Here is a 56130-nt window from a genome sequence, read left to right on the forward strand (position 1 = left end):
CCGTTTATGCCGGAGTGGTTCTTTGATAGCTACGAGATGCCGGGCCGCAAGATGAACCCGTACCGCGGCTGGGAAATTTACGAGCCGGGTATTTACGATATTCTGGTCAACCTGCGCGACAATTACGGTAATCCTCGCTGCTTTATATCTGAAAACGGCATGGGCGTCGAAAATGAGCAGCGTTTTATTGAAAATGGCCAGATTAACGATCAATACCGCATTGATTTTATTTCCGAACATTTAGCCTGGCTGCATAAGGGTATTAGCGAAGGGTGCAATTGTCTTGGCTACCATATGTGGACGTTTATTGATAACTGGTCGTGGTGTAACGCGTATAAAAATCGCTACGGATTTATCCAGCTCGATTTAAAGACGCAGCAGCGCACCATTAAGAAAAGCGGGGAGTGGTTTGCCGCCACCGCCTTAAATAATAGCTTTGATAAAGAGTAATGATGATGATCGCACTAGAAGAAGCCGTAATGGAAATTATCGTCAACGCCGGACAGTCCCGCAGCCTTTGCTTTGAAGCGCTGCACGCGGCGCGTCAGGGCAACCTTGACGAAGCCAAAAGCCTGCTGCGCGAAGCCGACGGCTACGCACGCCAGGCGCACAAGATGCAGACCAAACTGATCGAGCAGGACGCGGGCGAAGGCCGCCAGCCGATGACGTTAATTATGGTGCACGCGCAGGATCATTTAATGAACTCCTTATTAGCGCGTGAATTATCCGAAGAAATTATTCATTTATATCAGAGATAGTCTATGGCGAAATAAACTAATGTAATACCTCTGTACCTTAAATAGAATTCCACTTGTTCTGATGATAGCGACATATTCTGTCAGATCGGAGCGGGATGGTTATTGTCTGAATAAAATTAAACTATATTGAGATAACCATGAATACGATTAAAAAACTTCCATTAACCATGGCGGTTATCGCCGCGCTTTGCCCAATTTCCGTGCTCGCACAAGAATTCACCCAGGAGCAAATCGACGCCATTGTGGCGAAAGCGGTGGATAAAGCCCTGGCCGAACGTCAGGCCAAAATGGATGCGGCGGTCGCGAAAAAAGCGGACGTGGTGACCGAGCCGCAAAGCGCGGCGCAATCCCCGGATATGGCGATCCCGTTCGGGATTAAATTTACCGGCTACGCCCGCTACGGCGCGCACTTCCAGGCCGCCGATCAGAAATACGTGGCGGTGGACGGCTCCTACAACGGCGCGTCCGCCATTGGTCGTCTGGGCAACGAAGGCAACGGCGGGGAATTCCAGCTCTCCAAGGCCTTCAAGGGTGAAAACGGCGCCATCTGGGACGTTAACGTGATGATCGACCACTGGGGTGACGAAGTTAACCTGAAAAAAGCCTACGCGGGCGTGACCAACATTATGGCCTCCAACCCGAACGCCTATTTCTGGGCCGGTCGTGACTTCCACCAGCGTCCGCAGCAGGGCATCAACGATTACTTCTGGATGAACCACGACGGCCAGGGCGCCGGGGTGAAGAACTTCGACATCGGCGGCGTGCAGTTCGACGTGGCCGCCGTGGCGGCGGTGGAATCCTGTAGTCCGGAAGTGATGGAAGATGAGGCCAACCCGTCGCGCATCACCTGTACCGGCGGTTCCGGCACGGGCGATAAAGGTAACTACGCCGCGACCTCAAAAATCCACGGCATGAAGCTCGGCCCGATCGACATGGAGCTGTACGCCAACTACGGCTTTGACTCCAAGGCGGTGGAGAGCGATGAACGTCTGAACGCCTGGCAGGGCGGCGTGGTGCTGAGCCACACCAACGACAGCGGCGTGAACAAGGTGATTGCCCGCTACTCTGATAACGCGGACAACAGCGTGTTCAACAAAACCGAGGATCTGACCACGGTTTACGCCAGCTTTGAAGGGCTGTACAAATTCACCCAGGCGACGCAGGTGGAGTACATCCTCGCCTTCCACGACTACGACAACAGCCGCGATAAGACCGACAACCGCAAGAACTACAACGCCATCGTGCGCCCTATGCACTGGTGGAACGACGTTCACTCCACCTGGCTGGAAGCAGGCTGGCAGCACGTTGATTACGACAACGGCGGCGACAACAAGGGCTGGAAGCTGACCCTCTCGCAGAACATGTCCATCGCCATGGGGCCGGAGTTCCGTCCGATGCTGCGCTTCTACGTGACCGGCGGTAAAGTGGATAACGAACGCACCGCGCGCGTGAACAACACCAAAGACGAAACCCTCGACGACTTCAACGTTGGCGCGATGTGGGAGGCGTGGTTCTAAGCAAGGTAGAAGCAAAACGGCAACGCAACGTTGCCGTTTTTAGTGTTTTCTCCCTCTCCCCGTGGGAGAGGGCCGGGGTGAGGGCATCAGGCCGCACACAACCATGCTATGCTGTTGGCCGAATTAACGACAACATCGCAGGGGAGAACATGGGTTCCACACGTAAAGGGATGCTAAACGTCCTGATCGCCGCCGTTTTATGGGGCAGCTCGGGGGTTTGCGCGCAGTACATCATGGAGAAAAGCCACATTTCTTCGCCTTACCTGACCATGGTTCGCCTGCTGTTTACCGGCGTGATCCTGCTGACGCTCTCCTTCGTTCACGGCGACAAGATTTTCTCGGTCATCAGGCATCGCAAAGACGCCCTCAGCCTGCTGATTTTCTCGCTCGTCGGCGCGCTCACCGTGCAGCTCACCTTTCTGCTGACGATTGAAAAATCCAACGCTGCGACCGCCACCGTGCTGCAGTTTCTGTCCCCGACCATCATCGTGGCGTGGTTCGCCCTGGCGCGGAAAAAGCGTCCCGGCGTGTTTGTGCTGTCGGCCATTTTAACGTCGCTTGTCGGTACCTTTCTGCTGGTCACCCACGGCGACCCAACCTCGCTCTCCATCTCGCCTGCCGCGCTGTTCTTCGGTATCGCCTCGGCGTTTGCCGCCGCGTTTTATACGACGTACCCGTCGACGCTTATCGCCCGCTACGGCACGCTGCCGATTGTCGGCTGGAGCATGTTGATTGCCGGGTTAATGCTGACGCCGTTCTACGCCGGGCGCGGGACGACCTTCGTGATTGACGGCAGCCTGCTGCTGGCCTTTTTCTATCTGGTGGTGATTGGCACCGCGCTGACGTTCAGCCTGTACCTGAAAGGCGCACAGATGATCGGCGGGCCGAAGGCGAGCATCCTGAGCTGCGCCGAGCCGCTGAGCAGCGCGCTGCTGTCGGTGATGTTGCTGGGCGTGGCGTTCACCCTGCCGGACTGGCTGGGGACGCTGCTGATTGTGTCGTCGGTGGTGCTGATTTCGATGGATTCAAGAAGACGGGTGAGGACATCGGCGTGATCTACGAATAATAGTGATAACGACACATTAAAATCGTAAGAGCGCTATCCGACACCCCGTAAACCAGACGGTCAGTATCATTGATTCGACGGGACCAGTACCCGGAAAGGTTACCTTTAAGGGGTTCCGGCTTACCCAGTCCATCGAAGGGTTGACGCTTCGCATCTTCAATCAATTTATTGATTCTGCGAAGCGTTTTCTTGTCCTGCTCCTGCCACCACAGGTAATCATCCCAACCGTTATCAGTCCAAATCAGTAGCCTGGTCATCTATCAGATCCCTCTGCGTGGTTTTTCCGGAATTAGCCTGTGCGATTGACTCCATCAGTCGGCTGGCGTTAGCAGGCGAACTCATCAGGTGGATGGTTTCCATCATCGAGTTGTAGTGCTGCAGAGACATGACCACCGCATCTCCCCCGTTTCGGCGGCTGATGATGGTTGTCTCCACGTTGTCATTCACGTCGTCCAACACATCTTTGAGTCGGCTTCGTGCTTCGGTAAACGTCACAACCTGCATATTCCCTCCTGTACAAGTTACGGTACAAGTATATCGATGAAGTGACTATTAATCAATCAACGCGCCTTCACCTTCCCCGCCACCAGCAACGCCGTCAGCAGCATCAGCGTGCCGGAAATCACCAGCGGTGACGTCAGCCCCAGATGGTCGAGCGCCACGCCGCCAATGGCCGCGCCGCAGGTGTTCGCCAGCTGGATCACCGCCACCTGAATCGACCCGGCTTTTTCCGCCTGATCGGCAAGCGAGCGGGTGATCCACGTCGACCAGCCCACCGGCACCAGCGCAAAGGCAAAGCCCCAGATAATCGCAATGGCAGACGCGACCCACTTATCGCTGCCCCACAGCACCAGCACCGTGGCGCTCACTGCCAGCACCAGCGGCGCACCCGCCAGCGCCACCTTCAGGGAGCGCTTCAGGAACTGCGACGACAGCGACGTGCCGACAAAGCTGGCGATACCGAAGCTCAGGAGCACCAGCGTCAGTCCGTCGACGTCAAAGCCCGCCATGGTCATAAACACCGGGCGGATATAGGTAAAGAAGGCAAACTGCCCGGCAAAGGCCATAAAGATCGCGGTCATTCCCGCCAGCACGCCGGGGCGCTTCAGCAGCGCGAACATGTTCTGCTTATGATGCGCCGCTTCGCCCGGCAGGGACGGCAGCGCCTTCCACACCCAGATAATGCAGAGCAGGCCCATCACTGCCGCCGCGTTAAAGACGTTACGCCAGCCGATAATCCCGCCCAGGAAACTGCCCAGCGGCGCGGCAATCACCAGCGCGATAGAAACCGCACCGAAGATAACGGAAAGCGCTTTTGGCACCGTACGCGCGGGCACCAGGCGCATGGTGAGGGAGGCCGACATCGCCCAGAAGCCGCCCAGCCCCAGCCCCAGACAGGCGCGCCCCAGCAGCAGCAGGGTGAAGCTTTCCGCGAAGGAGACCAGCAGGCAGGAGAGTGTCAGCAGCACGCTGAACAGGATGACCACCTTGCGGCGGTCGATGGTGCCAATCACCTGGGTAATAAACAGGCTGGCGAACATCGCCACGAAGGCGGTGACGGTAACGGACTGCCCCGCCACGCCTTCGGAAATGCCCAGATCCTGCGCCATCGGCGTCAGGAGGCTCACCGGTAGAAACTCAACGGTAATCAGGCAGGCGACGCAGAACGCCACGGAGAAAACCGCCGACCAGTTGGGGCGAGAAACCTCTTTGGTCTGCGGTCTGGTCGTGGGCTGGATATGTTCTGTCATGGCGTCACCTGAAGATAAAAACGTGCGGAAAAGTCGCGCAGTTTATCATCAAAAGTGTGACGGATTTAACGATTTGACAACTTTTCTTGCATCGCCGCATTCGCCAGCCCGACGATCCACTCCTGGTGCCCGTTAATCATCGGATTCGGCACGGTACGAGCAAGTTCCTGCGCAGGGATGCCTTTCTGCGACTCCTGGGTAAGAATACGGACGCGGTTTCCCGGCAAGTCTTCAAACAGCCAGGCGTGGATCACATCCAGACGCGAGCTGGCATCGCCCTCCACCCAGCCGTGCCACGCGATACGCGCGGCTTCTCCGTCAGCGGGCGGAACATACTCCGTGACCTGCGCCTCAACCGGAAAGCCAAAGGTCGTGAAGCGGAAGCGGGCGTTGGCACTCAGTTCCGGACCGCTGCCGTCATGGAAACGGATGTCCTCAGCGTTGCTGTAGTAGTTCGGCCACAGGGTAGTGTCGTTAAGCTGCGCCCAAATCTCTTTTGCGCTCAGCCCGGCGACGATGATTTCGTTGGATGCAAAGTTATCGGTGGTGCCTGGCAGGTAGTCGTTCGGCCAGATAATGGCGGATTGTTTCATGGTTCACCTCATCGTGTTAGTGGATGAGGAGAGGGTGCGCCTGCGAGAGGTATAAATCTAATGACGATGCTTTATACTCTTCATCACGTTTCGTGATATCAGTGCAGATAAAACACGCCCTCTTCCGGAAGGAAAAGTTGGTTATAGCGCAGCTGGAAGGCGTTAAGCTCCTGCGGATCGGGTTCTATCTCGCGCATGAAGCCGAGCGCGAGGCGGATTTGCGCATCGGTGATCGGCGCAGCCAGGCGGGCTTTACGCAGCAGGCGGTGCCAGGTATGCAGATTCTCTTCGCTTCCGTCGACGATGCAAACCTGCCAGATCAGCAGCACCTGGGCGGCATTTTGCAGATGCGCCTCGTCGGGGCGCTCAAGGTAGCGGATAAATTCATTCCCGGAGGATTTACCAAACTGGTCGATCATCGACTCGACCGGCATCGGGGTGACTCCCAGGCGCTCGCTTAAACGTTTGATGGCGCGGCGAGAGTCTGAGGTCAGAACGCGAAATCCAACCACAAACACCACGGCAAGTGTTGCCAGCATTATCCAGACCATGCGTTCTCCTTCGACTAGCCGCTCATCATAGCGGGAAACGCAGCTCGTCGACAGCGGGCAGCGCCATAATAGTGATCGGAAAAGAGGTGGAAAATCGTCATGAAAGCAGATCTGCGCACGCTGGATCTTAACCTGCTGAAAACGCTGGATGCTCTGCTGGACGAGCGCAGCGTTACCCGCGCGGCGGCGCGTCTTGCGCTGACCCAGCCCGCCGTGAGCGGCATGCTCAACCGCCTGCGGGATAACTTCGACGACCCGCTGTTTATCCGCGCACCGCACGGGATAGTGCCAACGACGCGCGCGGAAGCACTCGCGGCTCCGGTAAAACGTATTCTGGCGGATATCGACGTGCTGCTGCAGCCCGTCGCTTTTGATCCACTCACCGCCAGTCTCACCTTCACCCTTGCCGCGACCGACTACGCTCTGCGTGCGGTGGTGGTGCCGTTTATCGCCGCCCTTAAGACGCAGGCACCGGGTATTCGCGTGCGCGTGGTGCCCGTTACCCCCGGTAGCCTTGTCAGCCAGCTTGAGCAGGGCGTTATTGACGTAGCGCTTATCACTCCCCACACCACGCCAGATGAGCTTCACAGCCGTGCGCTTTATGATGAACGGTACGTCTGCATGATGCGCGCCAACCATCCGGATGCCGGAAAACCGCTGACGATAGACCGATTTTGCGCCCTGGAGCATGTGCTGGTCTCTTACGAGGGAGATTGTTTTCGCGGCGTAACCGATAGCGCGCTGGAGAAAATTGGCCGGACGCGGCACGTGGGACTCTCGGTGAGCCACTTTTTGGTCCTGCCAGACGTGCTGGCTCTCAGCGAAATGATTGCCGTCGTGCCTTCACGTATAGCGGAAAACCAGACGGGGATGTTTGTCTGCGAGACACCGGTTCCCGTGCCCGGCTTTACCAAAAGCATGGCCTGGCACGGCAGAACGCACCGCAACCCCGCGCAGGCGTGGCTGCGCGGGTTGCTGCTGGAGACGAGTCAGCGCGCCTGAAGACCTTTCAGCAACGCCTCGTGGAAGCGTGCAGGATCCTGCATCTGCGGCGCGTGGCCCATGTCGCTAAACTCCACCAGCGTCGCGTGTGGAATACGTTTTGCCGTCTCTTTCCCCAATACCGCATAGTTACCCAGCGTCTTGCGGATTTCCGGCGGGGCGAGGTCTTTCCCGATGGCAGTGTTGTCCTTCATACCGATCATCAATAATACCGGCATCTTTAACTCACTAAATTCATAGATAACCGGCTGGGTGTAAATCATGTCGTAGAGCAGCGCCGAGTTCCAGGCCACGCGCGTCTTGCCCGGCCCGTTGTTAAGCCCGGCGAGCATAGTCACCCAGCGCTCGTATTCCGGCTTCCACTCCCCGGCGTAGTAGGTATTTTTCTCGTACTGTCGAATGCCGTCGGCGCTGACGTTCAGCTCGCGCTGGTACCACTGGTCAACCGTAATGTGCGGCACGCCGCGCGCTTTCCAGTCCTCCAGACCAATCGGATTGACCATCACCAGCTGTTCAACCTGCTGCGGCCACATCAGCGCGTAGCGGGTCGCCAGCATGCCGCCGGTCGAGTGGCCGATGACCGTCACGCGCTCGACGCCGAGCGATTTGAGCAGCGCGTGGGTGTTATCCGCCAGCTGCTGGAAGGTGTACTGATACCGCTCCGGCTTGGTGGATTTGCAGAAGCCGATCTGGTCAGGGGCTATCACCCGATATCCGCTCGCTGACAGCGCACGGATCGTGGCGTCCCACGTGCCGGCGCAGAAGTTTTTGCCGTGCATCAGCACCGCGGTGCGGCCGTTGGGGTTTTCCGGCTTAACGTCCAGGTAGGCCATATCCAGAGACTGATTTTGCGAGGTAAAGGTAAAGTGCTTTACCGGCCAGCCATAGTCGAAACCTTCCAGCTTCTCGCCGTAGCCAGGGGCATTCGCGGCCATCGCGGGGGAGGCCAGCGCCATCAGCAGCACGAGGCAGGATAATCGTCGGGTCAACATGCAAGCTCTCCGTTAGCAAAAAGGGCTAAGGCTGCACGAAATGCGGCAGCAAAAAACACTGTAGAGCATACGGAGGAGCGGGTGTGTAAAGCGGGGTAAAGGTAAGCGTGAGGGAAATAAAAAAGCCCGGCGGTCAGCCGGGCAAAGAAGTCACCTGCACACTCAGGCTGCTTTCAATTTCTGCTTCTGCGCACGATTCTCACGGCGGATTTTACGTTCTTCCAGCACAGCGACCATCGCCATCAGGACGATACAGCCAATCGCTGCTGCATCCAGCGCCGCGAAGGTGCCCGCCCAGCCGGTGAGGCCGAAAATCGGCGTGCCGTCAGCAATCATGCCCAGACCCAGCTTGGCGAAGCTATCGCCGATCAGGTAGGCGAAGGTGCCTTTAATCCCATCGGCGGCGCCGATCGCTTTTTTCGGCACGAAGCCCACTGCCGCCACGCCGATCAGCAGCTGCGGACCAAACACCAGGAAGCCGAGCGCGAACAGGGACGCCAGGTAAACGTACTGGTTGCTGGCGTGCTGGTAGACGCCGAGCATGGCGATAATCAGTGCCAGCGCGACGCAGGCCACCAGCGCGCGACGACCGTTGGCGAGGTCGGAGAGCCAGCCCCACAGCAGCGTGCCAACCAGCGCGCCCACTTCGAACAGGGTGAAGCCCTGAATCGCCACCTCTTTAGAAAGCTTCAGCTCCTGGAAGGCATACACGGTCGACCACTGGTCGATGCCGATACGCACGACGTAGAGGAAGATGTTCGAAAAGCACAGCAGCCAGATCACTTTGTTTTTCAGCACGTACTCAACAAAAATCTGCCATTTGGACATCTCGTTTTCTTCGGTCTCTTTGTCCTCTTCGCTGATCTCCTCGCCGAACAGCTCTTCGGCTTTGCCGAGGCCGTACGATTCCGGAGAGTCGCTGCCGTAGCGCAGGCCGATAAAGCCGACAATCAGGGCGATAATCGACGGGAAGATAAACATGCCGATCACGTGGCCGTCGAACAGGTAGTTAGCGCCAAACAGCGCCACGCCAGCCGCACCGGCACCGCCGAGGTTGTGGGAGATGTTCCACATGCCGAGGTACGAACCACGCTTGCGGCGCGGCGTCCATTTGGTGATGGTGGAGTAGCTGCACGACCCGCCGGTGCTCTGGAAGAAACCGCTCAGGGCGTAGAAGGCGATCATCATGAACAGGCTGACGGAACCCGCGCCCATGCTGGCGCTGAAGCCGAGCATACAGATGGCGGAGAGGATCAGCATAAACGGCAGGAACTGCTTGGTGTTTTTGCCGTCCGCGTAGTAGGACACGACGGTTTTCCCCACGCCGTAGGTGATGGAAAAGCCCAGGCCAATCATCCCCAGCTGCGTCATGCTCAGCCCGTAGGTGGAGATCATGTCGTTCTGCGCGATGTTAAAGTTTTTGCGGATCAGGTACATGGTCAGGTAGCCGATGAAGACCACCAGATAGGACTGCATGAACGGTTTGAACCACATCTTGCGCCGCACGTCGAGCGGCAGATCCAGGGTCGGCTTGCGCACCTGATTTAAGAAGGCCAGCATGACTGAGTTACTCCTGAGCTGATTTTTGCAGCATTGTAAAAATCAGCCGGGAGAGATGCCTGAGACAGCGTCCAGGTGAAACCGGGAAAATTTCTTAGTTTTGCGCCACTCGGCAGTAAAAGGTGAGGTGCATCACGCTTCGCGCGGTGCCTGCGCGTGCAAAAACGGCAGCAGCAGCAGGGCGGAGATCCCCGCCGCGATGGCAATCGCCGCGAAGAAACCGCTCCAGTGCCAGACGTCGATCACCCGCGCCAGCGGCCAGCCGGAGAGCGATGCGCCGAGGTAGGCAAACAGCCCGACAAAGCCCGTCGCCGCACCGGCCGCCTCTTTGTGGGAACACTCCGCCGCCGCCATGCCGATCAGCATCTGCGGGCCAAACACGAAGAAGCCGATGGTGAAGAAGCACGCCGCCTGCATCACGTAGCTGGCGAACGGCATCAGCCACAGCGAGCCGACGGAGAGCAAAATCCCGGCGGCGAAAATCAGGTTCATCGGGCCGCGGTTGCCGTTGAACAGCTTATCCGATCCCCAGCCCGCCACCAGCGCGCCGATAAACCCGCCCAGTTCGAACATCGTCACCGCCGAGTTGGCGGTCACCAGGTCCACGCCGAGCGTCTCGGACATGTACAGATTGCCCCAGTCGTTGATCGCCGCGCGCACCACGTAAACCAGCACGTAGCAGAGAGAGAGGAGCCAGATGTACGGATTTTTCAGCACGTATTTGGTGAGGATCTCCCTGCGGGTCAGCCCCGCGCCCTCCTGCTGCTGGGCAATCTCCATCTCGTCGTGCCGCCAGTCGCCTACCGCAGGCAGGCCGACGGTTTGCGGCCTGTCGCGCAGGCGCCAGCAGAGGAACAGCCCAGCGACAATCGCGAGGCAACCGGCAATCATCATCCCCGCGCGCCAGCCATAGTGCAGCGCCGCCGCGCCCACCACCATCGGGATCAGCGCCCCGCCGACGTTATGCGCGGTGTTCCAGACGGCCCACCAGCCGCCGCGCTCGTTGCGCGAATACCAGGCGGTGAGCAGGCGGGCGCAGACCGGTGCGCCCCAGCCCTGGAAAAAGGCGTTCAGCGCCCACAGCAGGGCAAAGGCCCAGAGCGAGGTGGAGAAGCCAAACAGGATGTTCACCACCCCGGTCGCGATCAGCCCAACGCCCATGAAATAGCGGGCGTTAGAGCGGTCGCTAACGATACCGGAGACGAACTTCGACAGGCCGTAGGTGATGTAAAACAGCGTCGCCAGCAGGCCGATGTCGGTGCGCGCCATCACGCCGCTGGCGAGGATCTCCGGCGCGGCGGCGTTGAAGCTTTTGCGGGTGAAGTAGAACAGCGCGTAGCCGAGCCAGATAGTAACCAGGATATGGCGACGCCAGTAGCGGTAGCGGGCGTCGATTTCCGCTTTGTCGCCAATCGGCGCGGCGCTGGCAGGGGTTTTAAACATGGTGGCTCCGTAACGGCAGGCTGACGCTCACGCGCGTCCCGTGGGTGCAGGAGATGTTCAGCGTGCCGCCGAGCGCCTTCACGCGCTCGCGCATGCCCGCCAGGCCAAAGCCCTGCTGGCCGGAGCCTGGCGGCAGGCCGCAACCGTCGTCTTCAATCACCAGCATCAGGCGCTCGTCCTGCTGACAGCCCTGGATCGTGACCGCGCTGGCGCTGGCGTGTTTGACGATATTGTTCAGCCCCTCCTGACAGACGCGGAACAGCGTCACGCGCTGGCCTTCGCTCAGGGTGGCTTCATTGATGCCCCAGTCGAGATGGCTGACAATGCCGCGGCTTTCCAGCTCCATCTCGCGCATCAGGGAACGCACCGCCTGCTCCAGGGACAGATCGTCAAGCTGGCGCGGACGCAGCCTGCCGAGAAGGCGTCGCACCGAGTCATACACGCCAAGTGAAAGCTGCTCGATATGCGCTCCGCCCTGCTTTACGCCCGCGTTTTCAGCCGCCAGGCGCTGGACAATGCCCGCCTGGGTGCGAATGGCGGTGATGGTCTGACCGATATCGTCGTGCAGCTCGCGGGCGACCTCCTGCCGCACGCTCTCTTCCGTCTCCAGCAGACGCTCCGCCAGACGACGGTTACGCGCCAGTTCGGTCTGCAGGGACTGGTTCAGCTCGCGCAGGCGCTGAATGCCCGCGCCGAGCAGCAGCCCGGTCAGGCTCTGGGCCAGCAGGGAAAGCAGCAAATCCACAGGATGATCGTGCCAGGTCTGGCTGGCAATCAGCGCGATGGCGTTCATCAGGGTCGCGATCAGCGCCCCCTGCCAGCCGTAGTGCCAGGCCAGGGCGATAATCGGTAGCGCCAGACAAAACGGCGTGAAGCGTGAAAGTTCGGCGGGCAGGCCAAGCTGGAGCCACAGGCTTACCACGAACAGCAGCAGATACCAGATGAGGTGCCGGGCGCGCCAGTTCACCGGTTGGGAAACCAGCGCCGGGCCGAGCGGCTGCCAGACGGTGCTGGTGAGGTAGTGCCAGAAAACGAGGCAGGTCGGCGCGAGCGTCAGGCCGCCGGTGAGGGTCAGCAGCAGGGCGTTGAGCATCTCCTTCTCGCCAATCCACGGCAGGGATTGTAACAACGCGGCGACAATCAGCGCCGCCCCCTGCCGCAGCAGCGTGCGCCAGTCGCGCTGGTGACGGTAGCGGGAAATCAGCGCAACCGGGAGAAGCGTAAGCAGGCTTCCGGTCATCAATAAGGGCAGGTGCGCGAGGGCGACTTCCTGCGCCAGCCAGACCAGCATCAGCCACTCTGCGCCCAGCAAGACGGGCCAGTAGCCGCGCGGGCATTGCAGCATCAGCCCCAGACGCAGGCCGAAGGGAAAGAGCAGTACAGCCAGCTCCGGGCGCTCCACCAGGTGCAGGCTGATGCTCCACAGGCAGAACCAGGCGGCGGAGAAGATAAAAAAGCTGGCGACGACGGCGATCAGCCGTGATAAAGCGGAACTCATTGCCAGCTGTCGAACATGCGGCGCGCCAGCTCGACGTCGTTGCTGACGTTAAGTTTTTCCATCAGGTTAGCGCGGTGAACGTGCACGGTTTTCGGGGACAGATCCAGCTCGGCGGCAATCTCTTTTACCGACATTCCCTGCGCGAGTTTTTCCGCAACCTGACGCTCGCGTCTGGTGAGCGGATCCTGACGTCCGGCCGCCAGCTTGATGGCGATATCCGGCGTTAAATAGCAGCCGCCGGTGGAGACGGTGCGGACCGCGGCGATCAGTTCGTCGGGGCTACAGCGCTTAGAGAGGAAGCCGCGCGCCCCCGCGTTGAGCGCCTGCTCGACCAGCGCCGGGCTGTCGTGGACAGACAGCATAATGGTCGACATCCCTTTCGGCAGCTGGCTTAGCAGCTCCAGCCCGGAGAGATCCGGCATTGAGATGTCGCAGATACAGACCTGCACCCCGCGCCCCGGCAGGCACGCCAGCGCCTCGCGACCGGAGCCAAACTCGGCCACGACCTGGAAATCCGGTTCGAGGTTGAGAAGCTGGGCAAAGCCAGAGCGGACGATAAGGTGGTCGTCGATAAGGGCGATGGTGGTCATGCGTGTTCCTGCGGTCTGAAAATGCCGGATGGCGCTGCGCTTATCCGGCCTACAAGAGCGAAAGACGCTTACCTTAAGCGATTTACTCGAAAAACACCGCAATTTTGTTAAACATGGTGGGATCGGACTGGTTGCGCGCCACTTTAGTCACGTCTTCCAGCTTGTCGATCTGCGCGATCATCTGCTCCAGCCGCTGATCGTCATTGACCAGTAGCCAGATGCGGCTGTGCTCGCTGCCCTGAATCGGCAGACAAAGAATGCCTTCCACGTTAAACGCCCGGCGGGCAAACAGCCCACAAACGTGCGTCATGACGCCAGGGTGGTTGCGGACGGTGAGTTCCAGAATGACGTTATCATGTTGTTTCTGCATGGCTTATTCTCCCACCATCTCAGTATTTGCCGCACCCGGCGGCACCATCGGATACACTTTTTGTTCAGGGTCGATACGCACGTGGATCAGCGCCGGGCCAGGGCGAGAAATCGCCGCCTGCAGTGCCGCGTGGGCATCCTCTTCGGCGTTCAGATCGCAGGTGTGCAGGCCAAAACCGGCGGCAATCTGCATAAAGTTAATCATCCCCGGGTAGGTCGCCGCAAACACGCCCTGCTTGTAGAACAGGCTCTGTTGCTGGTGCACCAGACCCAGCGCCTCGTTGTTCATCAGGATGATTTTCACGTCTAACTGGTTTTCGGCCGCGGTCGCCATCTCCTGAATGTTCATCATCAGGCTGCCGTCGCCGGAGAAGCAGATGACCTTGCGGTCCGGATTGGCGAGCGCCGCGCCCACCGCTGCGGGCAGGCCAAAGCCCATGGTGCCCAGGCCGCCGGAGGTCAGCCACTGGCGCGGGCGGTTCAGCGGGTAGGCCTGAGCGGTCCACATCTGGTGCTGGCCTACGTCGGTGGTGATAATCGCGCTGTCGTCCACGCAGGCGGCAACGGCGTTGATAAGACCATAGTGGCTCAGCGGGTCGCCTTCGGTTGGGATGGCACCCGGGAACTCGCGCTGCAGATCGGCCACCAGCTTACGCCAGTCGGCGCGGTCGGCGGCGTCCGTCTGCGGGATCAGCTGCGCCAGCACCTCGGCCACGTCGCCCTGAATCGCCACGTGCGGCTGCTTGATTTTACCCAGCTCGGCGCGGTCGATATCCACGTGGATGATTTTCGCGTTCGGGCAGAACTGCTCGGTTTTGCCGATCGCCCGGTCATCAAAACGCGCACCCATAACAATCAGCAAATCCGCCTCTTGCAGGATGTAGTTGGTGCTGCGCGCGCCGTGCATGCCCAGCATCCCCAGGGACAGCGGGTGCGCTTTTGGCAGCATGCCCAGCGCCATCAGGGTCATGGTGGTCGGCAGGTTAGCTTTTTCCGCAAACTCGCGGATTTCATCCGCGGCGTTAATCGCCCCGCCGCCCAGATAGAGCACCGGGCGTTTGGCGGCGTTAATCATGGCGGCGGCGTCGCGCACGCTCTCAGCGCTGAATGCCGGCGCGGGGGCACGGTCGCCCGGCTCCGGCAGGACGTCGATCTCGATCTCTGCGGTCTGGACATCCTTAGGAATGTCTATCCACACCGGGCCCGGGCGGCCGGACTGCGCAATGCGGAACGCATCGCTGATAACCTGAGGAAGCTCGCTGATATCGCGAACTAAGTAGTTATGTTTGGTGATGGGGATAGAGATGCCGTAGGTGTCCACTTCCTGGAACGCATCGGTGCCGATCATCGAGGACGGTACCTGGCCGGTGATGCAGATCAGCGGAATGGAATCGAGGCGCGCGTCGGCGATGGCGGTCACCAGGTTGGTTGCGCCCGGGCCGCTGCAGGCCATACAGACCGCCGGTTTACCCTGGGTACGCGCCATGCCCTGAGCGATAAAGCCTGCCCCCTGCTCGTGACGCGCCAGCACGTGGCGGATCTGCGTGCTTTGGCTCAACGCGTCGTACAGCGGCAGCACCGTGCCGCCCGGGATACCCGCAACGGTAGTGATGCCCTGTCGCTCCAGCAAATGAACGATCAGCTGCGCGCCGGTAAAACGCGTTTTGGTGGATGTTGTGCCCGAACTTGCCATGCTCCAGTCCTTTTCTTCTGGGCCGACTTTCCGGGGAGGGTCCTAAACGAAAAACCCCGCCCGGTTTGCGCCGGCGGGGTTTTGGATTCGTGTGTTGATCCAGTCCCTACGGCGCATTGCCGACGACCACCACCACACGCACGACGACCACTGCGGCTGGTTGCGCAGTTTTTAGTAGGGTCGAAGTGAAGATGGATGAAGTCATTGGGGACCTGTGTTTGGATTCATTGATTGAATTTATACAAACACAGGTTTTCGGGCGTGACAATGGAAATATTTTCATCTGCGCAAAAATGCGTCAGGGATCACGTTTCGTTTGTTGGGTGGTGAAAACAAAAAACCCCGCCGGAGCGAGGTTTTTATCAGGGTTTTGCGGTTGGTTGCCGCAGAACACACTGTGTTACGTCAACGTAAAAAGTATACGCGATCGAAGAGGAACGCGCAATTCCGGCACGGATTTTGACGTTTTTGAGTATGGCTCGCCTTCCAAATTTTGTCCATAAAATACTGTTCATGCATACAGTATTTATCTATACTGAGGGTGTTCGCAGTGAGCGAGGGGGCCGCAGTTCTACCGGCGCAACGAAGTCCTGGCTGAAACGGGTGGTGCCGTCAGTGCCTTAACCCCTGAAGTGAGCACACTGTGTTACGTCAATCCAGGTGCTGGCAACAGGCGGCGGAAAGGTACGCCAGCATCGTGCTCCTTTTAACCAAAAGGAGACGCGTATGAGCGTAGTGGATATGGTGATACTTATCCTCAAACTCATTGTTGCAGTACTGCAACTGCTTGATGCTGTCCTGAAATTCCTTCGGTAATTCAGGTTCAAGTCGCACCTGAGAGGGGCGGGCAACCGCCCCTCTTTAATAACGAGGGAATGCTATGTCGCGTCTGTTAATTGAGCCCGTCACGCCCGATGAGCCGGGGTATATCGCCCTGAAGGCTGAAAGTATCGCATTGAATTTCAACATGCTGCGCAGGCTGGAAGAGAGCTGGCAGCGTGGTGAGAACCGCTTTAACGCACCGGGTGAAAAGCTGCTGGGCGCGTTTCTCAACGGCAGGCTGGTCGGCGTGTGCGGCCTCAACCGCGATCCGTTCAGCCAGCAGCCGCGCGCCGGACGTATTCGCCATCTCTACGTCAGCGAGAAGTGCCGCGGGCTGGGGATTGGCAAGCAGCTTTTAACCGTCGTGATGGCCGATGCCAGCATCTGGTTTGATTTCCTCAATACCCACGCGCCGGACAGCGCGTATGGATTTTATCATCAAGCGGGTTTTACCCTGGTCTCAGACGAACCGCGGGTGACGCACCGCCTTTTTTGTGCGGTGTAAGCGGCTGGCAGCATCAGGGCGTGAATGTTACAGTTGAGTGACAATTCACCACCCGATACGCCATGACCATCACCGTTTTCTGCATTTTGCTGTTCGCCGCACTGCTGCATGCCAGCTGGAACGCCATCGTGAAAGCCGGAACGGACAAGCTCTATTCCGCCATAAGCGTCAGCGGCTCCGCCACGGTTATCGCTCTGGTCTTACTGCCCTTTTCCCCACAGCCCTCTGCCGCAAGCTGGCCGTTTTTGTTAGTCTCCTGCACCTTACAGGTGGTGTACACGGTGCTGGTGGCGAAGACCTATCAGGTCTCCGATATGAGCCAGACCTATCCGCTGATGCGCGGCACCGCGCCGCTGCTGGTGGCGCTGATCAGCGTGCTGGCGCTTGGCGATAGCCTTTCGTGGCTCGCCTGGTCCGGGATCGGGGTAATTTGCCTGTCGATTCTGGCGATGGCGATGAACGGGCGCATGCAGTCGCGGAAAGGGATCTGGCTGGCGCTGCTGAATGCCTGTTTTATCGCAGGCTACACGCTGGTGGACGGCACCGGCGTGCGGCTGTCGGACACCGCGCTGGGCTATACGCTGTGGACCTTCTTTATGAACGGCTTCTGCCTCCTGGGCTGGGCGATGGTGGCGCGTCGGCGCGAGGCGTCCGGCTACCTGCGTCTGCACTGGAAAAAGGGGCTGCTTGGGGGGGTTGGGACGATGGGCTCTTACGGTCTGGCGCTTTGGGCAATGACGCAGGCACCGCTGGCGGTAGTCGCGGCGCTGCGGGAAACCTCCATACTCTTTGGCGCGCTGATTGCGTTTGTCCTTTTAAAAGAGAAAGTTGCCGGTCTGCGCATCGCCGCGGCGCTGGGTATTGCCGGCGGCGCCATTCTGCTGCGTCTGGCGTAAAGCACTGGCAACATTAGTTGCCGTTCTTGTTTACAAATCCTGCCTTTGCCGTTTTTTTCATTCACCAAGACAATGCTTAAATTGTCATCTCTCTGTGGTAGATTCCTCGCGCATTTATGGGAATGCGCAGTCACTTATTCTTCATTTTTCTCTTTTGGCAAAAGTATTCAGCGACATGAAAAAACAAAGGAACGTTAACTTATTGTTGATGCTGGTGTTACTGGTGGCCGTCGGTCAGATGGCGCAAACCATCTACATTCCGGCGATTGCCGACATGGCAAAGGAACTTAACGTCCGCGAGGGCGCGGTGCAGAGCGTGATGGCAGCGTACCTGCTGACCTATGGCGTTTCGCAACTCTTTTACGGTCCGCTGTCCGACCGCGTCGGGCGCCGCCCAGTGATCCTGGTGGGCATGAGCATTTTCATGGTGGCGACGGTAATTGCCATTACCACCCACAGCCTGACCGTATTGATTGCCGCCAGCGCCCTGCAGGGCGTCGGCACCGGCGTCGGGGGGGTAATGGCGCGTACCTTACCGCGCGATATGTATCAGGGCACCCAGCTTCGTCATGCCAACAGCCTGTTGAACATGGGTATTCTGGTCAGCCCGCTTCTCGCCCCGCTGATCGGCGGCCTGCTGGACACGGTGTGGTCCTGGCGCGCCTGCTACGCCTTTCTGCTGGTCCTGTGCGTCATTGTCACCTTCAGCATGGCGCGCTGGATGCCGGAAACGCGCCCGCAGGACGCGCCGCGCACGAAGCTCATCACCAGCTATAAAACGCTGTTCGGCAACGGATCATTTACCTGCTACCTGCTGATGCTGATCGGCGGCCTGGCGGGCATTGCGGTGTTCGAAGCCTGCTCCGGCGTGCTGCTGGGCGCTGGGCTGGGCCTGAGCAGCATGGTCGTGAGTATTCTGTTTATTCTGCCGATCCCGGCGGCGTTCTTCGGCGCGTGGTTTGCCGGGCGACCAAACAAGCGCTTCTCTACCCTGATGTGGCAGTCGGTGATCAGCTGCCTGCTGGCGGGTCTGATGATGTGGATCCCGGGGCTGTTTGGCGTGATGACGGTCTGGACTCTGCTCATCCCGGCGGCGCTGTTCTTCTTCGGCGCGGGGATGCTGTTCCCGCTGGCGACCAGCGGCGCGATGGAGCCGTTCCCGTTTCTTGCAGGCACGGCGGGCGCGCTGGTGGGCGGCTTGCAGAATATCGGCTCCGGCGCGCTGGCCTGGCTCTCGGCGATGATGCCGCAGACCGGGCAGGCTAGTTTGGGCCTGCTGATGACGCTGATGGGGCTGCTGATCTTACTGTGCTGGCTGCCGCTGGCGTCGCGTGTCCCGCATCACGAGCAGCCGGTTTAACCGCATGATGGCCCGGCTTCTCGCCGGGCTTTTCACAGACGGGCGCAATCATCGCCTGTAGTAACGGCTCTGGCGCAGGCCGCCAGGCGCCCTCTTCCCCGTCGTAAAACTGGAAGTCCGCGTTCAACGCATACGGGATTTTCGCCTTTTGCAGCTCGCAGGCCATAAAGGTGGCGAAGGCCAGCTGCGAAGCGGTTGGCGTGAGGTGATTTGACTCCCCCACGCCCCAGCCCCCGACCCAGCTAACGTGACCGGTTTTTTGCTGCCAGCGCAGCGCGGTATTGATGCGATTATGGATAGCCGCTTTCTCCGCCGCCGTGCCGGACGTCCACGGGTATTTGCCGCCATTCTTCAGCGGCCCCCACGGGAAAATATGCCACTCCGCCAGCAGGTAGTTCTGGCTGTGCGCGGGCAGCTTCAGGCTGGATAAATCCTCCGGCGCGGCACGCAGGCGCGGCGCGATGAAGATCATGCGCTGCGGGTCAATGTCGTGGATCGCTTTAATGGTTTTTTCATACACGCGGTTTAGCGACGTGAGGTTGTGGTTAAGCTTGTCGGCGGGTTCGTAGATGAGATCAAAACCCAGCAGCGGGTAGCTCTGACCGAAATAGTGTGCCACGGCAATCCACCAGTTGATCGCCTCTTTCTCGTTATCGGCTTTTGGGTCGTTTTTATATTCATCAGCCTGATAAGCGACAATCGGGATCACGCCATACTGCTCGCAGGCTTCTACCAGCTTGCGCAGGTGGATCAGCCGCGCTTCCGTCGGCTCATCGGCCACGCGGATGCGCACGTGAGTAATGCCTTTTGCACGAAAATCCCGTACCACCAGCGGGTCGAATTCGCGTATGCCGCGCTCGGTGCGCGCCCAGTCCACGTCCATCCCGACGCCAAGCTGCTGCGCATAATGGGCAGCCGTCAGCGGCGGCTCAGCGGCAATCGCCCAGCCGGAAGAGATCAGCAACGCAGTGGCAATAAAAGGCTTTAACACGGTTTACCCTGGATAAATCGAAAGCATTACCTGTATTTAGCACGCTTTTTCACATTTGGTGTAGCGCGAAAGCGTAATAATTCTTCAACCTGCCAGTTCTCTCAGCCAGCCGATAAAGGCGTCTATTTTCGGCCACTGACGGCCGGAAAGCGTCGAGATATAGTAGTGCTGATGGCATTTCAGGGTCTTTTCGCCAAACGGGGCGATCAGCTCGCCTCGTTCCAGCCGTTTCTGCACCAGCCGCTTTCTCCCCATCGCGACGCCGACGTGATTAATGGCCGCAATGATAGCCAAATCGGAACGATCGAAACCAATGCCCGACGATGGCGGCATATTCACCGCAAAGTGCTGCGCCCAACTCAGCCACTCATCCGTACCGGAATCATTACTCCAGGCCTGACGATCGTGCAGCAGCGTGCAGTGGCTGAGGTTATCGGGGTTTTTCAACAGTTCATGCTCACGGGCATACTGCGGCGAGCAGACGGGCAGGATCTCCTCGTCCATCAGGAAGTGATGAGAGAGATGGTTAGGCGGCGTATCGTCGAAATAAAGCGCCAGATCGATACCCGTTCGCTGCATATTGACGTAATCATTGCCGGTCAGGATGGTGAGCGAAATCGATGGATAGCGGCGGGTAAAATCACCCAGCATGGGTACCAGCCAGCACTGGGCGATCGACGGCCGGGAGTAGACCGTCAGCGTACCGGACAGCGCCTGGTTTTTGATATCCAGGATCTCCTGATTCAGGGTGTCGAGGGATGATTTTAGCGTCCAGTAGACGCGCTTTCCCTCCTGCGTCAGCTCGACTTTACGGTGCGAGCGGACGAACAGCTGAATACCCAGCTCCTCTTCCAGCAGGTTGATGCGGTGGCTCACCGCGCTGGGGCTGAGCGACAGCTCCTCCGCCGCCAGAGCGAAGGACTCATGCCGGGCGGCCACTTCAAAGGTGTACATTTTCGACAGCTGCCAGCCGTTTAACAGCCGGTTTCTGGCTTCATTTGCATCGGTCATCACAATTCTCGCGCGTGGTTTCTGCGCTCAGCATACCGTTTAAGGGTGAATTAATGTGAACCTAATACGAATTAAGTGCGCTTTTTAGAGAGCAGTCACTGAGTTGATCCAATCTGGCTCACCTGAACGCCAATTTATATCGTTTGTCAGCCCACGCCGCTTTTTCGTCCAATACCCCCAGATGACATAAGGGTGAGGTGAGATATGGGATCTCAGGTCTGGGTTGTGGCAACGCTGCTGGTCAGCATTGTGTTGATTGTTTTAACCATCGTAAAACTGAAGTTTCACCCGTTCCTCGCGCTGCTGCTGGCGAGCTTTTTCGTCGGCGCGATGATGGGGATGAGCCCGCTGGATATGGTGAACGCCATTGAGAGCGGGATTGGCGACACGCTGGGCTTCCTGGCGGCGGTGATTGGTCTGGGCACCATTCTCGGCAAGATGATGGAGGTTTCCGGCGCGGCCGAGCGCATCGGGATCGCACTGCAGCGCTGCCGCTGGCTGTCAGCAGACGTGATTATGGTGCTGGTGGGCCTGATCTGCGGCATTACGCTGTTCGTGGAAGTGGGCGTAGTACTGCTCATCCCGCTGGCGTTTTCCATCGCCAAAAAGACCCACACGTCGCTGCTCAAGCTGGCTATTCCGCTCTGTACCGCGCTGATGGCGGTGCACTGCGTGGTGCCGCCGCATCCTGCTGCCCTGTTTGTGACCAATAAATTAGGTGCGGACGTCGGGACGGTCATTGTCTACGGTTTGATGGTAGGCCTGATGGCCTCGCTGGTCGGCGGCCCGCTGTTCCTGAAACTGCTCGGCAATCGTCTGCCGTATAAGCCGGTTCCGGCGGAATTTTCAGACCTGAAGGTGCGTGAAGAGCATACCCTGCCGTCGCTGGGCGCCACGCTGTTCACGGTGCTGCTACCGATTGCCCTGATGCTGGTGAAAACCATCGCCGAGCTGAACATGGCAAAAGAAGGCACGCTGTATACGCTGCTGGAGTTTATCGGCAACCCGATCACCGCCATGTTTATCGCCGTGTTTGTCGCCTACTACCTGCTGGGGATCCGCCAGCATATGGGCATGGGCACCATGCTGACGCACACCGAGCACGGCTTCGGCTCTATCGCCAACATTTTGCTGATTATCGGCGCGGGCGGCGCGTTTAACGCCATTCTCAAAACCAGCGGACTGGCGGACTCGCTGGCGCATATTCTCTCGAACCTGCACATGCACCCTATCCTGCTCGCCTGGCTGGTGGCGCTGGTGCTGCATGCCGCTGTCGGCTCCGCCACGGTCGCGATGATGGGGGCAACGGCGATAGTCGCGCCGATGCTGCCGCTCTACCCGAACGTCAGCCCGGAGATCGTCACCATTGCCATCGGTTCCGGCGCCATTGGCTGCACGATCGTGACCGATTCCCTCTTCTGGCTGGTGAAGCAATACTGCGGCGCGACCCTGAATGAGACCTTCAAATACTATACGACGGCGACCTTTATCGCCTCGGTGCTTGCACTTGGCGGCACATTCCTGCTTTCTTTCATTATCTGAGCGCGAAGAGACGTACTATGGAAAACGCAACTATCACTACTTTAACCGCACAGTTTCCTCTGGTTGAGGATCTGGTTGCCCTGAAAGAAACCACCTGGCTAAACCCGCGCACCACGACGCTTGCCGAAGGGTTGCCGTATGTCGGGCTGACCAAAGCCGACGTGGACGACGCGCACGCGCGGCTCAACCGCTTCGCGCCGTATCTGGCGAAAACCTTCCCGGAAACGTCGGTAACGGGCGGAATTATCGAATCCGACCTGGTCGCCATTCCGGCAATGCAGGCGCGGCTGGAGAAAGAGTCTGGCAAATCCGTTCCCGGCACGCTGCTGCTAAAAAAAGACAGCCATCTGCCGATTTCCGGCTCGATCAAAGCGCGCGGCGGCATCTATGAGGTGCTGACCCACGCGGAGAAACTGGCGCTTGAAGCCGGGTTGCTGAGCCTCGAAGACGACTACAGCATTCTGCTGGAGCCGCGCTTTAAGGACTTCTTTAGCCAGTACAGCATTGCGGTAGGCTCAACCGGCAACCTCGGGATGTCCATCGGTATTATGAGCGCCCGCATCGGCTTTAAGGTGACGGTGCATATGTCCGCCGACGCCCGCGAGTGGAAGAAAGCCAAACTGCGCAGCCACGGCGTCATCGTCGTGGAATATGAGCAGGATTACGGCGTGGCGGTAGAGCAGGGACGCAAAGCGGCGGAAAGCGATCCGAACTGCTTTTTCATCGACGATGAAAACTCGCGCACCTTATTCCTGGGCTATGCGGTGGCGGGCGAGCGCCTGAAGGCGCAGTTTGCCGAACAGGGCCGGGTGGTGGATGCGGAGCATCCGCTGTACGTCTACCTGCCGTGCGGCGTCGGCGGCGGCCCTGGCGGCGTGGCGTTTGGCCTGAAGCTGGCCTTTGGCGACAACGTCCACTGCTTCTTCGCGGAGCCCACGCACTCACCGTGCATGCTGCTGGGCGTTTACACCGGCCTGCACGATGAGATTGCGGTGCAGGATCTGGGCATTGATAACGTGACGGCGGCGGACGGTCTGGCGGTAGGACGCGCGTCCGGCTTCGTGGGCCGCGCGATGGAGCGCCTGCTCGATGGGTTCTATACGCTTTCCGATCAGAGCATGTACGACATGCTCGGCTGGCTGGCGCAGGAGGAAGGGATTCGGCTGGAACCGTCCGCGCTGGCGGGCATGGCCGGGCCGCTGCGCGTGCCTTCAGATGCCAGCGTTACCCACCTGGTGTGGGCGACCGGCGGCGGGATGGTGCCGGAAGACGAGATGGCGAAGTATCTGGCGAAAGGGAAGTAATTATGCCGGGTGGCGGCTGCGCCTTACCCGGCCTACAACTGCAAAATTTGTTGAATGTGGGTTACCGCAAACAGCAGTGACAGAGACAGCACGGCCAGGGCGATCAGGAACTTATCCCGCACCGCCTTCGGCTGCACAACATCCTCTTTTGCCACGTCCATCAGGTTACGACTGCGGGTATAGCGCCATAGAATAATCGCCACCAGCGCCAGCACGACAAGCGAGATCCAGAACGGCACCCCGGTGCGGTGCCAGTTGTGCTTAATCGCCAGGGCAATCAGCGCGCCATACCCCAGCAGCGTGCGCAGCCAGGCGAGTGACGTCCGCTCCGGCTGCAGGCCGGGGTCCGCTTCGCGTCGCGCTTTGCGGCTATCCGCCATAGAACACCAGCACCATCACAACGCCCGCCACCGCCAGCAAAATCCCGCTGATGATAAGCAGCCCGCGGGTATAGGGCAGATCCTGCTTCAGACGCATCGCCTTCTCATTGCGCAGCCAGCGCAGGTAGCCGTAAATCGCCAGCACGCCCGCGAACAGGCACAGCAGCAGCGCCAGCACCTCGCGGATCAGCGGCGTGGCAAAATCAGGCGCGAGCTGGTCGAGCCCCACCCCGGCGGCAAGAAAGCCCAGCGCGGTGCGGATCCACGCTAAAAACGTGCGTTCATTAGCCAGCGAGAAGCGGTAGTCCGGCGCTTCGCCGAGGCGGGAAATTTTCATGAAGGTTCCTTGTCGTGCTACGGGCAGGCTTCAGCATAGCGTAAATCGACAAGGACAAGGAGACCGGCATCGGGCGATGCCGGTCAGGACAATCAGTGCAGCGCTGGCCAGTAATCCTTGTTGGCCTCGATCAGGTCATCCAGAATCGCCTTCGCGACGGACGCGCTCGGCACGGTTTTCGACAGGGTGATCGCCTGCCAGAGTTTCTGGTACGAGCGCTGCTCCCAGGCATCCACCACCAGTTTTTCCACCGCCACCTGCTGGCTCATCAGCCCTTTCTGGAAGTGCGGAATATCGCCCACCGTGAGCGGCTCCGGCCCGTTATGGCCCACCAGGCACGGGATCTCCACCATCGCGTCGGCATCAAAGTTATGGATGGCCCCGTTGTTGGGCACAATCAGCAGCATCCGCTCCTGGGTGTTGAAGGCGATTGCCGTCGCCAGATCGACGATGTACGACGCATGTTCGTCGATTTCCAGCTCACCGGCAGAGGATTTACCCGCCTCGATAATCGCCCGGCAGGAACTGAACACGTGCTTCTCACGGTGATCCATGACCTCATTGGCGCGGGTGCGTTCCGGGTTGGAATGCGCGACCACGTAGTCCGGGAACAGGTAATACTTCAGGTAGGTGTTCGGCATGGTGTCCGGATCCAGCGCCTGCACGTCTTTTGCTTTAGCGAACGTATCGTTCCAGCTCGCTTCGGTATGGGCATCTTCTGAAGGCGGAACATAGCCGTTTTTCGCCACGTATTCGCGCAGCTTCGGCATCAGATCGTTGCCGTTCAGGTCTTCAATCGACGTCCACCAGCCGAAATGGTTCAGGCCGTAGTAGCGCACGCGCATCTCTTTGCGGTCTTTCAGGCCGACAATTTGTGCCATGCGCCCTTCGATGCCGATCGGCATATCGCAGATGTTGAGAATTTTGGCGTTCGGGCGCAGGCGGCGCGTGGCTTCCGCGACAATCGCCGCCGGGTTGGAGTAGTTCAGCATCCACGCATTCGGAGAGTACTGCTCCATATAATCCACCAGCTCCAGCACGCCGCCGATAGAGCGCATGCCGTAGGAAATCCCGCCCGGACCGCAGGTTTCCTGACCCAGCACGCCGTGGCGCAGCGGGATTTTTTCATCTTTTTCGCGCATCGGGTATTTACCCACGCGGATATGCGCCATCACGAAATCGACATCGCTAAACGCCGCTTTCGGATCGGTGGTGTAGCTGAACTCAATCTCCGGAGCCTGCTCCTTAAGGATGATTTTGCACGCTTCGGCGATGGTCTCCTGACGCGCGCCGTCGTTGTCATAGAACTTCAGGGCGCGCAGCGGGAAACGGTCACGGTTGGCTAACAGCATCAGGACGATACCAGGCGTAAAGGTGCTGCCGCCGCCTGCAATGACAACTGAGAATTTTTTCATGATATAGCCTCTGTCAGGGTGGTTTGTTCATTTGTTAAAGGAGTTTTCATCAGCGATTCCAGCTGGTCGCGTACCTGAGGAACGTGCAGGCCGACAATCACCTGAATGCCGTTGCCGCGTCGCACCACGCCGTGGGCGCCGAGGGCTTTGAAGACGTCATCGCTTTGCGTTTTCGCCATGTCGACCAGGGCGATACGCAAGCGGGTGGCGCAGTTGTTAATGCTTTCGATGTTGGCCGCACCGCCCAGCGCCTGCAGGAATCCGGCGGCCTGCCCGACCTGCTGGCTGGCCGCGGCCGGAGCGGTGGTTTGCCCGCGCGCCGCCTTATAGTCGGCCTTGCTGTAGAGCTTGATTTCGCTCTCTTCCCGGCCCGGGGTTTTCAGGTTCAGACGCGCAATCAGCGTTTTGAAGACCACGAAGTAAACTCCGGTAAAGCAGACGCCGATGCCGATCTGGGTGAACACCGTCGAGGCGTGGTTGTGGAACATCGGGATCCAGTTTTGCGGCAGAAACTGGTCCAGCAGGCCGCCGCCCATGTTCCCGACCACGCCGAAGGTGTACATCACCGTTGCCATGGTGGCCGCCAGCACGGCGTGAACGGCAAACAATAGCGGCGAGATAAACAGGAAGGTGAATTCGAGCGGTTCGGTAATGCCCACCAGCACCGCGGTAAGCGTGGCCGGGACCAGCAGCCCCGCGACCTTGACGCGGTTTTCCGGCGACGCGGTGTACCAGATCGCCAGCGCAATCCCGACCGAGCCAAACACTTTGGAGTTGCCGTGCAGCGCGAACCCGCCTTCCGGGAAAAGAGTTTTCAGCGGCAGGGTGCTCTGGCTGAATTCCTGCAGATGCTGCGCCCAGTAGACCTGGATACCGCCTTCCACCGCCGCCGGGCCGAAGATGAACGGACCGTAGACGAAGTGGTGCAATCCGGTTGGGATCAGAATGCGTTCCAGGAAGGTATAGACCCATACGCCCAGCGCACCGGCAGAACGCAGGAACGCCTGCAGGGACTCAATGCCCATCTGCACTTTCGGCCAGCCCAGCAGCGTCAGCCAGGCGCAGGGGATCATGACGAAGAATGCGAGGATAACGACAAACGAGCTGCCCTGGAAAATCCCCAGAAATACCGGCAGCGGCTTGTCGAAGTAGCGATTGTGGATGGCGGTGACGATGCCTGAAATCACGATGGCACCGATGATGCTGGTATCGAGCGTTTTGATGCCGGCAATCATCGCCAGCCCGCTTCCCGCCGTCGGTTCGGCGGAGAAGTCGACGCCAAAGAAGTGGCCCCAGGTCATCCCCATCGCGTTGATGAAGTAGTTCCAGGTCAGGAAGCTAATCAGCACCGCCAGGCAGGCGCGGCCCTGCGCCTGCTTCGCCAGGCCAATCGGCAGGCCAACGGCAAAAATCAGCGGCATATTGCGAAACACCGCCCAGCCGCCCTCTTCAATGATGTGAACGATCTGCGCGAAAAGATGATCGGGGGCGGTTAAGGCTTCGCCGACAAACAGCGGGTTGCGAAGCATGATGGCGATTCCCACCACGATCCCAGCGAACGGAAACAGCAACACCGGGGTAAACATGGCACCGCCAAAACGTTGTATTTGACTGAGCATTTTTAAATCCTCATGAAACAACCTGTAGGGGTAGAGGCCTTTATGGTTTTTTGCTGGCCTGAGGTGAGCATAAGAACTTACTGATGCGCGAACATGGCGTGCCGCTGCGATTCGTGATCCCATTCATGGTTTTATTTTGACCAATCAGGTCTACTTTTAGCGGTAAACATGGACATGTCAGGACGCAATCCACGCGCTAATAAGGGCAGAGAGGTCTACTTGTGATCTACAAATCTATCGCCGACAGATTGCGGCTGCGGCTGAATTCGTCGGACTACAACATCGGCAGCCCGCTGCCCGGCGAAAAAGCGCTGGCGCAGGAGTTCGGCGTGGCGCGAATGACCATCCGCAAGGCGCTGGATCTGCTGGTGAGCTGGGGGCTGGTTGAGCGGCGGCACGGCAGCGGAACCTTTGTCTCACGCAAAGACGTTCACCACGAAACCACCAACCTGACCGGGCTGGTGGAGGTGCTGCGCCAGCAGGGAAAAGAGGTGCAGAGCAAGGTGCTGCAGTTCGAGGTGATGCCCGCCCCGCCCGCCATCGCCAGCCAGCTGCGGATTCAGGTGGATGAGCGGATCTACTTTTCCCGACGGGTGCGCTACGTGGACGGGAAGCCGCTGATGCTGGAGGACAGCTTTATGCCGGTGAAGCTGTTCCGCAATCTGTCGCTGGCGCATCTTGAGGGGTCTAAGTTTGATTACATCGAGAAGGAGTGCGGGATTACCATCAGCGGGAACTACGAGAGCCTGACGCCGGTGCTGGCAGATAAAACGCTGGCCGGTTATATGAACCTGCCGGAACAGACGCCGCTGCTGCGCATTACGTCCCTCTCCTACAGCGACAGCGGCGAGTTCCTCAATTATTCTGTGATGTTCCGAAATACCAGCGATTACCAGGTGGACTACCATCTGCGGCGCATCCACCCGGACGATCTGCTAGCCCATCCCCCAGAACAGCACCGCCAGTAGCTGCGGCGTAATGATGCGCAGGAACATCACCAGCGGATAAACGGTGGCATAGGAGAGCGCGGCAGCGCCGCTGGTGGCGTGCAGGTTGTTGGCAAAGGCCAGCGCGGGCGGATCGGTCATGGAGCCCGCCAGCATGCCGCACAGCGTCAGGTAGTTCATTTTGGCGAACATCCGCGCCAGTATGCCCACCGTCAGCAGCGGGATCGCCGTGATAAAGATGCCGTAGCCCACCCAGCTCATCCCTTCCCCTTTGACCAGGGTATCGACAAAATCCCCGCCGGACTTCAGCCCGACCACCGCCAGGAACAGGACGATGCCCAGCTCGCGCAGCGCCAGGTTGGCGCTCGGCGGCATAAACCAGTAGAGCTTACCGATGCAGCCGATACGCCCGAGGATCAGCGCCATAATCAGCGGCCCGCCCGCCAGGCCCAGCTTGAGCGCCACCGGGAAGCCCGGCACGTACAGCGGGATGGAGCCGAGCAGCACGCCGAGTCCGATCCCGATAAACACCGGCAGCATCTGCACCTGCTGCAGTTTTTGCTGGGCGTTACCCACCATATCCGCGACGGCGTCGATGGACGACGGGCGCCCGACCAGGTTGAGGATATCCCCGAACTGCAGGCTGGCCTCCGGGCTGGCGACCAGCTCCACACCCGCACGGTTGAGGCGGGAGATCACCACGTCGTAGCGCTCTTTTACCTGCAGATCGCGTATTTTCTTGCCAAGAACGTGCTCGTTAGTCACCACAACGCGTTCCACCCGCATATCGGTGCCGCGGGTTGAGAGAGAGGTATCCACTTCCTGACCAATCACCAGCCGCGCGTTGTTTAAATCGCCGGGCTGGCCGACCAGATGCAGCAGATCGCCCTGCTGAATAATGGTGCCGGGCGCGGGCACCATCAGCATATCGTCGCGCTTAAGGCGGGAGCAGATGATATTGGCGCTGTTCAGGATCGGCACGTCCTGAATCGCCATATTGTTCAGGTTGGGGTTATCGACCCGAATGTTGATGGTTTTGATCGGCATATGGCCGTTGGTGAGCGTGGTTTCGTGGTCCTTTGCCTCTTTATCGACGTTAATGCGAAACAGGACGCGGACCAGCCACATGGAGAGCAGAATGCCGCAAATGCCAAACGGATAGGCCATGGCGTAGCTCATCCCCATCTGATCGACGATGCCGGGTTCGATGCCCAAATCGCGCAGGATTTGCTGTCCGGCACCGAGCGCGGGCGTGTTGGTGACCGCCCCGGAGAAAATGCCCAGCACCACGGGCAGCGGGATAGCAAAGATTTTATGCAGAATGGCGGTGACCAGCCCGCCCATCACCACAATGCCGAGGGCAAACAGGTTGAGCCGCAATCCGGAAACCCGAAGTGAGGCGAAAAAGCCCGGTCCCACCTGAATCCCGATGGTATAGACGAAGAGGATCAGGCCGAACTCCTGAGTAAAGTGGAGCATCTCGGCGCTGAGGACCAGCCCGAGCTGGTCGGCGAAGTGGCCGACAAAAATGCCGCCAAACAGCACCCCGCCTATCCCAAACCCGACGCCGCGGATTTTGATATTCCCTATCCACAGGCCAACAACAGCGACCAGGGCCAACACGCTGACGGTTAACGCGATATCACTCATGATCCACTTCCTTGGCATAACCTTAGTTATGCTAAGGATTCTCTCAGAGCCGCGGGCGGTTGTATGGGCGATGGCGCACAAAAAAGCCCTGCCGGGGCAGGGCTTTATCTTTTCACCCTCTCCCTGTGGGAGAGGGCCGGGGTGAGGGCACCAGCCCGCACACTGTTAACTGTTTAATGCCGGCCGCTCGCTAATGGCGATACGCTGCGGCGCGATGGCTTCCGGCACGTTGCGGAGCAGGTCGATATGCAGCAGCCCGTTGGTAAACGTCGCGCCGGACACTTCCATATGGTCTGCCAGGGTAAAGCTCAGGCTAAACGGCTGATTAACCAGCCCCTGATGCAGCCATTTGGTCTCGGTCTCTTGTTTTTCCGGCGTACCTTTTACGGTCAGACGCGTACCTTCAAGCTGGATGTCCAGATCGTCCTGACGGAAGCCGGCCAGCGCAAGGGTGATGCGATAGTGGTTATCGTCGCTTTTTTCGATGTTGTACGGCGGAAACGTCTGTTGCTCAGCGGTGTTTTGCAGGGCATTAGCCAGTTTGTCAAAACCAATCCACTGACGCAGCAGGGGGGATAAATCGTAGTTACGCATACTAAATCTCCTTCTGAGAAGCGAGTTCGGCACAGTTTAATTTTGTGCGCAGTTGTTCCTGCAAATCCGGATGGATTCGCATATGCTCCCGTTACGGCAAGCAAGTCTGGGTGGGCCGCTCGCGCGACCCGCATAATTAGTTAATTTCGATACGACGCGGTTTTTTCTCTTCCGGAATCACACGTTCCAGTTCGATAAACAGCAGGCCGTTGACCAGGTTCGCGCCTTTCACGTGAATGTTCTCGGCTAACTGGAACTTGCGTTCAAAGTTGCGCTCGGCGATGCCCTGGTAAAGGTAGGTACGTTCTTTCTGCTCGGCCGTATGGGAACCTTTCACCACCAGCAGGTTGTCCTGCGCGGTGATCTCCAGTTCGTTTTCTGCAAAACCGGCGACGGCAATGGCGATGCGGTAGTGGTTTTCGTCAACCAGCTCAACATTGTATGGAGGGTAGCCGTTGCTCTGGCTTTGGTTATTTTCTAAATGGTTAAACAGGCGGTCAAAACCAATTGCAGAACGGTATAGCGGAGAAAGATCGAAGTTACGCATAAATAAAACTCCTGAAATCAGCGAGAAATTATAGCCTTCCACCATGGACAGGCCTTTGCGCCCCCGAACACCCATCAGGCGAGTTCGTTATCGGGCCACATTCTTAAAATGGGTCTGGATACGGGCTTTTCAAGCGTATTGATGTGAGATTTTTTTGCACTTTGCGGGTTGTCGCTTAGACTGGGACAACAGCACAAAGAGTTAAATTGCGATGGCTGCCACAGTGCGGGGTTTTTGGGCTATTCATTTAGGGTAAGGCTCGCTATAACCCTGAGTTGCAGGTCGATGCAGTGTGATTAACGATGACTGAGTGATGATGAAAAATGTTCTGATAAAGCTGACAGCGTTCAGCGGGGTGGTATTACTTTGCGGGTGCTCGAGCGTGATGTCTCACACCGGCGGTAAAGAAGGAACATATCCGGGGACGCGCGCCAGTGCGGCCATGATTTCCGATGACGACACAAACTGGGGAACCAAATCTCTGGTTATCCTGGATATGCCTTTCACGGCAGTCGCCGATACGCTGCTGCTTCCGTGGGACATGTTCCGCACGGACAGTTCCGTGCGCTCGCGCGTTGAGAAAAGCGAGCAGGAAAATCTGGCGACCAACGCCGTCATCCCGCCCGCAGCACTGCCCCCGCGTTAGTCCTCAGCGGTTTCCGTTAGCCACAGCTGGCGGAAACCGTCCGTCTCTTCCATCCAGGCGATAGCTCGCCCGTCAGGCGAGAACACGACCGCATCCGCAGACAGCGGGTTGCGGCGATCGGACGTCAAAAACGTCACCTCTCCGGTCCGCGCGTCGCAGCAGGCGATCCGGTTTTCAAGCACACATCCCAGCATGTTCCCGGAAGGGTGCCAGTTGAACGCAGACTGAATACCGCTCTCCGTATGGGTTAACTGGCGCGGCTTTCCGCCCTCAGGCGAGATCAGCCACAGCTGCACAATGCCGTTATCGTCGCGCATCAGAAAGGCGATCTGCGTCCCCTGCGGATTACTGCGTACCCAGTGACGCGGCACGTTCACCAGCCCCGGATAACGGTTCTGATGAGTAAAGGTTAAACGACGCTGCATCACTCCGGCAGGTGGCGCTGGCAGAGTCTCTGGCGTTCCCTGCAGCGGCTCATCACCCGCTCGTTTCCAGCCCTGCTCGTCCTGCGGCAACGCGACAATAAACAGCTCGGGCACTTTCTCGCCCTTTTCAGACAGCGTGTCGCCGATAAACGCCAGCCTGTCGTTGCCTACCCAGCCCTCTTCATAGGCGCGGTTGATTTCATCGCTGCCCGGCAGTGGGTTGGGCGTGGTGCGGCTGACCAGCACGCTCCAGAAGGTTCCCGGATAGTCACGCGGATGATTCCCCTGCGGGTTCACCGGGCCGAAAGGCGCAGCCACGCCGACGTTGCGTAAATCGAGCTTCGGATCGCGCTCGTGCAGCACGTGGTCGTTATAGGTGAAGCTGACGAGCTGCCCGTTCGGGCTAAAGACGTGCACATGGCTGCCGCCGCGCAGCGCGCCTGCGGTGTAGGGCGCAGTGATATCCATCGCGTCAAGATTGTTCACCTGACCGTTACAGGCAATGACTCCCTGACGATGATGAAAATCATAGTGCCAGTCTGCGTCCGGGTTTTTCGGGCCGTGGATAAAGACGTATTTTTCCTGTGCGGGATGAACGGTCACCACGCCAACATGCGCGCCGTCAGTGGCGCGATAGATCACCTCCACCTCACCCGTAGCGACATTGACCCGCTCAATGGTTTCGCCGGTAAATGACGCACCAGACGGGCGTACGTCGTAGACCAGCCACTGGCTGTCTGGGGTCCAGGTATTAATATTCGTGAGCTGGTGATGGCGGGAAGTGAAGGTGATTTGTTTCATGAGGATACCCTGATGCAAGGTGAGTGCATCAGGGTAAAACATCCGCAGGGATTAGCCTACTCGTTTCACATCGCCCACCAGCAGGATGTAGGAGAGCGCGCCGATCAGCGCCACGGCGGAGATATAGACCAGCGCCGGGCCGAAGCCGTAGTCCTGCGCCAGGTAGCCGATGACCAGCGGTACGGTGATCCCACCCAGCCCGCCGACAAAGTTGAACACGCCGCCGGTCAGGCCAATCAGCCGCATCGGCGCGAGGGACGACACCAGCGACCAGGTGATGGAGGCGAAACCGTTACCGAAGAACGCCACCGCCATCAGGGCCATAATCCACACCGGATCGTTGGTGTAGTTGGCGCCCATGATGCAGGTGGAGATCAGCAAGCCGCAGATAATCGGCGTTTTACGCGCCACGCCCAGCGAATAGCCTTTTTTCACCAGCTTATCGGCCAGCCAGCCGGAGAGCAGCACGCCGAAAAACGCCGCGAGGAACGGCACGGTGGTCATAAAGCCCGCCTTCAGCGCCGTGATGCCCTTTTCCTGGGTCAGATAGTTCGGGAACCAGGTCAGGAAGAACCACAGCGTGGAGGTCACCGCGAACTGGCCCAGATAAACGCCCACCAGCTTACGGTGGAAGACCAGCTTCCAGTCCGCTTTGGTCAGCGGCTGGCGCGCCTCTTTTTTCACCGGCGCATCACCGTCCACCAGGCCACCGCCGTCGCGGATGTAGTCCAGCTCGGCTTTGGTGATGCTTTTGGTCAGACGCGGCGGCTGGTAGACCTTAAACCAGATCAGCGACCAGATAATGCCAATCCCGCCCGTGACGATGAACACCCAGTGCCAGCTCAGCAGCTCCTGGATCCAGATCAGCAGCGGCGTCAGGAACGCCAGGCCAACGAACTGCCCGGAGGTGTAAAAGCCAACGGCGGAAGCGCGCTCGTGTTCCGGGAACCAGCTGGTGACCATGCGGTTATTGGTCGGAAACGCGGGCGCTTCGAAAACTCCGGTAATGGCACGCAGGCCAATCAGCGACATCAGCCCGGTCGCGAAGCCCTGGAAAAGGGTCGCCACGGACCAGCCGAAAATGGCGATAAAGTAGGTCAGACGTGAACCCACGCGGTCAAGGAACCAGCCGCCCGGGATCTGGCAGAGCGTATACAGCCAGGCAAACGCCGAGAAGACGTAGCCCATTTCCGCTTTGGTGATGCCAAACTCTTCCTGAATATGGGCCGATGCCACGGCAAGGTTGGCGCGGTCGACATAGCAAATGACCACGGTAATAAAGATCATAATCAGCGTCAGGTAGCGGCGACGCCCGGTTTTTGCAGCAGTAACTGGAATATCCATCGCAATCTGTCTCCAGATTTTGGGCATAGCGAAGCCGCTCACCATGCCCTGTAATTTACAGAGGGTTATATTTTTGTATGTACGTTTTTTTGGCCGATGGCGCTGCGCTTACCGGCGATTTACCACTCGGCTACGGAACCGTCTTCATGACGCCACAGTGGATTACGCCAGTCCGGCGCGTGTTTACTCAGCTCAATGACTTTGGCTTCGTCAATCTCTACGCCAAGGCCCGGCTTCGTTAACGGTTTAAAGAAACCGCCTTCCATGCTGAAGTCTTCTTTATTTTTCACAAAATCGAGCAGTTCCGCGCCCTTGTTATAGTGAATGCCCATGCTCTGTTCCTGGAACACCGCGTTGCGGGAGACAAAGTCGACGTGCAGGCAGGCCGCCAGCGCGATCGGTCCGAGCGGGCAGTGCGGCGCCAGCGCCACATCGTAAGCTTCGGCCATCCCGGCAATTTTGTAGCATTCGGTGATGCCGCCCGCGTGAGAGAGGTCCGGCTGCAGAATCGCAATGCCGCCCGCTTCAAGCACGCGTTTAAACTCGAAGCGCGAGAACATACGTTCACCCGCCGCGATAGGAATGTGGGTCTGTTCAGCCAGTTTCGGATAGTACTCGGCCTGTTCGGCCAGCACCGGCTCTTCGATAAACAGCGGACGATACGGCTCCAGCTCTTTGATCAGCACTTTGGCCATCGGCGCGCTAACGCGGCCATGGAAGTCCAGGCCAAATTCAATCTCGTTGCCGAAGGCTTCACGGATTTGCGCGACAGTATTCACCGCGCGATCCACCGCGCGCGAGTTGTCGATAACGCCCATCTCTTCGCAGCCGTTGAGTTTGAAGGTGTCAAAACCGATGTTGCGCAGTTGCGTGATGCCGTCGATCGCTTCCGCAGGACGGTCGCCGCCAACCCAGCTGTAGGCTTTAATTTTGTCGCGCACCAGGCCGCCCATCAGCTGCCAGACCGGCGCGTTCAGCACTTTGCCTTTGATATCCCACAGCGCCTGGTCGATACCGGCGATGGCGCTCATCAGGATCGGCCCCCCGCGGTAGAAGCCCGCGCGGTACATCACCTGCCACAGGTCGTTGATGCGAGCCGGATCCTGGCCAATCAGGTATTCACCCAGCTCGTGCACCGCCGCTTCTACGGTGCGCGCACGTCCTTCAATTACCGGTTCGCCCCAGCCCACGACCCCTTCATCGGTTTCGATTTTCAGGAACATCCAGCGCGGGGGTAAACGGTACGTGGTGAGTTTGGTTATTTTCATTTCACTGCCTCTCGATACGCTTTCACAAATGCTGCCGCCTGCTGTGCGGTACGTTCCACGGACTGCCCGGCGCGATACAGATCGCTGCCCAGCCCCGCGCCCACACAGCCCGCGCTCATCCACTGACCCAGGTTTTCTGGCGTTACGCCGCCCACGGCAAAGACCGGCACGCTGGCGGGTAAAACCGCTTTCAACGCTTTGATGTAGTCCGGTCCAAAAGCCGATGATGGGAATATTTTGAGCGACTGTGCGCCCGCATCCAGGGCAGTAAAGGCTTCCGTGGCGGTGGCGCATCCCGGGCAGACGGTCATGCCGTAACCCACCGCGCGGCGGATCACCTCAGGCTGAATGTTGGGCGTGACGATAAGCTTGCAGCCCATTTTCGCCAGTTCATCCACCTGCTCCGGGTGCAGCACGGTGCCTGCGCCAATCAGCGCCTTCTCACCGAACGCCTCCACCACGGCCGGAATGCTTTTTTCCCACTCCGGCGAGTTGAGCGGGATTTCTACCGCGTCGAATCCGGCATCGATAACCGCGCCGACGTGGGCTAACGCCTCATCGGGCGTGATGCCGCGCAAAATCGCGATAAGGGGAAGATCAGTTTGCCACTGCATGAGCGATGCTCCTTATTCCTGCCTGAAATGCCGTGTCGCCGGATACCGTTGCAACATCACGCCCAACGGCGCGAAACGCCTGCTCGTAGCGCGACGTCAGCGATACGCCGGCGACCAGGGTGATGGCCTGCTCGTGCGAGATGAAATCACGCATGCTGGCGACCTCTGCGCCAATCAGCAGGCCGGAGAGAAACTCGCTGACCTGCTCGCACGGGAGATTTCCCAGCACGTGCGAGGCGCGAACCTCAAAAAGCTGCGGCAAAACATCAGGAGAAGCGATCCCACGTTCAAGCCCGGCAGCAAACGCCTCTGACGAGGCTTCCTGCTCCGGCAAACCGGCTCCCACCAGTGAATGATTGAGCAGCAAATGGTGCAGCTCGCCGGTCATCACGGTGCGAAAATCGTGGATTTGCTCAGCGTCGGCCTGGACCCACTTGCAGTGCGTTCCGGGCATGACGTAGACAGAAGAAGGAGAAAGCGTGCGCGCGCCAAGCAGCTGCGTCTCTTCGCCGCGCATCACGTTGTGGTTATCGTCGCGAGAGACGCACAAACCGGGAATAATCCAGATATTGTCGCCAACGGACGTTAACTGCTCGCCAATCGCGGAGAAATGGGCAGGAACAGGCAGGTATGGCGCAACCTTCCAGCCAACGTTGCTGCCGACCATTCCCGCCATGACCACCGGCGTGGCGCTGTCGCGCCAGTTTTGTGTGACCTCTGCTAACACCGCCTCGGGAGATTTACCGTTCAGGCGCGTCACGCCTGCTTCTGATTGCCTGCTCTCCAGGCACTGCTCGCCCTTATAAAGCCAGGCGCGCAGATTGGTCGATCCCCAGTCAATTGCGATGTAGCGAGATGTCATGTGATTTCCTTCAGCCTTCGTGTCGAGCTGGCGATCATGGTAAGTGCCGCCTGCTCTGCCGCATCGCCATCCTGATGCCGTATCGCATCGAACAGCGCTTTATGTTCCTGGAGCGTTTTCGGCATGTTGGCCTCATCGCCCATCCAGGTACGTTCAAATACTGCTCGCTGTAGCGAGCTGATCGCCACGCTAAGCTGCTGTAATACCGGGTTATGCACCGACTGCAGCACCGCTTCGTGGTAGCGAATATCCGCCTCGTTAAACGCCTCCCGGTTCTGGTTATTGGCGATCATGTCGTTTAAAGCCGACTCAATCTGCGCCAAATCGCCGGACGTTGCGCGCTCCGCCGCCCAGCGGGCGATGGCCGGTTCAACCAGGTTTCGTACCTCGCTCATCGCACCGATAAGCCTTGGGTCGTAGTCGTTTTCCAGCACCCACTGCAGCACGTCGGTATCGAGGTAGTTCCACTGGTTGCGCGGGGCAACAAACGCGCCGCGGTACCGTTTCATTTCAATCAGCCGTTTCGCCATCAGCGAGCGGAACACTTCCCGGATGATGTTGCGCGAGGTTTCAAATTCCTCACACAGTTCGGCCTCTGCAGGCAGCGGCGAACCGGGAACGTATTTGCCACCCACAATCTGGGTGCCCAGCGTAATGACGATGCGATCGGTTTTATTGAGAGTCATGGAGAGTCCTTGTGCTCTGTATGTCCATCACTACTTTACCGCGACCGCTGAATTTCACCTCACTTTTGCAGTACAAACGTGAGGGCGTTCGACTTTGTCGTGGTGACAATGTAGTACAATCAACTAATGTTGTACTACAATCCAGATCACAAAAAGAACAATTCGATAAATTCAGCGCAAAAAAAAGCCCCGGTTGATAACCGGGGCTGATGATTAAAAATAAGCGTTACTGCAGCACAAACTTCTCGATCGCGTAGGCAACGCCGTCTTCCAGGTTGGATTTGGTCACGAAGTTGGCCACTTCTTTCACCGACGGAATGGCGTTATCCATCGCCACGCCCACGCCCGCGAATTCAATCATCGCGATGTCGTTTTCCTGGTCGCCCAGCGCCATGATCTCTTCCTGTTTAATCCCCAGCGCATCAGCGAGCGATTTCACGCCGGTGCCTTTATTGACGCGTTTATCGAGGATTTCGAGGAAGTACGGCGCACTTTTCAGCACGGTGTACTTCTTTTTTACCTCCGCCGGAATGCGTGCAATGGCTTTATCCAGGATTTCCGGCTCGTCGATCATCATCACTTTCAGGAACTGGGTCGCCGGGTCCATCTTCTCGGCTTCACAGAACACCAGCGGGATCGTCGCGACAAAGGATTCATGCACCGTGTAGTAGCTGATGTCGCGGTTAGCGGTGTACAGCGTGTTGCGATCGAGCGCGTGGAAGTGCGACCCCACTTCCCGGGACAGTTTTTCCAGGAACAGATAGTCATCGTAGCTCAGCGCGGTTTGCGCAACCGTACTGCCGTCCGCGGCTTTCTGCACCAGCGCACCGTTATAGGTGATGCAGTAGTCGCCAGGCTGATTCATGTGCAGCTCTTTCAGGTAGCTGTGCACGCCCGCATACGGACGCCCCGTGGTCAGGACCACATTCACGCCCTTTGCGCGTGCCGCAGCGATCGCGTTCTTAACGGCTGGAGAGATAGTGTGGTCTGGCAGCAACAGCGTGCCGTCCATATCGATTGCAATGAGTTTGATAGCCATGAGATCCCCGGGATAAATGAGTGCTGCCTCATGCTAACGCGATTAAGCACACAAAAATAGAGCTATATTGCGCAACAAAAGCCCCCTTTTACGCTTATCCCGGGGAACAAAGACCTACTCGCGAGTGAGAACGATTTTACCAAACGCACCGCGATCGAGGTGTTCAAACGCCTGTTCAAGTTCGTTAAAACGGTAGCGATGCTCAATCACGGGTTTCAGTCCGGTGACATCAACAGCGCGGACGAAATCTTCCAGCGCCCGGCGGTGTCCCACGCCGATCCCCTGAATGACGGGGGATTTCAGCAACAGCTCGCCAGCAGAGAGGGTAATCTCCGTCCCGGCCAGCACGCCAATCACGGAGATACGTCCGTGAACGGCAACGGCGCGCAGGGAGTGCTTCAGGTTCTCGCCCCCCACGGTTTCAATAATATGGTCGATGCCGCGATCCTGCGTGAGTGCCAGCGTATTTTCAGCCCAGTCGCCTTTCAGGCGGTTGATGCCCTGGCTGGCCCCCAGTTTTTTGGCCAACGCCAGCTTTTCATCGCTCCCCGAGGTGACAAATACCTCAGCGCCGTGCGCTTTGGCAATTTGCAGGGCGAAAATCGCCACGCCGCCCGTCCCCTGTACCAGCACCGATTGCCCGGCGCGCAGCTGACCGCGTTCCACCAGCGCGAACCAGGCGGTAAGCCCTGCGCAGGGTAAGGTGCTGGCCTCGGCGTCATCCAGGGTCTCCGGCGAGGCCACCAGCGCGTCTTCCTTCACAATCACATACTCGGCCAGCATCCCCTGGAAGTATCCGCCGGATGTTTTATAGGGCAAATTGCGCGCGTCCGCCTGTGGTTTACCGTCGATCCACTCCGGGAAGAAGGTTGAGATGACGCGCGCGCCGGGCTGGAAGCGCGTAACGCCTTCACCAATGCTGTCCACCACGCCCGCCATGTCAGACGCCGGGCTAAACGGGAAGGAAAGCGGGATTGGCATCGTGCCTTCAACAACCATTTTATCGCGATAGTTGAGCGCAACGGCATTCACCCGCACGCGCACTTCACCCGGGCCGGGCTGTGGAACGGGTGCCTGAGTCAGCTTGAGGTTCTCGCGTCCAAGGGCGTCCATGGACCAGCGTTGCATTGTCTCTGTCATTTTATTTCTCCTGCCATCAGATGAGCTTTAGTCCTGACAGTCTACCGTTGACTAAAGGTCGCCAGTGGCGATAAGTTTTCTCTTCATTGACGCCATAATCGATACAATTCATGACCGATACGCTGAAGGATATTCCTGTTTTTGTCGCTGCCGTGGAGGCGGGAAGCTTCGCTCAGGCCGCAATTCGCCTGCACCTGTCGCGCTCGGCGGTAGGGAAAAGCATCGCTCGCCTTGAAGAGCGGCTGGGGGTACGTCTATTTCACCGCACCACCCGTAGCCAGAGGCTGACCGATAACGGCGCTCTTTTTTATGAACGCTGCCTGCGCGCGCTGGAGGAGATTCGGGGCGCGGAATCGCTGCTTGAAACAGGGAAACAGCAGGTCAGTGGCCGCCTGCGCGTTGCCATGCCGGTGCTGTTTGGTCGCCAGTGTGTCGCCCCGCTGCTGATAGCGCTGGCGCAGGAACACCCCGGGCTTGAACTGGAAATGTCATTCAGCGACCGGGTGGTGGATCTCGTCGAGGAAGGGTTTGATATGGCGGTGCGTAACGGCACGCTTCAGGACAGCAGCGTGCTGGTTGCCAGAAGGCTGGGAGAACACCGCATGGTGCTATGCGCCGCGCCGGATTATCTGCAGAAGAAAGGCCAGCCGCAAAGCGTGGCTGATTTACCCCAGCATACGGCGATTAACTATCTGCGCGCAGGCAGAGTGCTGTCCTGGAAGCTGATGGATAATGAAGGAACGTCGCACACCTTTACTCCCCGGTCATCACTTAATATGGATGATTTGCAGGCGATCTGCGACGCTGCGCTGGCCGGACACGGCATTGCATGGCTGCCCTGCTGGATGGTCGTTAAAGATATTCACCAGGGTAAACTCGTCCCGCTCCTGAAGCAGGCACCGGACGTGCATTTCGACGTTCATGCGGTGTGGCAGCAGACGCCGCACCTGCCGCTGAGGGTAAGAATAGCGATAGACACGCTGGCGAGCCGTTTACCGTCCGCAATGTCGCTGGATATGCCTGCGCCCATAAAAAAGCCGCGCTAAAAGCGCGGCCAGTTATCGTGCGGTTTCAAACCGATTAAATATCGATATTTGCCGCTTTCAGGGCGTTCTCTTCGATGAAGGCACGACGTGGTTCAACCGCATCACCCATCAGGGTCGTGAACAGCTGGTCTGCAGCAATCGCGTCCTTAACGGTAACGCGCAGCATGCGGCGGCTTTCCGGATCCATGGTGGTTTCCCACAGCTGCTCCGGGTTCATTTCACCCAGACCTTTATAGCGCTGGATCGCAAGACCACGACGGGACTCTTTCACCAGCCAGTCCAGCGCCTGCTCGAAGCTGGCTACCGGCTGACGACGTTCGCCACGTTCGATGAACGCATCGTCTTCGATCAGGTCGCGCAGCGTCTCGCCGAGCGTGCAGATACGGCGGTATTCCGGACCGGTCACAAACTCGTGCTCCAGTGGGTAGTCGGTATCAACGCCGTGGGTGCGCACGCGAATAATAGGCTCGAACTGCTTATCGGCGTTCTGCTGGATATCGCATTTCCACATGCTGCCGTGCTGCTCTTTCTCGTTCAGATCGGTTACCAGAGCGTTCACCCAGCGGGTCACGGTCTGCTCGTCGCTCAGATCGGCTTCCGTCAGGGTTGGCTGATAAACCAGCTCCTTCAGCAGCGTTTTCGGATAACGGCGTTCCATACGCGTAATCATTTTCTGCGTGGCGTTGAACTCGGACACCAGACGCTCCAGCGGCTCACCGGCCAGTGCAGGCGCGTGCGAGTTCGCGTGCAGGGTTGCGCCATCAAGTGCGATTGCGATTTGGTACTGATCCATCGCTTCGTCATCTTTGATGTACTGTTCCTGCTTGCCTTTCTTCACTTTGTACAGCGGCGGCTGGGCAATGTAGACGTGGCCACGTTCAACGATTTCAGGCATCTGACGATAGAAGAAGGTCAACAGCAGCGTACGAATGTGCGAGCCGTCGACGTCCGCATCGGTCATGATGATGATGCTGTGGTAGCGCAGTTTGTCCGGGTTGTACTCGTCACGGCCGATGCCGCAGCCCAGCGCGGTGATGAGCGTCGCCACTTCCTGAGAAGAGAGCATCTTGTCGAAGCGGGCTTTCTCAACGTTGAGGATTTTACCCTTCAGCGGCAGGATAGCCTGGTTCTTACGGTTACGGCCCTGCTTCGCAGAACCGCCCGCGGAGTCCCCTTCCACGAGGTACAGTTCGGACAGCGCCGGGTCGCGTTCCTGGCAATCAGCCAGCTTGCCCGGCAGGCCGGCTAAGTCCAGCGCGCCTTTACGACGGGTCATTTCACGGGCTTTACGCGCCGCTTCACGGGCACGCGCCGCATCGATAATTTTGCCCACCACGATTTTCGCGTCGGACGGGTTTTCCTGCAGGTAGTCGCTCAGCAGTTCGTTCATCTGCTGCTCAACCGCTGATTTCACCTCAGAAGAGACCAGCTTGTCTTTGGTCTGTGAGGAGAACTTCGGATCCGGCACCTTCACGGAGACAACGGCAATCAGGCCTTCACGGGCATCGTCACCGGTGGCGCTGACTTTCGCTTTCTTGCTGTAGCCTTCTTTGTCCATGTAGGCGTTCAGGGTACGGGTCATCGCCGCACGGAAGCCCGCAAGGTGAGTACCACCGTCACGCTGTGGAATGTTGTTGGTAAAGCAGTAGATGTTTTCCTGGAAACCGTCGTTCCACTGCAGCGCCACTTCCACGCCGATACCGTCTTTTTCGGTGGAGAAGTAGAAGATATTCGGGTGAATGGGCGTTTTGTTCTTGTTCAGATACTCAACAAACGCCTTGATACCACCTTCGTAGTGGAAGTGGTCTTCTTTGTTGTCGCGTTTGTCGCGCAGGCGAATCGAGACGCCGGAGTTCAGGAACGACAGTTCACGAAGGCGTTTCGCCAGGATGTCGTACTCGAACTCGGTGACGTTGGTGAAGGTTTCGAGGCTCGGCCAGAAACGCACCATGGTACCGGTTTTGTCGGTATCTCCCGTGACGGCCAGCGGTGCCTGCGGCACGCCGTGCGTATAGAGCTGACGGTGGATTTTGCCTTCGCGCTGGATAACCAGCTCCAGCTTCTGCGACAGGGCGTTAACTACGGAAACGCCTACACCGTGCAGGCCGCCGGAAACTTTATAGGAGTTATCGTCGAACTTACCGCCTGCGTGCAGGACGGTCATGATCACTTCCGCCGCAGAGACGCCCTCTTCCGGGTGAATACCGGTTGGGATGCCACGACCGTCATCGGTGACGGAGACGGAGTTGTCCGCATGGATGGTGACCACGATGTCTTTACAGTGACCCGCGAGCGCTTCGTCGATAGCGTTATCTACCACCTCGAATACCATGTGGTGCAGACCGGTGCCGTCATCCGTGTCGCCGATATACATACCCGGGCGCTTACGCACCGCATCCAGCCCTTTCAGGACTTTGATACTGGAGGAGTCATAAGAATTCGACATCAACGTTTCTCGCTCATTTCAACTTGGGTTAATCCGTTATTTTACCCTTTTCCACGGTAAACATCTTCGAATTTTCGTCCGACATGTCTATAACGTGTTCAGCGCTAATGGCGCTGACGAAAACCTGCGACTGCGTGGCTTTTAAGCGGCTGGCAAGCAGCCCGCGCCGCGCGTCGTCAAGTTCCGAGGCAAAATCATCTATCAGGTACAGGCAGCGCCGCCCGCTCTCGCGGGTGAGAAACTCCCCCTGCGCCAGGCGCAGCGCACACATCAGGAGCTTGAGCTGCCCGCGCGACAGCGTGTCTTCCACCGGCGCGCCGTCGGCACGAATGCGGAAATCCGCCTTGTGCGGGCCGTGCGCGGTGTAGGTCAACATGCGGTCGCGCTCGAAGTTTCTCTCCAACACCTCGGCATAATCCGTCTCTTTCTCCCAGCCGCGCTGGAAGGAGAAGGTGAGAGAGAATTCGGGTAAAAACTGTTTGCAGGTGTCGGCCATGTCTTCGGCGATACCTGCGCTGTATTCGGCACGCCAGCGGCTGATCTGTTCCGCAAGAGGGATTAACTCCATGTCCCACGGACGCAGCTGGGCGTAGCGCGTCACCTGGCGCAGCGCGGCGTTACGCTGCTTGAGCAGACGCTTCAGGTTGCTCCAGGCGTTAAAAAATCCGGCTTCGTTGTGAAAGCATCCCCAGTCGAGGAACGCTCTTCTGTATTTGGGGCCGCCGTTGAGTAAAGTAAACCCCTCCGGCGTGATCAGCTGCATTGGCATCAGCAGCGCCAGCTCCGCCACCTTGTGGCCGTCGGTACCGTCGATGCGCACCTTGCTGTCGCCCTGCTTGTCTTTGGTCAGGCCGATGGCGGTTTCCCGCTCCGCCCCCTGCAAACGCCCGTGCAGAACAAAGGATTCCTGCTCGTGGCGAATAACGCGACCAATCTGCAAACTGCGAAACGCCCGGCCGTGGCCGAGCGTATAGATGGCTTCCAGCACGCTGGTTTTGCCGCTGCCATTCGCGCCAACCAGGAAGTTAAAGCCAGGGGATAAAGCGAGATCCGCGCTTTCGATATTGCGAAAGTCGCGGATCAACAGACGGGTGAGCGACATTACAGTCTCATTGGCATGACAACATAGGCAGCCGACTGTGATGCGGCATCTTCAATCTGTACGCTCGAAACGGAGTCGGTCAGCAGGATGCGCACGTTCTCGCATTTCAGCGCATTCAGCACATCCAGCACGTAGCTGACGTTGAAGCCGATTTCCATCTCAGCCCCGGCGTAGGTGACGTCCAGAATCTCTTCTGCCTCTTCCTGCTCCGGGTTGTTGGCGGTGATTTTGATCTGGTTTTCACTCACGTACAGGCGCACGCCGCGGAATTTCTCGTTAGAGAGGATCGCGGCACGGGCAAAGGCCTGCTTGAGGCTATCGCAACCGGCTTCGAGCGTTTTGTCCGGGTTCTTCGGCAATACGCGGCGATAATCCGGGAAACGACCGTCAACCAGCTTCGATGTGAAGACAAAATCGCCCACGTGGGCGCGGATGTTATTGCTGCCGATCTGCACGCGCAGCGGCGTGTCGCCACCGTCGAGCATACGCATCAGCTCAATCACCCCTTTACGCGGCACGATCACCGAATGGTTTGGCAGTGAATCGCCAATCGGCATAGAACAGACCGCCAGACGGTGGCCGTCGGTGGCTACGGTACGCAGCTCTTCACCTTCGGTTTCGAACAGCATGCCGTTTAAGTAGTAACGAACGTCCTGATGCGCCATGGAGAACTGCGTGGCTTCAATCAGACGCTTCATCGTCGCCTGTGGCAGGGTAAATTCCACTTCGCTCTGCCAGTCGTCCAGGTTCGGGAAGTCTGCAGCAGGCAGCGTGGAGAGCGAGAAACGGCTGCGGCCAGAGCGCACCAGCATACGGTCGCCTTCCAGCTGCACGGCGATTTCAGCGCCTTCCGGCAGCCCGCGGCAGATATCAAAGAATTTACGTGCCGGAACCGTGGTCGCGCCCGCGTCGTGCGGCTGCGTCAGCGTAACGCGCGCGATCATTTCCATTTCCAGATCTGTACCGGTCAGCGACAGCGTACCGTCCGCGACCTGAAGCAGCAGGTTTCCGAGAATAGGCAGCGTTGGGCGGCCGCCTAATGGGCCACTCACCTGTTGCAGCGGTTTTAATAAATGTTCACGTTCAACGGTAAATTTCATAGCGTCACGATGATAATGTTCTGATTAGATTGGAAAAATCTTCTTTTATGTCGTGGCTTTCTTCGCGTAACTGCTCAATCTTGCGACAAGCGTGCAGCACGGTCGTATGGTCACGGCCACCAAACGCATCCCCGATTTCCGGCAGACTGTGGTTGGTTAACTCCTTTGCCAGCGCCATCGCCATCTGACGCGGACGCGCCACCGAGCGGGAACGACGTTTAGACAGTAAATCTGCCACTTTAATCTTGTAGTACTCAGCCACCGTCTTTTGAATATTGTCGATAGTGACCAGTTTTTCCTGCAATGCCAGCAAATCGCGCAGCGCTTCACGCACAAAATCGATGGTGATCGCACGACCGGTGAAGTTGGCATTGGCGATAACGCGGTTCAGTGCCCCCTCCAGCTCACGCACGTTGGAGCGCAGACGCTTGGCAATGAAGAACGCCACTTCACCCGGCAGGCGAATGTCGTTTTCATCGGCTTTCTTCATCAGGATCGCGACGCGGGTTTCCAGCTCCGGTGGCTCGATCGCCACGGTCAGGCCCCAGCCGAAGCGGGATTTCAGACGATCTTCAACGCCGTTGATCTCTTTTGGATAACGATCCGAGGTCAAAATGATCTGCTGATTACCTTCCAGCAGGGCGTTGAAGGTGTGGAAAAATTCTTCCTGCGATCGTTCTTTGTTGGCAAAGAACTGAATGTCATCAATCAGCAGCGCGTCAACGGAACGATAGTAGCGTTTAAACTCTTCGATCGCATTGTTTTGCAGGGCTTTTACCATGTCCTGAACGAAGCGCTCGGAGTGCATATACACCACTTTGGCATTGGGCTTGCGCGCCATAATGCCGTTGCCCACCGCATGCAGCAGGTGCGTTTTACCCAGACCCGTGCCGCCATAAAGGAACAGCGGGTTATAGGCTCCACCGGGGTTATCAGCAACCTGACGGGCCGCCGCGCGCGCCAGCTGGTTCGACTTACCTTCAACGAAGTTATCGAAGGTGTGTTTCACGTTAACGTTAGAGCGGTAGGTTGGCTCAGCCGGTGCGGGAACATTATCCCAGCCCTGACGAACGGGGGCGACGCGAGGGGCCGGAGCAGGAGCGGCCTGAGCAGGCGCTGCGACGTTCACGGTTTCACGAACGGTTTGGGTGACCGGCTTTGTACCCACTTCAAAGCGCAGCTGTGGGGCCTCTGACCCGCAGAAATCGTTCAGCAGTCCATTGATATTATTAAGGTACTTGTCCCTTACCCAATCGAGCACAAAACGGTTTGGCGCATACAAAGCCAGCGTGTTATCGCTCAGTTCCGCCTGCAACGGGCGGATCCACATACTGAATTCTGTGGCTGGTAACTCATCCTGCAATCGGGCAAGACACTGCTGCCAAAGCGAAAGTGACACGGCGGACTCCACTCGAACAATAAAAGAAAACTATTGAATATTCATGATTGTTGGCGCACATCGACATGACCCTGTGCAAAAGGGGGACGTGCGAATTGCTATCTGCAATTTATCCTGACCAGGATCCTGGGATCCCGATCGGGACCGCGGATCATAGCCTAAACTGAGCCAGAGATCTTCTGTTTCTCACAGATTCTTCCCGATTTATCCACAGGAAGATCCGAAACCGGGTAAGTGTAAACGATCCTGACGCGAGTGCCCCACGATTTAGCCCGCATATTGGAAAAATTAATGAGCACAGACAATTTATTGCTTAAATGATCTAACGAAGATCCGGGACGATCCTTGCGCTTTGTTGGGGAGCCCGTATAATCCTCGACCCGGCGCGTGATGCTCATCTTCCTGCGTCGTCCGTTGCTCATTTTCCACGCGAAAACGTGCGGAAATACGCGGGAAATAAGGAAAGAGAATTGACTCCGGAGTGTACAATTATTACAATCCGGCCTCTTTAATCACCCACGGCTTCGGCGTCCGTCATTCGAAACTCGGTCGGGCATCCGCAAAAGTCATGAATTTTTTCAAGTTTAGGTAGAAATCGCCATGAAACGCACTTTTCAACCGTCTGTACTGAAGCGCAACCGTTCTCACGGCTTCCGTGCTCGTATGGCTACTAAAAATGGTCGTCAGGTTCTGGCACGTCGTCGTGCTAAAGGCCGCGCTCGTCTGACCGTTTCCAAGTAATAAAGCTAACCCCTGAGTGGTTAAGCTCGCATTTCCCAGGGAGTTACGTTTGTTAACTCCCACTCATTTCACTTTCGTCTTCCAGCAGCCACAACGGGCTGGCACGCCGCAAATCACCATCCTCGGCCGCCAAAATTCGCTGGGGCATCCCCGCATCGGTCTCACAGTCGCCAAGAAAAATGTTAAGCGTGCGCATGAACGCAATCGGATTAAACGTCTGACGCGTGAAAGCTTCCGTTTACGTCAGCACGAACTGCCTTCAATGGATTTCGTGGTGGTGGCGAAAAGGGGGGTTGCCGACCTCGATAACCGTGCTCTCTCGGAAGCGTTGGAAAAATTATGGCGCCGCCACTGTCGCCTGGCTCACGGGTCCTGATAGCCCTCATTCGGGTCTATCAACGCCTGATTAGTCCGCTACTCGGGCCACATTGCCGTTTCACGCCAACATGCTCAAGCTACGGAATTGAGGCATTGCGCAGGTTTGGAGTGATAAAAGGCAGTTGGTTGACGGTGAAACGCGTATTAAAATGCCACCCTTTACACCCAGGTGGAGACGACCCCGTCCCTCCAGGACCCTTTGATACCAGAGAACACTAACGATGGATTCGCAACGCAATCTTCTTATCATCGCTTTGTTGTTCGTGTCTTTCATGATCTGGCAGGCATGGGAGCAGGATAAAAATCCTCAACCCCAGCAGCAGACCACGCAGACCACGACCACCGCAGCGGGTAGCGCCGCCGACCAGGGCGTACCGGCCAGTGGCCAGGGGAAACAGATTACGGTTAAGACCGATGTGCTTGAGCTGACTATCAACACCCGTGGTGGTGATGTTGAGCAGGCGCTGCTGTTGACCTACCCGAAAGAGCTGAAGTCTACCGAACCGTTCCAGTTACTGGAAACCACGCCTGAGTTTATCTACCAGGCGCAGAGCGGCCTGACCGGTCGTGATGGCCCGGATAACCCGGCTAACGGTGCGCGTCCACTGTATACCGTCGAGAACGACACTTTTGTGCTGGCTGATGGTCAGAACGAACTCGCGATCCCGATGACGTACACCGACGCCGCGGGCAACACCTTCACCAAAACCTTCACCCTGAAACGCGGTGAATATGCGGTGAACGTGGGCTACAGCGTACAGAACGCCGGTGAGAAACCGCTGGAAATTTCTACCTTTGGTCAGCTGAAGCAGTCCATCAATCTGCCGTCTCACCGTGACACCGGAAGCAGCAACTTTGCGCTGCATACCTTCCGCGGCGCGGCGTACTCCACGCCTGATGCGAAGTACGAGAAATACAAATTCGACACCATTGCCGATAACGAAAACCTGAACGTCAGCTCCAAAGGCGGTTGGGTGGCCATGCTGCAGCAGTATTTCGCAACCGCGTGGATCCCGAATAACGACGGTACGAATAACTTCTACACCGCGAACCTGGGCAACGGTATTGCCGCCATCGGCTACAAGTCTCAGCCGGTTCTGGTACAGCCGGGTCAAACCGGTAAGCTGGCAAGCACCCTGTGGGTCGGCCCGGAAATTCAGGACAAAATGGCCGCTGTTGCGCCGCACCTGGATCTGACCGTGGATTACGGCTGGTTGTGGTTCATCTCTCAGCCGCTGTTTAAGCTGCTGAAGTTCATCCACAGCTTCCTGGGTAACTGGGGCTTCTCCATCATCGTTATCACCTTCATCGTTCGTGGCATCATGTACCCGCTGACCAAAGCGCAGTACACCTCCATGGCGAAGATGCGCATGCTGCAGCCGAAGATTCAGGCTATGCGTGAGCGTCTGGGCGATGACAAACAGCGTCAGAGCCAGGAGATGATGGCCCTGTATAAAGCAGAGAAAGTGAACCCACTGGGTGGTTGCTTCCCGCTGCTGATTCAGATGCCAATCTTCCTTGCGCTGTACTACATGCTGATGGGCTCCGTTGAGCTGCGCCACGCGCCGTTCGCCCTGTGGATCCATGACCTGTCCGCACAGGACCCGTACTACATCCTGCCGATCCTGATGGGCGTGACGATGTTCTTCATCCAGAAGATGTCGCCGACCACCGTGACCGACCCGATGCAGCAGAAGATCATGACCTTTATGCCGGTCATCTTCACCGTGTTCTTCCTGTGGTTCCCGTCAGGTCTGGTGCTGTACTATATCGTCAGCAACCTGGTGACCATCATCCAGCAGCAGCTGATTTACCGTGGTCTGGAAAAACGTGGCCTGCATAGCCGCGAAAAGAAAAAGTCCTGATTCGGTAAGTTAACGCTAAAATAAGGGCGGTCGATTGACCGCCTTTTTTATTTGTATTGAACGAGACCAACCATGAGCCATAACGACACTATCGTCGCCCAGGCAACCCCACCGGGACGCGGTGGTGTAGGCATTCTGCGTATCTCCGGCCTGAAGGCGCGCGAGGTGGCCGAAGCGGTGCTGGGTAAACTGCCAAAGCCGCGCTACGCTGATTACCTGCCGTTTAAGGACACCGACGGCACGCCGCTGGACCAGGGCATTGCGCTGTGGTTCCCCGGCCCGAACTCTTTTACCGGCGAAGACGTGCTGGAGCTGCAGGGCCACGGCGGCCCGGTTATCCTCGACCTGCTGTTAAAACGTATTCTGACCCTGCCCGGTCTGCGCATTGCGAAGCCTGGCGAGTTCTCCGAGCGTGCCTTCCTCAACGACAAGCTCGACCTGGCACAGGCCGAGGCGATTGCAGACCTGATCGACGCCAGCTCTGAACAGGCGGCCCGCTCCGCCCTCAACTCATTGCAGGGGGCATTCTCCGCGCGCGTGAATCACCTTGTGGAAGCACTTACTCACCTGCGCATCTACGTGGAAGCGGCTATCGACTTCCCGGATGAGGAGATCGACTTCCTCTCTGACGGTAAAATCGAAGCGCAGCTTAACCAGGTCATGAGCGATCTCGACGCCGTTCGCGCCGAAGCGCGCCAGGGCAGCCTGCTGCGTGAAGGGATGAAGGTGGTTATTGCCGGACGCCCTAACGCCGGGAAATCGAGCCTGCTGAACGCCCTGGCGGGCCGTGAAGCGGCGATCGTCACCGACATTGCCGGGACCACCCGCGACGTGCTGCGCGAGCATATCCATATCGACGGGATGCCGCTGCACATCATTGATACCGCCGGTCTGCGCGACGCCAGTGATGAAGTGGAACGCATCGGTATCGAGCGCGCCTGGCAGGAGATCGAGCAGGCCGACCGCGTGCTGTTTATGGTGGACGGCACCACGACCGACGCCATGGACCCGGCGGAGATCTGGCCGGACTTTATCGCCCGTCTGCCGGCTAAACTGCCGATCACCGTGGTGCGTAATAAAGCGGATGTCACCGGCGAAACGCTGGGCATCAGCGATGTGAACGGTCACTCACTGATTCGCCTGTCGGCGCGTACCGGTGAAGGCGTTGACGACCTGCGTAACCATCTCAAGCAGAGCATGGGCTTTGACACCAGCATGGAAGGCGGCTTCCTGGCGCGTCGTCGTCATCTGCAGGCGCTGGAAGAGGCGGCGAACCACCTTGTTCAGGGTAAAGCACAGCTGATCGGCGCGTGGGCGGGTGAACTGCTGGCGGAAGAACTGCGCCTGGCGCAGCAGAATCTGAGCGAGATCACCGGGGAGTTTACGTCGGACGATCTGCTGGGAAGGATCTTCTCGAGCTTCTGTATTGGTAAGTAATGCCCGCTAATTAATGGTGATTTCCTCCTGGGAAATCACCATTGTCCAAATGGCAACTCGCCTAATCCCTTTTCACCCCCTATCCTGCATGCCTGCATCTATGGGGGGTTTATGGCACGTTTTCTGTTTTGTAGTTTCGCGTTGGTTCTGCTTTATCCGTCGGGCATTGATATGTATCTGGTGGGACTCCCCCACATCGCCCGCGATCTGGGTGCCAGCGAGGCGCAGCTGCATATTGCGTTTTCGGCCTACCTCGCGGGGATGGCGTCGTCGATGGTATTTGCCGGGAAGATCGCGGATAAAGCAGGCCGTCAGCCTGTCGCGATAACCGGCGCCATCATTTTTGCCCTGGCGTCCATTCTCTGCTCGCAGGCGCAGAACAGCACCGTATTCCTGTCAGGCCGCTTCATTCAGGGTATTGGTGCCGGTGGCTGTTACGTCGTCGCGTTTGCCATTTTGCGCGACACCTTAAGCGCCCAGCGTCGCGCTAAGGTGCTGTCGATGCTGAACGGTATTACCTGCATCATCCCGGTGCTGGCCCCGGTCGTGGGATATCTGATCATGCTGAAATTCCCGTGGCAGAGCCTGTTCTGGACCATGGCAGCGATGGGCGCGCTGGTGTTTATCCTGTCGACCACCGTACTGAAAGAGACCCACCCGGACTCGCAGAATACCGGCCATACCGCCACCATTCACCCGGCAGAGAAGCTTCTCAACCGCTTTTTCCTCAGTCGTCTGGCCGTGACCACGTTAAGCGTGGCGGTGATCCTGACCTATGTAAACGTTTCCCCGGTTTTGCTGATGGAGACCATGGGCTTCGATCGCGGTGAGTATTCAACGGTGATGGCACTGACCGCGATGGTCAGTATGGCAGTCTCGTTCTCCACCCCGTTTGCGCTAAATGTTTTCAGCCAGCGCACGCTGATGCTGGCCTCACAGATTTTATTCCTCACCGCAGGCGCGATCCTGGCGACCACCAGCTCACATGCGGTAATGCTGGTGGGTATTACCCTTATTTGTGCCGGGTTCTCGGTTGGCTTTGGCGTGGCGATGAGCCAGGCGCTCGGGCCGTTCTCGCTGCGCGCGGGTGTGGCAAGTTCGGTATTGGGCATTGCGCAGGTCTGCGGCTCGTCGCTGTGGATTTGGCTGGCAGCCGTTCTTGGGCTTAACGCGCTGAATATGCTGATCGGGATTCTGATTGGCTGTAGCATTGTCTGCATTACCTTACTTATGGTCATCCAGCCCGCGGCGCATTATGAAGAAGCCCATCAGCAGTCTCGATCTTAATCTCTTACTTTGCCTGCAGCTTTTGCTGCAGGAGCGCAGCGTCACCAAAGCCGCGAAGCGGATGAACGTGACGCCGTCTGCGGTGAGTAAATCACTGGCCAAGCTGCGCGACTGGTTCGAAGACCCGCTGTTTGTCAAAACGCCGCTAGGGCTGCTGCCCACCCCGCTGACGGTAAGCCTGGAGCAGGATCTGGCCGACTGGATGCAGATTGGCAATCAAATTCTCGATAAATTTCACCATGACTCCCCGGGCGGGCTGACGTTCGTGCTGGCCGCGGAAACGCCGTTGATGCTGATCCGCTTTAACGCTCTGCTGGAGCAGGTGAACCAGCGCTATCCGCAGGCGACGGTGAAGATGCGCCACTGGGATTACGATTCTCTGGACGCCATTACGCGTGGAGAGGTGGATCTGGGATTCACCGGGCGCGAAACGCACCCGCGCTCCCGTGAGCTGCTGAAGCTGTTACCCTGGTTTATCGACTACGAGATCCTGTTTAGCGACCGTCCGTGCGTGTATCTGCGTGAGGATCATCCAGCGCTCCAGGAGGAGTGGAACCTGGAGACCTTTTTGCGCTACCCGCATATCAGCATTTTCTGGGAACGCAGCGACACCTGGGCGCTCGACGAGGTGCTGAGGGAGATGGGGCGCGAGCGTAATATCGCCATGAGCCTGCCCGGCTTCGAGCAGTCGATGTTTATGGCCGCACAGCCCGACCACAACTATATCGCCACAGCTCCGCACTACTGCCATCACTACAATCAGCTCCACCAGCGAAAACTGATCACCCTTCCAATTCCTATTGACGACGCGCAGGCTGAAAAGCTGACGGTGCCCTTCACGATGATCTGGCATAAACGGAACAGCCATAACCCCAAAATTCTTTGGTTGCGTGAGACAATCAAAGCGCTGTACACCGCTCCAGGTCCTGTTTTTGCCTAAGAAAATGTAAAGTTCGGTCCTAAGGCTTCTCTTACTCCCATTTACTGATTAAAACAGGAGGCGAGTTAAGCGATAATCATGTAACCGTTTAACCGATTACGACCATTATCAAGGAGCGAAAAATGGCAACGCACTTTGCAAGAGGGATACTTACAGACGGACATCTCGTATCGGCCAGAATTTCTTCAGCCTGTCACAGTGAAGCACTCACGCTTCCGGAGCACCGCAGGACGCGGTTTCTGGCCTCCAGAGCACTTCTCGCCGAGCTTATGTTCATGCTCTACGGCACCAGTGAGCTGCCGAACATAATTATCCAGCCAGAAGGCCGTCCGGTCTTTGCTGATCCGGAACTCCCCCGGTTTTCTATCGCCTATACTGGCAACATTATTGGTGTCGCGCTCACTACCGAAGGCGACTGTGGACTGGATATGGAACTTCAGCGCGCGACGCGCAGCTTCCACGGTGCTAACGCGCATAACGACTACCCGCTCTCCAGCAATGAAAAGCTATGGGTACGCAATCAAAACGATCCTGTTGAGGCCAGAGCCCAGCTCATTACCCTGCGTCAGAGCATTCGTAAGCTCTTTGGGTGTGCGTCTGACGATGCCAGCCTGCTGCAACTGCTGCCGGGATCGGGACGCCTGCGTGCCACGAGAGCCGCGCTGGTTGAGGCGCTCAGCGATGCTGAGGACGTGTTGATCTGGTCCATTGCGGTTACCCCCGCCATCGAACGTATGAAAATCTGGGAATTTGACAGTCAACAGGGATGGCGTAGCCTTCCTGATGTGCCCGAGCGCGCCAACGAGCCCGCCGCGCGCCTGATGCGTTTAACCAGTTTACCGGCAGAAAAAGCAATCACTCTTAGCTGATCCATTCAGGGTCATCATGATGAAACAGGAGTAATCATGTCTGATACGTTGAAAGTTGTTACGTTACTGGGAAGCCTGCGCAAAGGTTCATTTAACGGGATGGTCGCCCGCACCCTGCCACAGCTGGCACCAGCGGGAATGGAAATTAGCGCCCTGCCGTCCATTGCCGATATTCCGCTTTATGATGCTGACGTTCAGCAGGAAGAGGGATTCCCGCAAAGCGTTGAGGCGCTGGCGGAGCAAATTCGCCAGGCTGACGGGGTGGTCATTGTCACACCGGAATATAATTACTCGGTGCCGGGCGGCCTGAAGAATGCCATTGACTGGCTCTCTCGCCTGCCGGAGCAGCCGCTGTCAGGCAAACCGGTGCTGATCCAGACCAGCTCCATGGGCGCAATTGGCGGCGCGCGCTGCCAGTATCACCTGCGCCAGATCCTGGTGTTCCTGGATGCGATGGTGATGAACAAGCCGGAGTTCATGGGCGGTGTAATTCAGAACAAGGTCGACCCGCAGACGGGTGAAGTGGTGGATCAGAGCACACGTGACCATCTTTCTGGTCAGCTGACCGCGTTTGGGGATTATATTAAGCGGGTGAAGGCGTAGACCGGAGCGGCCTGTTGCCCTCACCCTGGCCCTCTCCCACAGGGAGAGGGAACAAACATGTTTATTTGGCGTCGATAAACACAATCTTCAGCACAAACAGCAGCGCCACAACGATCACGCACGGACTCAGTTCGCGGAAGCGACCCGTACCGACCTTCATCACGCAGTAAGAGATAAAGCCCAGCGCAATACCTTCAGTGATCGAGAAGCTGAACGGCATCATCACGGCGGTAATAAACGCCGGAACCGCTTCGGTTAAATCTTCCCACTTCACGCGCGCCAGGCTAGACGTCATCAGCACGCCAACGTAGATCAGCGCACCTGCTGCCGCATACGGTGGAACCATCCCCGCCAGCGGAGAAAGGAAGATCACCAGCAGGAACAGAATACCTACGACCACCGCCGTCAAACCCGTACGGCCGCCCACGGACACGCCGGAGGAGGATTCAATGTAAGCGGTCACAGACGAGGTCCCAATAAATGAGCCGGTCACAGAGGAGACGCTATCCACAAACAGCGCCTGCTTCATGCGCGGGAATTTGCCTTTCTCATCCGCCAGACCCGCTTTGTCGGTCACGCCGATCAGCGTACCGGAGGAGTCAAACAGGTTAACCAGCATAAAGGAGAAAATCACGCCCGCCAGACCGAGGTTCAGGGAGCCCGCCAGGTCAACGTGACCAATAACGGTAGAGACGCTCGGTGGCGCGGAGACGATCCCATGATACTGGACATCGCCCAGCATCCAGCCCAGCAGCGTGGTCACCACGATGGACACCAGCACCGCCGCGT

Annotated in this window: 58 protein-coding genes, 1 pseudogene and 1 other annotated feature (2 of these 60 running past the window's edge); of the genes and pseudogenes, 24 read left to right on the plus strand and 35 right to left on the minus strand. The window is 58.1% G+C overall.

Features of this window, described 5'->3' with window-relative positions; all coding sequences use genetic code 11:
• From KK102_RS18890 to KK102_RS18905, 4 genes are all read left to right on the plus strand, one after another.
• Positions 1-450 carry the end of a glycoside hydrolase family 1 protein gene (locus KK102_RS18890; RefSeq protein ID WP_216358213.1) on the plus strand. The gene continues 927 nt to the left of window position 1, outside the view, so only the last 450 of its 1377 coding nucleotides appear in the window; its start codon lies off the left edge, out of view; it ends in the stop codon at positions 448-450.
• 5 nt (positions 451-455) lie between these two features.
• Entirely contained in the window at positions 456-758 is a 303-nt protein-coding gene (locus KK102_RS18895; RefSeq protein ID WP_074166029.1) for a PTS lactose/cellobiose transporter subunit IIA, read from the plus strand.
• Between the two features lie 137 nt (positions 759-895).
• The gene (locus KK102_RS18900) at positions 896-2275 is read left to right on the plus strand and encodes a carbohydrate porin (RefSeq protein ID WP_033144328.1); all 1380 of its coding nucleotides are present in this window, start codon (positions 896-898) and stop codon (positions 2273-2275) included.
• Positions 2276-2424: 149 nt separating this feature from the next.
• Positions 2425-3330 (plus strand): DMT family transporter, encoded by a 906-nt coding sequence (locus KK102_RS18905; protein ID WP_216358214.1) that lies wholly within the window; start codon positions 2425-2427, stop codon positions 3328-3330.
• A gap of 1 nt (position 3331) precedes the next feature.
• On the opposite strand, the gene KK102_RS18910 is transcribed toward KK102_RS18905, so the two are convergent.
• The 5 genes from KK102_RS18910 to KK102_RS18930 all read right to left on the minus strand — a co-directional run bounded on the left by KK102_RS18910 (position 3332) and on the right by KK102_RS18930 (position 6236).
• Positions 3332-3598 carry a Txe/YoeB family addiction module toxin gene (locus tag KK102_RS18910; RefSeq protein WP_041911701.1) on the minus strand — a complete coding sequence of 89 codons (267 nt, stop codon included), beginning with the start codon at positions 3596-3598 and terminating at the stop codon, positions 3332-3334.
• Positions 3573-3845: a type II toxin-antitoxin system Phd/YefM family antitoxin gene (locus tag KK102_RS18915; RefSeq protein WP_045631197.1), complete on the minus strand. Its 273-nt coding sequence runs from the start codon at positions 3843-3845 to the stop codon at positions 3573-3575. The genes KK102_RS18910 and KK102_RS18915 overlap by 26 nt, the downstream gene beginning before the upstream one ends.
• Positions 3846-3901: 56 nt before the next feature.
• Positions 3902-5092 carry a purine ribonucleoside efflux pump NepI gene (gene nepI / locus KK102_RS18920; protein WP_126545753.1) on the minus strand — a complete coding sequence of 397 codons (1191 nt, stop codon included), beginning with the start codon at positions 5090-5092 and terminating at the stop codon, positions 3902-3904.
• Between the two features lie 65 nt (positions 5093-5157).
• Positions 5158-5685: an SRPBCC domain-containing protein gene (locus KK102_RS18925; protein WP_109081964.1), complete on the minus strand. Its 528-nt coding sequence runs from the start codon at positions 5683-5685 to the stop codon at positions 5158-5160.
• Between the two features lie 98 nt (positions 5686-5783).
• Positions 5784-6236 (minus strand): DUF1198 domain-containing protein, encoded by a 453-nt coding sequence (locus KK102_RS18930; RefSeq protein ID WP_126545754.1) that lies wholly within the window; start codon positions 6234-6236, stop codon positions 5784-5786.
• A gap of 99 nt (positions 6237-6335) precedes the next feature.
• On the opposite strand from KK102_RS18930, the gene KK102_RS18935 reads away from it, so the two are divergent.
• Positions 6336-7238: a LysR family transcriptional regulator gene (locus tag KK102_RS18935; RefSeq protein WP_216358215.1), complete on the plus strand. Its 903-nt coding sequence runs from the start codon at positions 6336-6338 to the stop codon at positions 7236-7238.
• On the opposite strand, the gene KK102_RS18940 is transcribed toward KK102_RS18935, so the two are convergent.
• From KK102_RS18940 to ivbL, 8 genes are all read right to left on the minus strand, one after another.
• Positions 7226-8230, minus strand: a complete 1005-nt coding sequence (locus KK102_RS18940; RefSeq protein WP_216358216.1) for an alpha/beta fold hydrolase — start codon at positions 8228-8230, stop codon at positions 7226-7228. The two genes, KK102_RS18935 and KK102_RS18940, sit on opposite strands and share 13 nt — an antisense overlap.
• 162 nt (positions 8231-8392) lie before the next feature.
• Positions 8393-9790, minus strand: a complete 1398-nt coding sequence (gene uhpT / locus KK102_RS18945) for a hexose-6-phosphate:phosphate antiporter (RefSeq protein ID WP_216358217.1) — start codon at positions 9788-9790, stop codon at positions 8393-8395.
• Positions 9791-9922: 132 nt separating this feature from the next.
• A complete protein-coding gene (uhpC, locus tag KK102_RS18950) occupies positions 9923-11233 on the minus strand; it encodes an MFS transporter (protein WP_216358218.1) in 1311 nt (436 codons plus the stop codon).
• Positions 11226-12731, minus strand: a complete 1506-nt coding sequence (uhpB, locus tag KK102_RS18955; protein WP_216358219.1) for a signal transduction histidine-protein kinase/phosphatase UhpB — start codon at positions 12729-12731, stop codon at positions 11226-11228. The genes uhpC and uhpB overlap by 8 nt, the downstream gene beginning before the upstream one ends.
• Positions 12728-13321 (minus strand): response regulator transcription factor UhpA, encoded by a 594-nt coding sequence (gene uhpA, locus KK102_RS18960; RefSeq protein ID WP_216358220.1) that lies wholly within the window; start codon positions 13319-13321, stop codon positions 12728-12730. The genes uhpB and uhpA overlap by 4 nt, the downstream gene beginning before the upstream one ends.
• A gap of 82 nt (positions 13322-13403) precedes the next feature.
• Entirely contained in the window at positions 13404-13691 is a 288-nt protein-coding gene (ilvN, locus tag KK102_RS18965; protein WP_028014960.1) for an acetolactate synthase small subunit, read from the minus strand.
• Positions 13692-13694: 3 nt separating this feature from the next.
• Positions 13695-15383 (minus strand): acetolactate synthase large subunit, encoded by a 1689-nt coding sequence (gene ilvB / locus KK102_RS18970; protein WP_216358221.1) that lies wholly within the window; start codon positions 15381-15383, stop codon positions 13695-13697.
• A gap of 106 nt (positions 15384-15489) precedes the next feature.
• Positions 15490-15588, minus strand: coding sequence for an ilvB operon leader peptide IvbL (ivbL, locus tag KK102_RS18975; protein ID WP_057979964.1), 99 nt, complete (start codon positions 15586-15588; stop codon positions 15490-15492).
• A 521-nt stretch (positions 15589-16109) separates the two neighbouring features.
• On the opposite strand from ivbL, the gene tisB reads away from it, so the two are divergent.
• The 4 genes from tisB (at position 16110) to emrD (ending at position 18966) form a co-directional block, all read left to right on the plus strand.
• A complete protein-coding gene (tisB, locus tag KK102_RS18980) occupies positions 16110-16199 on the plus strand; it encodes a type I toxin-antitoxin system toxin TisB (protein WP_023309830.1) in 90 nt (29 codons plus the stop codon).
• Between the two features lie 64 nt (positions 16200-16263).
• Positions 16264-16710: a GNAT family N-acetyltransferase gene (locus KK102_RS18985; RefSeq protein WP_126545760.1), complete on the plus strand. Its 447-nt coding sequence runs from the start codon at positions 16264-16266 to the stop codon at positions 16708-16710.
• Between the two features lie 62 nt (positions 16711-16772).
• Positions 16773-17606 carry an EamA family transporter gene (locus KK102_RS18990; protein WP_126545761.1) on the plus strand — a complete coding sequence of 278 codons (834 nt, stop codon included), beginning with the start codon at positions 16773-16775 and terminating at the stop codon, positions 17604-17606.
• A 175-nt stretch (positions 17607-17781) separates the two neighbouring features.
• Entirely contained in the window at positions 17782-18966 is a 1185-nt protein-coding gene (gene emrD / locus KK102_RS18995) for a multidrug efflux MFS transporter EmrD (protein ID WP_216358222.1), read from the plus strand.
• Here the strand turns inward: emrD and KK102_RS19000 are convergent.
• Together KK102_RS19000 and dsdC are read right to left on the minus strand one after the other, a co-directional pair.
• Positions 18869-19957, minus strand: a complete 1089-nt coding sequence (locus KK102_RS19000; RefSeq protein WP_126545763.1) for a cellulase family glycosylhydrolase — start codon at positions 19955-19957, stop codon at positions 18869-18871. The genes emrD and KK102_RS19000 overlap by 98 nt on opposite strands.
• 84 nt (positions 19958-20041) lie before the next feature.
• Positions 20042-20968, minus strand: coding sequence for a DNA-binding transcriptional regulator DsdC (gene dsdC / locus KK102_RS19005; RefSeq protein ID WP_024907380.1), 927 nt, complete (start codon positions 20966-20968; stop codon positions 20042-20044).
• 204 nt (positions 20969-21172) lie between these two features.
• On the opposite strand from dsdC, the gene dsdX reads away from it, so the two are divergent.
• Together dsdX and dsdA are read left to right on the plus strand one after the other, a co-directional pair.
• Positions 21173-22510 carry a D-serine transporter DsdX gene (dsdX, locus tag KK102_RS19010; RefSeq protein WP_216358223.1) on the plus strand — a complete coding sequence of 446 codons (1338 nt, stop codon included), beginning with the start codon at positions 21173-21175 and terminating at the stop codon, positions 22508-22510.
• 17 nt (positions 22511-22527) lie between these two features.
• Positions 22528-23814 carry a D-serine ammonia-lyase gene (gene dsdA, locus KK102_RS19015; RefSeq protein WP_216358224.1) on the plus strand — a complete coding sequence of 429 codons (1287 nt, stop codon included), beginning with the start codon at positions 22528-22530 and terminating at the stop codon, positions 23812-23814.
• A gap of 32 nt (positions 23815-23846) precedes the next feature.
• On the opposite strand, the gene KK102_RS19020 is transcribed toward dsdA, so the two are convergent.
• The 4 genes from KK102_RS19020 to KK102_RS19035 all read right to left on the minus strand — a co-directional run bounded on the left by KK102_RS19020 (position 23847) and on the right by KK102_RS19035 (position 27565).
• Positions 23847-24194, minus strand: coding sequence for a DUF202 domain-containing protein (locus KK102_RS19020; protein ID WP_045895413.1), 348 nt, complete (start codon positions 24192-24194; stop codon positions 23847-23849).
• The gene (locus tag KK102_RS19025) at positions 24184-24531 is read right to left on the minus strand and encodes a YidH family protein (protein ID WP_032648558.1); all 348 of its coding nucleotides are present in this window, start codon (positions 24529-24531) and stop codon (positions 24184-24186) included. Before KK102_RS19025 ends, KK102_RS19020 begins: the two co-directional genes overlap by 11 nt.
• 92 nt (positions 24532-24623) lie before the next feature.
• The gene (locus KK102_RS19030) at positions 24624-25946 is read right to left on the minus strand and encodes a 6-phospho-alpha-glucosidase (RefSeq protein ID WP_126545767.1); all 1323 of its coding nucleotides are present in this window, start codon (positions 25944-25946) and stop codon (positions 24624-24626) included.
• Positions 25943-27565 (minus strand): alpha-glucoside-specific PTS transporter subunit IIBC, encoded by a 1623-nt coding sequence (locus KK102_RS19035; RefSeq protein WP_032664651.1) that lies wholly within the window; start codon positions 27563-27565, stop codon positions 25943-25945. The genes KK102_RS19030 and KK102_RS19035 overlap by 4 nt, the downstream gene beginning before the upstream one ends.
• A gap of 221 nt (positions 27566-27786) precedes the next feature.
• On the opposite strand from KK102_RS19035, the gene KK102_RS19040 reads away from it, so the two are divergent.
• The gene (locus tag KK102_RS19040; protein WP_024907387.1) at positions 27787-28533 is read left to right on the plus strand and encodes a GntR family transcriptional regulator; all 747 of its coding nucleotides are present in this window, start codon (positions 27787-27789) and stop codon (positions 28531-28533) included.
• Here KK102_RS19040 and KK102_RS19045 read toward each other — a convergent pair.
• The 3 genes from KK102_RS19045 to ibpA all read right to left on the minus strand — a co-directional run bounded on the left by KK102_RS19045 (position 28501) and on the right by ibpA (position 31303).
• Complete coding sequence (locus tag KK102_RS19045) at positions 28501-30162, minus strand: putative transporter (RefSeq protein ID WP_148769890.1); 1662 nt, start codon at positions 30160-30162, stop codon at positions 28501-28503. The genes KK102_RS19040 and KK102_RS19045 overlap by 33 nt on opposite strands.
• A 165-nt stretch (positions 30163-30327) precedes the next feature.
• Positions 30328-30756, minus strand: coding sequence for a small heat shock chaperone IbpB (gene ibpB, locus KK102_RS19050; protein ID WP_126545769.1), 429 nt, complete (start codon positions 30754-30756; stop codon positions 30328-30330).
• 136 nt (positions 30757-30892) lie between these two features.
• Complete coding sequence (gene ibpA / locus KK102_RS19055; RefSeq protein ID WP_008500162.1) at positions 30893-31303, minus strand: small heat shock chaperone IbpA; 411 nt, start codon at positions 31301-31303, stop codon at positions 30893-30895.
• Positions 31297-31368, minus strand: a sequence feature (ROSE (Repression Of Heat Shock gene Expression) occurs in the 5'-region of heat shock genes and acts as an RNA thermometer to modulate expression.). Its footprint overlaps the gene before it by 7 nt.
• A gap of 248 nt (positions 31369-31616) precedes the next feature.
• Here ibpA and KK102_RS19060 point away from each other — a divergent pair.
• Positions 31617-31949: a YceK/YidQ family lipoprotein gene (locus KK102_RS19060; protein WP_216358225.1), complete on the plus strand. Its 333-nt coding sequence runs from the start codon at positions 31617-31619 to the stop codon at positions 31947-31949.
• Here KK102_RS19060 and KK102_RS19065 read toward each other — a convergent pair.
• The 8 genes from KK102_RS19065 to KK102_RS19100 all read right to left on the minus strand — a co-directional run bounded on the left by KK102_RS19065 (position 31946) and on the right by KK102_RS19100 (position 40128).
• Positions 31946-33175: a YidR family protein gene (locus KK102_RS19065; RefSeq protein WP_216358226.1), complete on the minus strand. Its 1230-nt coding sequence runs from the start codon at positions 33173-33175 to the stop codon at positions 31946-31948. The genes KK102_RS19060 and KK102_RS19065 overlap by 4 nt on opposite strands.
• Positions 33176-33226: 51 nt before the next feature.
• Positions 33227-34564, minus strand: coding sequence for an MFS transporter (locus KK102_RS19070; protein ID WP_216358227.1), 1338 nt, complete (start codon positions 34562-34564; stop codon positions 33227-33229).
• 74 nt (positions 34565-34638) lie between these two features.
• Positions 34639-35787 (minus strand): galactonate dehydratase, encoded by a 1149-nt coding sequence (gene dgoD / locus KK102_RS19075; RefSeq protein ID WP_216358228.1) that lies wholly within the window; start codon positions 35785-35787, stop codon positions 34639-34641.
• Positions 35784-36401 (minus strand): 2-dehydro-3-deoxy-6-phosphogalactonate aldolase, encoded by a 618-nt coding sequence (locus tag KK102_RS19080; protein ID WP_042714333.1) that lies wholly within the window; start codon positions 36399-36401, stop codon positions 35784-35786. The genes dgoD and KK102_RS19080 overlap by 4 nt, the downstream gene beginning before the upstream one ends.
• Positions 36385-37263, minus strand: a complete 879-nt coding sequence (locus KK102_RS19085; protein WP_216358229.1) for a 2-dehydro-3-deoxygalactonokinase — start codon at positions 37261-37263, stop codon at positions 36385-36387. Before KK102_RS19085 ends, KK102_RS19080 begins: the two co-directional genes overlap by 17 nt.
• The gene (dgoR, locus tag KK102_RS19090; protein WP_003861109.1) at positions 37260-37949 is read right to left on the minus strand and encodes a D-galactonate utilization transcriptional regulator DgoR; all 690 of its coding nucleotides are present in this window, start codon (positions 37947-37949) and stop codon (positions 37260-37262) included. The genes KK102_RS19085 and dgoR overlap by 4 nt, the downstream gene beginning before the upstream one ends.
• Before the next feature lie 226 nt (positions 37950-38175).
• On the minus strand, positions 38176-38988 hold the full coding sequence (gene yidA / locus KK102_RS19095; RefSeq protein ID WP_216358230.1) for a sugar-phosphatase: 813 nt from the start codon (positions 38986-38988) through the stop codon (positions 38176-38178).
• A gap of 114 nt (positions 38989-39102) precedes the next feature.
• Positions 39103-40128, minus strand: a complete 1026-nt coding sequence (locus tag KK102_RS19100; RefSeq protein ID WP_126545775.1) for a zinc-dependent alcohol dehydrogenase family protein — start codon at positions 40126-40128, stop codon at positions 39103-39105.
• 110 nt (positions 40129-40238) lie between these two features.
• Between KK102_RS19100 and KK102_RS19105 the strand changes: the two genes are divergently transcribed.
• The gene (locus KK102_RS19105; protein WP_216358231.1) at positions 40239-41174 is read left to right on the plus strand and encodes a LysR family transcriptional regulator; all 936 of its coding nucleotides are present in this window, start codon (positions 40239-40241) and stop codon (positions 41172-41174) included.
• Positions 41175-41208: 34 nt separating this feature from the next.
• Here the strand turns inward: KK102_RS19105 and gyrB are convergent, their stop codons facing one another.
• From gyrB to dnaA, 4 genes are read right to left on the minus strand one after another with little or no spacing between them, the layout of a single operon-like run.
• Positions 41209-43620 (minus strand): DNA topoisomerase (ATP-hydrolyzing) subunit B, encoded by a 2412-nt coding sequence (gyrB, locus tag KK102_RS19110; protein ID WP_126545777.1) that lies wholly within the window; start codon positions 43618-43620, stop codon positions 41209-41211.
• A 28-nt stretch (positions 43621-43648) separates the two neighbouring features.
• Complete coding sequence (gene recF / locus KK102_RS19115; protein ID WP_032648574.1) at positions 43649-44722, minus strand: DNA replication/repair protein RecF; 1074 nt, start codon at positions 44720-44722, stop codon at positions 43649-43651.
• Positions 44722-45822 (minus strand): DNA polymerase III subunit beta, encoded by a 1101-nt coding sequence (gene dnaN / locus KK102_RS19120; protein ID WP_008500170.1) that lies wholly within the window; start codon positions 45820-45822, stop codon positions 44722-44724. Before dnaN ends, recF begins: the two co-directional genes overlap by 1 nt.
• Positions 45823-45826: 4 nt before the next feature.
• Positions 45827-47221: a chromosomal replication initiator protein DnaA gene (dnaA, locus tag KK102_RS19125; RefSeq protein ID WP_216358232.1), complete on the minus strand. Its 1395-nt coding sequence runs from the start codon at positions 47219-47221 to the stop codon at positions 45827-45829.
• A 321-nt stretch (positions 47222-47542) separates the two neighbouring features.
• On the opposite strand from dnaA, the pseudogene KK102_RS22425 reads away from it, so the two are divergent.
• The 10 genes and pseudogenes from KK102_RS22425 to KK102_RS19170 form a co-directional block, all read left to right on the plus strand.
• Positions 47543-47593: pseudogene (locus KK102_RS22425) on the plus strand (hypothetical protein); the annotation flags it as partial.
• Positions 47594-47821: 228 nt separating this feature from the next.
• On the plus strand, positions 47822-47962 hold the full coding sequence (rpmH, locus tag KK102_RS19130; RefSeq protein WP_000831330.1) for a 50S ribosomal protein L34: 141 nt from the start codon (positions 47822-47824) through the stop codon (positions 47960-47962).
• Positions 47963-47978: 16 nt separating this feature from the next.
• Positions 47979-48338, plus strand: coding sequence for a ribonuclease P protein component (rnpA, locus tag KK102_RS19135; protein WP_010426559.1), 360 nt, complete (start codon positions 47979-47981; stop codon positions 48336-48338).
• Positions 48302-48559, plus strand: coding sequence for a membrane protein insertion efficiency factor YidD (gene yidD, locus KK102_RS19140; RefSeq protein ID WP_001307474.1), 258 nt, complete (start codon positions 48302-48304; stop codon positions 48557-48559). The genes rnpA and yidD overlap by 37 nt, the downstream gene beginning before the upstream one ends.
• A 2-nt stretch (positions 48560-48561) precedes the next feature.
• On the plus strand, positions 48562-50205 hold the full coding sequence (yidC, locus tag KK102_RS19145; RefSeq protein WP_126545778.1) for a membrane protein insertase YidC: 1644 nt from the start codon (positions 48562-48564) through the stop codon (positions 50203-50205).
• A 72-nt stretch (positions 50206-50277) separates the two neighbouring features.
• A complete protein-coding gene (gene mnmE, locus KK102_RS19150; RefSeq protein ID WP_216358233.1) occupies positions 50278-51642 on the plus strand; it encodes a tRNA uridine-5-carboxymethylaminomethyl(34) synthesis GTPase MnmE in 1365 nt (454 codons plus the stop codon).
• Between the two features lie 111 nt (positions 51643-51753).
• Positions 51754-52929: an MFS transporter gene (locus tag KK102_RS19155; RefSeq protein WP_216358234.1), complete on the plus strand. Its 1176-nt coding sequence runs from the start codon at positions 51754-51756 to the stop codon at positions 52927-52929.
• The gene (gene yidZ / locus KK102_RS19160) at positions 52898-53869 is read left to right on the plus strand and encodes an HTH-type transcriptional regulator YidZ (protein WP_126545780.1); all 972 of its coding nucleotides are present in this window, start codon (positions 52898-52900) and stop codon (positions 53867-53869) included. Before KK102_RS19155 ends, yidZ begins: the two co-directional genes overlap by 32 nt.
• Before the next feature lie 122 nt (positions 53870-53991).
• A complete protein-coding gene (locus KK102_RS19165; RefSeq protein ID WP_126545781.1) occupies positions 53992-54738 on the plus strand; it encodes a 4'-phosphopantetheinyl transferase family protein in 747 nt (248 codons plus the stop codon).
• Between the two features lie 36 nt (positions 54739-54774).
• Positions 54775-55341 carry an NADPH-dependent FMN reductase gene (locus tag KK102_RS19170; RefSeq protein ID WP_216358235.1) on the plus strand — a complete coding sequence of 189 codons (567 nt, stop codon included), beginning with the start codon at positions 54775-54777 and terminating at the stop codon, positions 55339-55341.
• 61 nt (positions 55342-55402) lie between these two features.
• Here the strand turns inward: KK102_RS19170 and adeP are convergent, their stop codons facing one another.
• On the minus strand, positions 55403-56130 hold the 3' portion of the coding sequence (gene adeP, locus KK102_RS19175; RefSeq protein WP_216358236.1) for an adenine permease AdeP. It continues 610 nt past the right edge of the window; only the last 728 of its 1338 coding nucleotides appear in the window; its start codon lies off the right edge, out of view — the gene reads right to left on this strand; the stop codon is at positions 55403-55405.

Source organism: Enterobacter quasimori (genome assembly GCF_018597345.1).
GTDB classification, from domain to species: domain Bacteria; phylum Pseudomonadota; class Gammaproteobacteria; order Enterobacterales; family Enterobacteriaceae; genus Enterobacter; species Enterobacter mori.

Coding starts and splice junctions, on each gene's coding strand:
- KK102_RS18910 (WP_041911701.1), bottom strand. CDS start 3,598: ATGACCAGGCTACTGATTTGGACTGATAACGGTTGGGATGATTACCTG.
- recF (WP_032648574.1), bottom strand. CDS start 44,722: ATGTCGCTCACCCGTCTGTTGATCCGCGACTTTCGCAATATCGAAAGC.
- KK102_RS19155 (WP_216358234.1), top strand. CDS start 51,754: ATGGCACGTTTTCTGTTTTGTAGTTTCGCGTTGGTTCTGCTTTATCCG.
- uhpT (WP_216358217.1), bottom strand. CDS start 9,790: ATGCTGGCCTTCTTAAATCAGGTGCGCAAGCCGACCCTGGATCTGCCG.
- tisB (WP_023309830.1), top strand. CDS start 16,110: ATGAGCGTAGTGGATATGGTGATACTTATCCTCAAACTCATTGTTGCA.
- yidC (WP_126545778.1), top strand. CDS start 48,562: ATGGATTCGCAACGCAATCTTCTTATCATCGCTTTGTTGTTCGTGTCT.
- KK102_RS18900 (WP_033144328.1), top strand. CDS start 896: ATGAATACGATTAAAAAACTTCCATTAACCATGGCGGTTATCGCCGCG.
- KK102_RS19165 (WP_126545781.1), top strand. CDS start 53,992: ATGGCAACGCACTTTGCAAGAGGGATACTTACAGACGGACATCTCGTA.
- ilvB (WP_216358221.1), bottom strand. CDS start 15,383: ATGGCAAGTTCGGGCACAACATCCACCAAAACGCGTTTTACCGGCGCG.
- dnaN (WP_008500170.1), bottom strand. CDS start 45,822: ATGAAATTTACCGTTGAACGTGAACATTTATTAAAACCGCTGCAACAG.
- uhpB (WP_216358219.1), bottom strand. CDS start 12,731: ATGAGTTCCGCTTTATCACGGCTGATCGCCGTCGTCGCCAGCTTTTTT.
- KK102_RS19025 (WP_032648558.1), bottom strand. CDS start 24,531: ATGAAAATTTCCCGCCTCGGCGAAGCGCCGGACTACCGCTTCTCGCTG.
- nepI (WP_126545753.1), bottom strand. CDS start 5,092: ATGACAGAACATATCCAGCCCACGACCAGACCGCAGACCAAAGAGGTT.
- yidA (WP_216358230.1), bottom strand. CDS start 38,988: ATGGCTATCAAACTCATTGCAATCGATATGGACGGCACGCTGTTGCTG.
- dgoD (WP_216358228.1), bottom strand. CDS start 35,787: ATGAAAATAACCAAACTCACCACGTACCGTTTACCCCCGCGCTGGATG.
- KK102_RS18915 (WP_045631197.1), bottom strand. CDS start 3,845: ATGCAGGTTGTGACGTTTACCGAAGCACGAAGCCGACTCAAAGATGTG.
- rpmH (WP_000831330.1), top strand. CDS start 47,822: ATGAAACGCACTTTTCAACCGTCTGTACTGAAGCGCAACCGTTCTCAC.
- KK102_RS19065 (WP_216358226.1), bottom strand. CDS start 33,175: ATGAAACAAATCACCTTCACTTCCCGCCATCACCAGCTCACGAATATT.
- KK102_RS19070 (WP_216358227.1), bottom strand. CDS start 34,564: ATGGTGAGCGGCTTCGCTATGCCCAAAATCTGGAGACAGATTGCGATG.
- dsdC (WP_024907380.1), bottom strand. CDS start 20,968: ATGACCGATGCAAATGAAGCCAGAAACCGGCTGTTAAACGGCTGGCAG.
- ibpA (WP_008500162.1), bottom strand. CDS start 31,303: ATGCGTAACTTCGATCTTTCTCCGCTATACCGTTCTGCAATTGGTTTT.
- KK102_RS19105 (WP_216358231.1), top strand. CDS start 40,239: ATGACCGATACGCTGAAGGATATTCCTGTTTTTGTCGCTGCCGTGGAG.
- KK102_RS18925 (WP_109081964.1), bottom strand. CDS start 5,685: ATGAAACAATCCGCCATTATCTGGCCGAACGACTACCTGCCAGGCACC.
- KK102_RS18985 (WP_126545760.1), top strand. CDS start 16,264: ATGTCGCGTCTGTTAATTGAGCCCGTCACGCCCGATGAGCCGGGGTAT.
- ibpB (WP_126545769.1), bottom strand. CDS start 30,756: ATGCGTAACTACGATTTATCCCCCCTGCTGCGTCAGTGGATTGGTTTT.
- KK102_RS18935 (WP_216358215.1), top strand. CDS start 6,336: ATGAAAGCAGATCTGCGCACGCTGGATCTTAACCTGCTGAAAACGCTG.
- KK102_RS19020 (WP_045895413.1), bottom strand. CDS start 24,194: ATGGCGGATAGCCGCAAAGCGCGACGCGAAGCGGACCCCGGCCTGCAG.
- KK102_RS18895 (WP_074166029.1), top strand. CDS start 456: ATGATCGCACTAGAAGAAGCCGTAATGGAAATTATCGTCAACGCCGGA.
- yidZ (WP_126545780.1), top strand. CDS start 52,898: ATGAAGAAGCCCATCAGCAGTCTCGATCTTAATCTCTTACTTTGCCTG.
- KK102_RS18940 (WP_216358216.1), bottom strand. CDS start 8,230: ATGTTGACCCGACGATTATCCTGCCTCGTGCTGCTGATGGCGCTGGCC.
- dgoR (WP_003861109.1), bottom strand. CDS start 37,949: ATGACTCTCAATAAAACCGATCGCATCGTCATTACGCTGGGCACCCAG.
- uhpA (WP_216358220.1), bottom strand. CDS start 13,321: ATGACCACCATCGCCCTTATCGACGACCACCTTATCGTCCGCTCTGGC.
- uhpC (WP_216358218.1), bottom strand. CDS start 11,233: ATGTTTAAAACCCCTGCCAGCGCCGCGCCGATTGGCGACAAAGCGGAA.
- KK102_RS19170 (WP_216358235.1), top strand. CDS start 54,775: ATGTCTGATACGTTGAAAGTTGTTACGTTACTGGGAAGCCTGCGCAAA.
- KK102_RS19080 (WP_042714333.1), bottom strand. CDS start 36,401: ATGCAGTGGCAAACTGATCTTCCCCTTATCGCGATTTTGCGCGGCATC.
- KK102_RS19100 (WP_126545775.1), bottom strand. CDS start 40,128: ATGACAGAGACAATGCAACGCTGGTCCATGGACGCCCTTGGACGCGAG.
- emrD (WP_216358222.1), top strand. CDS start 17,782: ATGAAAAAACAAAGGAACGTTAACTTATTGTTGATGCTGGTGTTACTG.
- ivbL (WP_057979964.1), bottom strand. CDS start 15,588: ATGACTTCATCCATCTTCACTTCGACCCTACTAAAAACTGCGCAACCA.
- yidD (WP_001307474.1), top strand. CDS start 48,302: ATGGCGCCGCCACTGTCGCCTGGCTCACGGGTCCTGATAGCCCTCATT.
- ilvN (WP_028014960.1), bottom strand. CDS start 13,691: ATGCAGAAACAACATGATAACGTCATTCTGGAACTCACCGTCCGCAAC.
- KK102_RS19030 (WP_126545767.1), bottom strand. CDS start 25,946: ATGAAAAAATTCTCAGTTGTCATTGCAGGCGGCGGCAGCACCTTTACG.
- KK102_RS19045 (WP_148769890.1), bottom strand. CDS start 30,162: ATGAGTGATATCGCGTTAACCGTCAGCGTGTTGGCCCTGGTCGCTGTT.
- dsdA (WP_216358224.1), top strand. CDS start 22,528: ATGGAAAACGCAACTATCACTACTTTAACCGCACAGTTTCCTCTGGTT.
- KK102_RS18905 (WP_216358214.1), top strand. CDS start 2,425: ATGGGTTCCACACGTAAAGGGATGCTAAACGTCCTGATCGCCGCCGTT.
- KK102_RS18990 (WP_126545761.1), top strand. CDS start 16,773: ATGACCATCACCGTTTTCTGCATTTTGCTGTTCGCCGCACTGCTGCAT.
- KK102_RS18930 (WP_126545754.1), bottom strand. CDS start 6,236: ATGGTCTGGATAATGCTGGCAACACTTGCCGTGGTGTTTGTGGTTGGA.
- KK102_RS19060 (WP_216358225.1), top strand. CDS start 31,617: ATGATGAAAAATGTTCTGATAAAGCTGACAGCGTTCAGCGGGGTGGTA.
- gyrB (WP_126545777.1), bottom strand. CDS start 43,620: ATGTCGAATTCTTATGACTCCTCCAGTATCAAAGTCCTGAAAGGGCTG.
- dsdX (WP_216358223.1), top strand. CDS start 21,173: ATGGGATCTCAGGTCTGGGTTGTGGCAACGCTGCTGGTCAGCATTGTG.
- KK102_RS19035 (WP_032664651.1), bottom strand. CDS start 27,565: ATGCTCAGTCAAATACAACGTTTTGGCGGTGCCATGTTTACCCCGGTG.
- mnmE (WP_216358233.1), top strand. CDS start 50,278: ATGAGCCATAACGACACTATCGTCGCCCAGGCAACCCCACCGGGACGC.
- KK102_RS19085 (WP_216358229.1), bottom strand. CDS start 37,263: ATGACATCTCGCTACATCGCAATTGACTGGGGATCGACCAATCTGCGC.